The sequence below is a fragment of the Actinoplanes italicus genome, from assembly GCF_003001815.1.
Classification (GTDB): domain Bacteria; phylum Actinomycetota; class Actinomycetes; order Mycobacteriales; family Micromonosporaceae; genus Actinoplanes; species Actinoplanes italicus.
The window spans coordinates 115,344-173,014 of the sequence record NZ_PVMZ01000014.1 but is presented as its reverse complement, the minus strand read 5'-3'; the positions used below and the strand labels follow the sequence as shown (position 1 = coordinate 173,014).

The 57,671-nt window shown below is 70.6% G+C and carries 49 protein-coding genes (2 of these 49 cut by a window edge); 38 read left to right on the top strand and 11 right to left on the bottom strand.

All coding sequences use genetic code 11. The features are described from left to right. Both CLV67_RS30550 and CLV67_RS30545 read right to left on the bottom strand, forming a co-directional pair. A protein-coding gene (locus CLV67_RS30550; protein ID WP_239166620.1) for an acyltransferase family protein crosses the window boundary here: on the bottom strand, nucleotides 1–664 show its beginning. Its footprint begins 1,367 nt before the window's first position; the window shows 664 of its 2,031 coding nt (coding positions 1–664); its start codon is at nucleotides 662–664; the stop codon falls past the left edge of the window. Nucleotides 665–868: 204 nt separating this feature from the next. Beyond that, nucleotides 869–1,438 (bottom strand): TetR/AcrR family transcriptional regulator, encoded by a 570-nt coding sequence (locus CLV67_RS30545; RefSeq protein WP_106324532.1) that lies wholly within the window; start codon nucleotides 1,436–1,438, stop codon nucleotides 869–871. Between the two features lie 48 nt (nucleotides 1,439–1,486). On the opposite strand from CLV67_RS30545, the gene CLV67_RS30540 reads away from it, so the two are divergent. Then, nucleotides 1,487–4,627, top strand: coding sequence for a bifunctional cytochrome P450/NADPH--P450 reductase (locus CLV67_RS30540; protein WP_203737414.1), 3,141 nt, complete (start codon nucleotides 1,487–1,489; stop codon nucleotides 4,625–4,627). Nucleotides 4,628–4,753: 126 nt separating this feature from the next. Here CLV67_RS30540 and CLV67_RS30535 read toward each other — a convergent pair whose 3' ends face one another. From CLV67_RS30535 to CLV67_RS30515, 5 genes are all read right to left on the bottom strand, one after another. Continuing rightward, complete coding sequence (locus CLV67_RS30535) at nucleotides 4,754–6,901, bottom strand: acyltransferase family protein (RefSeq protein ID WP_170154066.1); 2,148 nt, start codon at nucleotides 6,899–6,901, stop codon at nucleotides 4,754–4,756. Between the two features lie 172 nt (nucleotides 6,902–7,073). Then, nucleotides 7,074–9,278, bottom strand: a complete 2,205-nt coding sequence (locus CLV67_RS54590; RefSeq protein WP_106324525.1) for a serine/threonine-protein kinase — start codon at nucleotides 9,276–9,278, stop codon at nucleotides 7,074–7,076. A 176-nt stretch (nucleotides 9,279–9,454) separates the two neighbouring features. Continuing rightward, the gene (locus CLV67_RS30525) at nucleotides 9,455–9,835 is read right to left on the bottom strand and encodes a RidA family protein (RefSeq protein ID WP_106324523.1); all 381 of its coding nucleotides are present in this window, start codon (nucleotides 9,833–9,835) and stop codon (nucleotides 9,455–9,457) included. Continuing rightward, on the bottom strand, nucleotides 9,835–11,097 hold the full coding sequence (locus tag CLV67_RS30520; RefSeq protein ID WP_239166621.1) for an amidohydrolase family protein: 1,263 nt from the start codon (nucleotides 11,095–11,097) through the stop codon (nucleotides 9,835–9,837). The genes CLV67_RS30525 and CLV67_RS30520 overlap by 1 nt, the downstream gene beginning before the upstream one ends. A gap of 60 nt (nucleotides 11,098–11,157) precedes the next feature. Next, nucleotides 11,158–12,552 carry a helix-turn-helix domain-containing protein gene (locus CLV67_RS30515; protein WP_239166622.1) on the bottom strand — a complete coding sequence of 465 codons (1,395 nt, stop codon included), beginning with the start codon at nucleotides 12,550–12,552 and terminating at the stop codon, nucleotides 11,158–11,160. 63 nt (nucleotides 12,553–12,615) lie between these two features. On the opposite strand from CLV67_RS30515, the gene CLV67_RS30510 reads away from it, so the two are divergent. Beyond that, entirely contained in the window at nucleotides 12,616–14,292 is a 1,677-nt protein-coding gene (locus CLV67_RS30510) for a beta-N-acetylhexosaminidase (protein ID WP_106324521.1), read from the top strand. Nucleotides 14,293–14,365: 73 nt separating this feature from the next. Here the strand turns inward: CLV67_RS30510 and CLV67_RS30505 are convergent, their stop codons facing one another. Continuing rightward, nucleotides 14,366–15,286 (bottom strand): aminoglycoside phosphotransferase family protein, encoded by a 921-nt coding sequence (locus tag CLV67_RS30505; protein ID WP_146169354.1) that lies wholly within the window; start codon nucleotides 15,284–15,286, stop codon nucleotides 14,366–14,368. Nucleotides 15,287–15,342: 56 nt separating this feature from the next. Between CLV67_RS30505 and CLV67_RS30500 the strand changes: the two genes are divergently transcribed. The 9 genes from CLV67_RS30500 to CLV67_RS30460 all read left to right on the top strand — a co-directional run bounded on the left by CLV67_RS30500 (nucleotide 15,343) and on the right by CLV67_RS30460 (nucleotide 25,285). Then, nucleotides 15,343–16,557, top strand: coding sequence for an alanine racemase (locus CLV67_RS30500; protein ID WP_106324518.1), 1,215 nt, complete (start codon nucleotides 15,343–15,345; stop codon nucleotides 16,555–16,557). A gap of 9 nt (nucleotides 16,558–16,566) precedes the next feature. Continuing rightward, on the top strand, nucleotides 16,567–17,079 hold the full coding sequence (locus CLV67_RS30495; protein WP_106324516.1) for a GNAT family N-acetyltransferase: 513 nt from the start codon (nucleotides 16,567–16,569) through the stop codon (nucleotides 17,077–17,079). Nucleotides 17,080–17,127: 48 nt separating this feature from the next. Then, the gene (locus CLV67_RS30490) at nucleotides 17,128–17,475 is read left to right on the top strand and encodes a hypothetical protein (RefSeq protein WP_106324514.1); all 348 of its coding nucleotides are present in this window, start codon (nucleotides 17,128–17,130) and stop codon (nucleotides 17,473–17,475) included. A 129-nt stretch (nucleotides 17,476–17,604) separates the two neighbouring features. After that, nucleotides 17,605–19,146 (top strand): hypothetical protein, encoded by a 1,542-nt coding sequence (locus CLV67_RS30485; protein WP_106324512.1) that lies wholly within the window; start codon nucleotides 17,605–17,607, stop codon nucleotides 19,144–19,146. 90 nt (nucleotides 19,147–19,236) lie between these two features. Continuing rightward, entirely contained in the window at nucleotides 19,237–21,039 is a 1,803-nt protein-coding gene (aspS, locus tag CLV67_RS30480) for an aspartate--tRNA ligase (protein WP_106324510.1), read from the top strand. A 111-nt stretch (nucleotides 21,040–21,150) separates the two neighbouring features. Next, complete coding sequence (locus tag CLV67_RS30475; RefSeq protein ID WP_106324509.1) at nucleotides 21,151–21,750, top strand: ArsR/SmtB family transcription factor; 600 nt, start codon at nucleotides 21,151–21,153, stop codon at nucleotides 21,748–21,750. Next, nucleotides 21,747–23,018 (top strand): MFS transporter, encoded by a 1,272-nt coding sequence (locus CLV67_RS30470; RefSeq protein ID WP_106324507.1) that lies wholly within the window; start codon nucleotides 21,747–21,749, stop codon nucleotides 23,016–23,018. Before CLV67_RS30475 ends, CLV67_RS30470 begins: the two co-directional genes overlap by 4 nt. Nucleotides 23,019–23,039: 21 nt before the next feature. Continuing rightward, nucleotides 23,040–23,261, top strand: coding sequence for a hypothetical protein (locus CLV67_RS30465; protein WP_106324505.1), 222 nt, complete (start codon nucleotides 23,040–23,042; stop codon nucleotides 23,259–23,261). A gap of 179 nt (nucleotides 23,262–23,440) precedes the next feature. Continuing rightward, nucleotides 23,441–25,285, top strand: coding sequence for a replication-associated recombination protein A (locus CLV67_RS30460; protein WP_239166623.1), 1,845 nt, complete (start codon nucleotides 23,441–23,443; stop codon nucleotides 25,283–25,285). 782 nt (nucleotides 25,286–26,067) lie between these two features. On the opposite strand, the gene CLV67_RS54350 is transcribed toward CLV67_RS30460, so the two are convergent. Next, a complete protein-coding gene (locus CLV67_RS54350) occupies nucleotides 26,068–28,476 on the bottom strand; it encodes a hypothetical protein (protein WP_146169353.1) in 2,409 nt (802 codons plus the stop codon). A 381-nt stretch (nucleotides 28,477–28,857) separates the two neighbouring features. Here CLV67_RS54350 and CLV67_RS30450 point away from each other — a divergent pair, with 381 nt between their 5' ends. The 10 genes from CLV67_RS30450 (at nucleotide 28,858) to CLV67_RS30405 (ending at nucleotide 39,458) form a co-directional block, all read left to right on the top strand. Next, on the top strand, nucleotides 28,858–29,970 hold the full coding sequence (locus CLV67_RS30450; protein ID WP_146169352.1) for a hypothetical protein: 1,113 nt from the start codon (nucleotides 28,858–28,860) through the stop codon (nucleotides 29,968–29,970). Nucleotides 29,971–30,049: 79 nt separating this feature from the next. After that, a complete protein-coding gene (locus CLV67_RS30445) occupies nucleotides 30,050–30,499 on the top strand; it encodes a DUF948 domain-containing protein (RefSeq protein WP_106324499.1) in 450 nt (149 codons plus the stop codon). A gap of 23 nt (nucleotides 30,500–30,522) precedes the next feature. Continuing rightward, on the top strand, nucleotides 30,523–30,816 hold the full coding sequence (locus CLV67_RS30440) for a hypothetical protein (protein ID WP_106324497.1): 294 nt from the start codon (nucleotides 30,523–30,525) through the stop codon (nucleotides 30,814–30,816). Next, the gene (gene alaS, locus CLV67_RS30435; protein WP_106324495.1) at nucleotides 30,813–33,494 is read left to right on the top strand and encodes an alanine--tRNA ligase; all 2,682 of its coding nucleotides are present in this window, start codon (nucleotides 30,813–30,815) and stop codon (nucleotides 33,492–33,494) included. The genes CLV67_RS30440 and alaS overlap by 4 nt, the downstream gene beginning before the upstream one ends. Before the next feature lie 256 nt (nucleotides 33,495–33,750). Beyond that, entirely contained in the window at nucleotides 33,751–34,212 is a 462-nt protein-coding gene (gene ruvX, locus CLV67_RS30430; protein ID WP_249037973.1) for a Holliday junction resolvase RuvX, read from the top strand. Between the two features lie 12 nt (nucleotides 34,213–34,224). Beyond that, the gene (gene mltG / locus CLV67_RS30425) at nucleotides 34,225–35,397 is read left to right on the top strand and encodes an endolytic transglycosylase MltG (RefSeq protein WP_170154065.1); all 1,173 of its coding nucleotides are present in this window, start codon (nucleotides 34,225–34,227) and stop codon (nucleotides 35,395–35,397) included. A gap of 206 nt (nucleotides 35,398–35,603) precedes the next feature. Continuing rightward, on the top strand, nucleotides 35,604–36,785 hold the full coding sequence (mltG, locus tag CLV67_RS30420) for an endolytic transglycosylase MltG (protein WP_106324489.1): 1,182 nt from the start codon (nucleotides 35,604–35,606) through the stop codon (nucleotides 36,783–36,785). A gap of 31 nt (nucleotides 36,786–36,816) precedes the next feature. Continuing rightward, nucleotides 36,817–37,701: a shikimate dehydrogenase gene (locus tag CLV67_RS30415; protein WP_106324733.1), complete on the top strand. Its 885-nt coding sequence runs from the start codon at nucleotides 36,817–36,819 to the stop codon at nucleotides 37,699–37,701. A gap of 78 nt (nucleotides 37,702–37,779) precedes the next feature. Beyond that, nucleotides 37,780–38,958 carry a chorismate synthase gene (gene aroC, locus CLV67_RS30410; RefSeq protein WP_106324488.1) on the top strand — a complete coding sequence of 393 codons (1,179 nt, stop codon included), beginning with the start codon at nucleotides 37,780–37,782 and terminating at the stop codon, nucleotides 38,956–38,958. Next, nucleotides 38,958–39,458, top strand: coding sequence for a shikimate kinase (locus CLV67_RS30405; protein WP_106324486.1), 501 nt, complete (start codon nucleotides 38,958–38,960; stop codon nucleotides 39,456–39,458). The genes aroC and CLV67_RS30405 overlap by 1 nt, the downstream gene beginning before the upstream one ends. On the opposite strand, the gene CLV67_RS30400 is transcribed toward CLV67_RS30405, so the two are convergent. Continuing rightward, nucleotides 39,442–40,161: a Clp protease N-terminal domain-containing protein gene (locus tag CLV67_RS30400; protein ID WP_106324484.1), complete on the bottom strand. Its 720-nt coding sequence runs from the start codon at nucleotides 40,159–40,161 to the stop codon at nucleotides 39,442–39,444. The two genes, CLV67_RS30405 and CLV67_RS30400, sit on opposite strands and share 17 nt — an antisense overlap. A gap of 102 nt (nucleotides 40,162–40,263) precedes the next feature. On the opposite strand from CLV67_RS30400, the gene aroB reads away from it, so the two are divergent. From aroB to nusB, 4 genes are all read left to right on the top strand, one after another. Further along, on the top strand, nucleotides 40,264–41,337 hold the full coding sequence (gene aroB, locus CLV67_RS30395; RefSeq protein WP_106324482.1) for a 3-dehydroquinate synthase: 1,074 nt from the start codon (nucleotides 40,264–40,266) through the stop codon (nucleotides 41,335–41,337). Further along, complete coding sequence (gene aroQ / locus CLV67_RS30390; RefSeq protein ID WP_106324480.1) at nucleotides 41,334–41,753, top strand: type II 3-dehydroquinate dehydratase; 420 nt, start codon at nucleotides 41,334–41,336, stop codon at nucleotides 41,751–41,753. The genes aroB and aroQ overlap by 4 nt, the downstream gene beginning before the upstream one ends. 90 nt (nucleotides 41,754–41,843) lie before the next feature. Next, the gene (gene efp / locus CLV67_RS30385; RefSeq protein WP_106324478.1) at nucleotides 41,844–42,401 is read left to right on the top strand and encodes an elongation factor P; all 558 of its coding nucleotides are present in this window, start codon (nucleotides 41,844–41,846) and stop codon (nucleotides 42,399–42,401) included. Next, nucleotides 42,401–42,835, top strand: a complete 435-nt coding sequence (gene nusB / locus CLV67_RS30380) for a transcription antitermination factor NusB (protein ID WP_106324477.1) — start codon at nucleotides 42,401–42,403, stop codon at nucleotides 42,833–42,835. Before efp ends, nusB begins: the two co-directional genes overlap by 1 nt. A 157-nt stretch (nucleotides 42,836–42,992) precedes the next feature. Here the strand turns inward: nusB and bldD are convergent, their stop codons facing one another. Next, complete coding sequence (bldD, locus tag CLV67_RS30375) at nucleotides 42,993–43,481, bottom strand: transcriptional regulator BldD (protein WP_014446326.1); 489 nt, start codon at nucleotides 43,479–43,481, stop codon at nucleotides 42,993–42,995. Between the two features lie 255 nt (nucleotides 43,482–43,736). Here bldD and pyrR point away from each other — a divergent pair, with 255 nt between their 5' ends. From pyrR to metK, 13 genes are all read left to right on the top strand, one after another. Further along, nucleotides 43,737–44,321 (top strand): bifunctional pyr operon transcriptional regulator/uracil phosphoribosyltransferase PyrR, encoded by a 585-nt coding sequence (gene pyrR / locus CLV67_RS30370; protein WP_373873178.1) that lies wholly within the window; start codon nucleotides 43,737–43,739, stop codon nucleotides 44,319–44,321. Further along, nucleotides 44,318–45,238: an aspartate carbamoyltransferase catalytic subunit gene (locus CLV67_RS30365; protein ID WP_106324473.1), complete on the top strand. Its 921-nt coding sequence runs from the start codon at nucleotides 44,318–44,320 to the stop codon at nucleotides 45,236–45,238. The genes pyrR and CLV67_RS30365 overlap by 4 nt, the downstream gene beginning before the upstream one ends. Further along, nucleotides 45,235–46,497 carry a dihydroorotase gene (locus tag CLV67_RS30360; RefSeq protein WP_106324471.1) on the top strand — a complete coding sequence of 421 codons (1,263 nt, stop codon included), beginning with the start codon at nucleotides 45,235–45,237 and terminating at the stop codon, nucleotides 46,495–46,497. Before CLV67_RS30365 ends, CLV67_RS30360 begins: the two co-directional genes overlap by 4 nt. Beyond that, entirely contained in the window at nucleotides 46,494–47,600 is a 1,107-nt protein-coding gene (gene carA / locus CLV67_RS30355; protein WP_106324468.1) for a glutamine-hydrolyzing carbamoyl-phosphate synthase small subunit, read from the top strand. The genes CLV67_RS30360 and carA overlap by 4 nt, the downstream gene beginning before the upstream one ends. Before the next feature lie 5 nt (nucleotides 47,601–47,605). Further along, entirely contained in the window at nucleotides 47,606–50,971 is a 3,366-nt protein-coding gene (gene carB, locus CLV67_RS30350) for a carbamoyl-phosphate synthase large subunit (RefSeq protein WP_106324466.1), read from the top strand. Next, complete coding sequence (locus tag CLV67_RS30345) at nucleotides 50,968–51,996, top strand: quinone-dependent dihydroorotate dehydrogenase (RefSeq protein ID WP_106324464.1); 1,029 nt, start codon at nucleotides 50,968–50,970, stop codon at nucleotides 51,994–51,996. Before carB ends, CLV67_RS30345 begins: the two co-directional genes overlap by 4 nt. Further along, entirely contained in the window at nucleotides 51,993–53,384 is a 1,392-nt protein-coding gene (locus CLV67_RS30340) for an adenosylmethionine--8-amino-7-oxononanoate transaminase (RefSeq protein ID WP_106324462.1), read from the top strand. Before CLV67_RS30345 ends, CLV67_RS30340 begins: the two co-directional genes overlap by 4 nt. Before the next feature lie 19 nt (nucleotides 53,385–53,403). Next, nucleotides 53,404–54,234 carry an orotidine-5'-phosphate decarboxylase gene (pyrF, locus tag CLV67_RS30335; RefSeq protein ID WP_106324460.1) on the top strand — a complete coding sequence of 277 codons (831 nt, stop codon included), beginning with the start codon at nucleotides 53,404–53,406 and terminating at the stop codon, nucleotides 54,232–54,234. Nucleotides 54,235–54,417: 183 nt separating this feature from the next. Beyond that, nucleotides 54,418–54,735 (top strand): integration host factor, actinobacterial type, encoded by a 318-nt coding sequence (mihF, locus tag CLV67_RS30330; RefSeq protein WP_093613818.1) that lies wholly within the window; start codon nucleotides 54,418–54,420, stop codon nucleotides 54,733–54,735. Nucleotides 54,736–54,767: 32 nt separating this feature from the next. Then, the gene (gmk, locus tag CLV67_RS30325) at nucleotides 54,768–55,355 is read left to right on the top strand and encodes a guanylate kinase (RefSeq protein ID WP_106324458.1); all 588 of its coding nucleotides are present in this window, start codon (nucleotides 54,768–54,770) and stop codon (nucleotides 55,353–55,355) included. Between the two features lie 13 nt (nucleotides 55,356–55,368). Continuing rightward, nucleotides 55,369–55,632 (top strand): DNA-directed RNA polymerase subunit omega, encoded by a 264-nt coding sequence (gene rpoZ, locus CLV67_RS30320; RefSeq protein ID WP_015623990.1) that lies wholly within the window; start codon nucleotides 55,369–55,371, stop codon nucleotides 55,630–55,632. An 88-nt stretch (nucleotides 55,633–55,720) separates the two neighbouring features. Continuing rightward, nucleotides 55,721–56,938, top strand: coding sequence for a bifunctional phosphopantothenoylcysteine decarboxylase/phosphopantothenate--cysteine ligase CoaBC (gene coaBC, locus CLV67_RS30315; protein WP_106324456.1), 1,218 nt, complete (start codon nucleotides 55,721–55,723; stop codon nucleotides 56,936–56,938). Nucleotides 56,939–56,983: 45 nt separating this feature from the next. Further along, nucleotides 56,984–57,671 carry the 5' portion of a methionine adenosyltransferase gene (metK, locus tag CLV67_RS30310; protein ID WP_106324454.1) on the top strand. Its footprint extends 503 nt past the window's final position, so the window shows 688 of its 1,191 coding nt (coding positions 1–688); its start codon is at nucleotides 56,984–56,986; its stop codon lies beyond the right edge, outside the window.

Sequence of the window (57,671 nt, the reverse complement as noted above, 5' to 3'; positions counted from 1 at the left end):
TCCAGGTCAAGATCGCGGCTACGGTACGGGGAAGCGCGGCCAGCCGGACGGCGGCGACCGCGATCAGGGCGCCGATCGCGAGCTCCCAGGCCCGGGTGTGTGCCCCGAAGTACGCCCACGGCGCCGACGACGCGGTCTGCAGGACGCTGACGGTCAGTGACGCGACGACGACCAGCACCAGGGTGATCACGATGGGCGCGCGGCGCTTGCCCCAGAGCAGCGCGAAGACGAGCAGCAGGAGCGGCCAGACCAGGTAGAACTGCTCCTCGACCGCGAGCGACCAGAAGTGCTGCAGCGGGGACGGCTCGGCATCGGCGTTCATGTACTGGACGCCCTCGTTCGCGAGCCTCCAGTTGATGCCGTAGAAGGTCGCGTAGATCGCGTCGGCGGCGATCGACTTGAACCGGGTCGCCGGGATCCACAGCCAGGCCGCGATCACCGTGACCAGCAGGACGACCGTGGAGGCGGGCAGCAGCCGGGTGGCGCGGCGGGCGTAGAAGGTGGCCAGCGAGACCCGGCCGGTGCGGGTCAGCTCCTTGAGCAGCAGCGTCGTGATGAGGAAGCCGGAGATGACGAAGAACACGTCGACGCCGACATAACCACCCTCGAGCGCCCCGATCCCCGCGTGCGAGAGCACGACGAGCGTCACGGCGACCGCTCGCATACCTTCGATATCCGGTCGGAAACCTAGGTGTGCGGGTGCACTCTGCGGGCCGGGAGCCGGCCGCGCACTGTGGAGTTGGGTGTCGTATGTGACCGACATGTCCTACCTAGTGATGAGTGACCGGCCGGGATCGGGGGCCGAGCTTACCTGCGCGGACACCCGTCTTCCACAGCCGGTTCATCACGACTTCATAGTGAGTTCGGCTCACACTCGCGCGGCCACGCCGGCTATCAATAGGTCGACCGCCAGCGCGAAGCCCGCGTCGTCGGCTTGACCGGAACCGATCAGTCTTCGCATCGTGCCGTTGACCTCGGTGTGCAGCAGTCCTCCGACCAGGACGGCCAGGACCGCGCCGGTGCGCTCGACCTCGGCCTCGGGCAGTCCCGCGGTACGCAGGACGGTGCAGAGGGTGCGCCACATCGGCCCATCGCGCTGGATGAAGTCGTCACCCGCGAAGGCGTACCGGATCAGATTGCTGTGGGCGAGGCTGAGCGCGCGGAACTCGTACGCCAGATGACGAAGTTGTTCCTGCCATGTCCCCTCGCCCACCACGACGTGACGTGCGCCATCCGTGACCAGCCGGGTGATCCCGTCCAGCAGGGCCGCCTTGTTCTCCACGTGGTGGTAGATCGACATCGGGTTGACCCCGAGCTCACCTGCGAGTTTGCGCATGGAGAGCGCCGCGACGCCGTCCGCGTCGACGATTCTGAGTGCGGCCTGGAGGATCGCGTCCTTTGTCAACCGTTGATCACTCGCCTTTGCGGTGTCTGCCATACGCCGTATGGTAGTGCCATACACCGTATGGCTGAGGAGGATTCCCCCGTGACCGCCGCGATTCCCACCCCCCGCGGACTGCCGCTCGTCGGCAATGGACTGCAGGTGCCGGTGGAAGGCACGCACCGGTTCTTCGCCGACCTGGCCGCGCAGCACCCCGGCGGCATCTTCAAGCTCAACCTCGCCGGGCGGCACGTCGTCTTCGTCCACGACCCCGACCTGGTCGCCGAGGTCTGCGACGAGTCCCGCTTCTACAAGCCGATCGACCCGCCGCTCGCCCACGTGCGCGACTTCGCCGGCGACGGCCTCTTCACCGCCCGCGACGGCGAACAGGTGTGGGGTCAGGCCCACCGGATCCTGCTGCCCGCGTTCAGTCAGCGGTCGATGAAGGCGTACTTCCCGCAGATGCTGGAGATCGCCGGCAACCTGACCGGCGCGTGGTCGGGCCGCTCCGAGGTCGACGTGTCCGACGACATGACCCGGCTCGCGCTGGACACCATCACGCTCGCCGGGTTCGGGCAGCAGTTCCGGTCCTTCGAACAGGCCGGGCTGCACCCGTTCCTGCAGGCGATGGGCAACGCGCTGACCGAGGCCATGAACCGGACCCGGCAGCTGCCGATGATCACCGGACTGAAGAAGCGCGCGGATGCGGCGTACAAATCCGATATTGCCGTTATGCAGAACACGGTCGACGAGGTGATCCGGGTCCGCCGGGCCTCGGGCTCCTCGGACACGCGCGACCTTCTCGGTCTCATGCTGGAGGCGTCCGACCCGCTGACCGGCGAGCGGTTGTCCGACGAGAACATCCGCAACCAGGTCCTCACCTTCCTGATCGCCGGGCACGAGACCACGAGCGGCACGCTCGCCTTCGCCCTGCACCACCTGATGCGCAACCCGCACGTGCTGGCCCAGGCCTACGCCGAGGTCGACCGCGTCCTGCCCGGCGACACCGTGCCCACGTACGAGCTGATCATGAAGCTCGACGTGATCCCGCGGATCCTCGACGAGACGCTGCGACTGCACTCGCCGATCACCGCCATCGGCCTGGCTGCCCGGGACGCGACCACCCTGGGCGGCATCTATGAGATTCCGGCGCATCAGAAGATTGCGGTCCTGCTCAAGCCGCTGCACACGTCGCGCGCCTGGTCCGACCCGGAGACCTTCGACATCGACCGGTGGCTGCCCGAGGCCAAGGCCCAGCACCACCCGCACGCCTACAAGCCGTTCGGCAACGGTGAACGCGCGTGCATCGGCCGCCAGTTCGCCCTCACCGAGGCCCGGCTCGCGCTCGCCATGGTCCTGCAGCGCTTCGCGATCTCCGACCCGCACGGCCATGAGCTGCACATCAAGCAGACCCTGACGATCAAGCCGGACGGCTTCCGGCTGCGGGTCCGCGAGCGGCAATCGCACGAACGTCTCGCCTTCGGCAAACCGGTCGCCGCGGCGTCTCCGGTGGCCGAGGTTCAGGCTTCCGGTGTACGGATGCGCGTCGCCTACGGCTCCAACCTGGGCACCTCCGAGGACCTCGCCCAGCAGGTCGCCGACCGGGCCCGGCGCTCCGGCTTCGACGTGAGGGTGCAGACCCTCGACGAACTCGCCGGTGATCTGCCCGCAGACGGACTGCTGACCGTCGTGACGTCCAGCTACAACGGCAAGGCGCCCGACAACGCGCAGGCCTTCGACGACCTCACGATCCCGGCCGGTGCACTGGACGGCGTCCGGTTCGCGGTCCTCGGCAACGGCAACACGCAGTGGGCCACGTACCAGGCGTACCCGCGCCGGGTCTTCGACAAGCTAGAGGCCGCCGGTGCCCGTCCGATCGTCGAGCGCGGCGAGACCGACGCGGCCGGCGACTTCGACGGAATGGCCACGGCCTGGCTCGACGGGCTGTGGACGGCGCTGGCCGGCGAGTTCGGCGCGACCGCTGTCGTCGATGGGCCGCGCTACCGCGTGGAGGTGCTCGGCGAGGATCAGATCCGCCCGGCCGTGGTGTCCGCGCAGGCGTACCCCGTCATGATCATGTCGGTGGAGGAGCTGGTCGGTGACCCGGCCGGGCTGTGGGACTTCAGCCGTGAGGCGCCCCGGCCGGGCGTCAAGGCGATCACCGTCAAGCTGCCCGACGGCGTCTCCTATGAGGCCGGCGACCACCTGGCCGTCTACGCCAAGAACGATCCCGAACTCGTCGAGTGGGCGCTGCACACGCTGCGGGTCTCGCGTGACCTGGTGATCCGTCTCGGACAGGACGGCGAGCGACCCAGCGGCCTGCCGATCGGTGTGCCGGTGACCGCGGGCCTGCTGCTGACCGACTTCGTGGAACTGCAGGAACCCGCCACCCGCTCACAGATCGGTGTGCTCGCCGAGCACACCGAGTGCCCGTGGACCACCCGGCAGCTGATCGCCTGGACCGCCTCGCCCGAGCTGTACACCGACGAGATCCTGGCCAAGCGGGTCTCGGTGCTGTCGCTGCTCGAACGGTTCCCGGCGATCGAGCTGCCGTTCGGGGTGTTCCTCGAACTGGTGGGCACGATCAGGCCGCGCTTCTACTCGATCTCCTCGTCACCGCGCGTCGACCCGTCACTGGTGACCATCACGGTGGGCCTGGTCGACGGGCCGTCCCGGACCGGCAACGGGCGCTACCGCGGCATGTGCTCGCAGTACCTGGCCCGGCTGCAGCCCGGCGACATCTTCTACGGGCACGTGCGGGTACCGGCGCCGCCGTTCCGCCTGCCCGAGGACCCGGCCACCCCGATGATCCTGATCGGACCCGGCACCGGCTTCGCCCCGCTGCGTGGCTTCCTCCAGGACCGCGCTCGGCTCGAGGATCGCGGCCCGGCCAAGCTGTTCTACGGATGCCGTCACCCCGAGCACGACTGGCTCTACCGCGCCGAGATGGAGCAGTGGGCCGACGACGGGGTGACCGACCTGCACCTGGCGTTCTCCGCCGTTCCGGACCACCCGCACCGGTTCGTCCAGGAGGCCCTCGCCGAGCAGGGCGACACCGTGTGGGAACTGCTCGAACAGGGTGGGCACATCTACCTGTGCGGCGACGGGGCGCGGATGGCCCCGGCCGTACGCGACGAGCTGTACGCGATCTTCCGGCGGAACACCGGAGGGAGCGCGGTCGAGGCCGAGGCCTGGCTGCGGTCCCTCGAAGCGGCCGGTCGCTACCAGCAGGACGTCTTCGCCTGACTTGGCTGGGCGCTGTCCTGCTTCAGCAGGGCGGCGCCCCTATTCCGGTAGGGCGGCGCCCTTACTCCGGCAGGGCCGCGCCCCTATTTTCGGCAGGGCCGCCCCTATTTCGGCAGGGCCGCGCCCCTATTTCGGCAGGGCCGCGCCCAGCACCGGTGCCAGCATCGTCGCGTACTTCGGGGAGATGTGGCTATTGTCCCGCCAGGTCATGATGTTGCCGACCATGGCCGGGCACACGGCGTCGGTGCAGAACCACGGCCGGGTCTCGATCACCGTGACGTTCATCGACCGGGCCGTCGCCGACACCAGTGCCTGCCGAGCCGGGACCGCGAACGACTCCGCTGTGGGCCGCGCACACCGGGAGATCCGGTCCGAATTGGCGGCCAGACAGTCCGGGATGTCCTTGCCCGGCCACGGGGTGTCCTCGATCATCACCAGCCGGGTGCCGCTGACCTTCATCGCGTTGAAGGCGCGGGCCCAGCCCTCCACCCACAGCGCGTCGTGCTCCTCGGCGGACCCCTGGCCGATCCGTTTGCCGGACGCGTCCAGCAGGCCGCCGTTGTTGTTGCCGTTCGACGACATCACGACCAGCTTCGGCCGGGTCTGCTTGATCTCGGCCAGCACGTTGTTGCGCCACTCGTAGCACTCGTCGTACGGCCGCTTGAAGACCTGCGCGAAGGTGTGGACCACGGGCACCTGGCAGGCGCTCTTGGTGCGGACCACCAGTTTCCAGCCGCGTTCCTTGGCGATCGCGTCCATCGCCGGGTACCAGTGCGCCGCGTGGGAGTCGCCGAACAGGTAGACCGACTGCTTGCCGGCCGGGTCACCGAAGACACAAGGGCCGGGCGCGGTGACATCCGCGAAGTCCAGATGGCACTTGCTGGAGTAGTAGGCCGGAAGCTCGTAATGCGCTCGCTGCACCTTCGGCGTGTGGTTCGCCGGCAGTGCACCGGCGCCGGCCGACGCCGCGATGATCCGCTTGAGTTCCGCCTCCGGGGCGGCCGCGGTCTTCACCGCCTGCGTGGTGTTCACCGCCTTTCCGCCCCTGGCCAGCTGCGGCGGGTTCATGGTGCCGACCTGGGCGACCAGCGCCGCAAGCGATGACAGCGCGAGACCGACGGCCAGGCCGCGACGGGCCTTCGCCTTGACCCAGCTCTGGTTCCGGGCCGGGTTCTCGATCAGGTGGTAGGAACCGATCGCCACGACCAGCGAACCGGCCGCCAGACCGAGATTGATCGGGATGTTCGGCTCCACGCCCAGCACGAACGGACCGATCATCAACATCGGCCAATGCCACAGATACCAGCTGTACGAGTACTTGCCGATCTGCTGGAACGGCCAGGTCCCGAGGACAGTCACCGCGCCACGGGACGGCGCCGAGCAGCCACCGGCGATCATCGCGGCCGAGCCGAGTACCGGCAGGGCGGCCGCATAGCCCGGGAACGGTGTCTCCTCCGTGTAGAGGAAGGCGGAGACGACGACGGCCGCGAGTCCGATCCAGGTCAAGACCGCGGCTCCGGTACGGGGAAGCGCGGCCAGCCGGGAGGCGCCGATCGCCACGAGGGCGCCGATGCCCAGCTCCCAGGCCCGGGTGTGTGCCCCGAAGTACGCCCACGGCGCCGACGACGCGGTCTGCAGGACGCTGACGGTCAGTGACGCGACGACGACCAGCACCAGGGTGATCACGATGGGCGCGCGCCGTTTGCCCCAGAGCAGCGCGAAGATCAGCAGCAGGAGCGGCCAGACCAGGTAGAACTGCTCCTCGACCGCGAGCGACCAGAAGTGCTGCAGCGGTGAGGGTGCCGCGTCGGCGTTCATGTACTGGACGCCCTCGTGCGCCAGCCGCCAGTTGATGCCGTAGAACGTGGCGTAGATCGCGTCTGACGCGATCGAGGCGAACCGTGTCGCCGGGATCCACAGCCAGCTGGCCACCACGGTGACCAGCAGAACCACGGTGGACGCCGGAAGCAGCCGGGTGGCGCGGCGGGCGTAGAAGGTGGCCAGCGACACGCGACCCGTGCGGGTCAGCTCCTTGAGCAGCAGCGTCGTGATGAGGAAGCCGGAGATGACGAAGAACACGTCGACGCCGACGTAGCCGCCTTCGAGCGCACCGATCCCCGCGTGCGAGAGCACGACGAGAGTGACCGCGATGGCCCGCATGCCCTCGATGTCGGGCCGGAACCGCAGATGCGCTCCCGCTGCAGGCGCGGTGCCGGTGCTGGCCGGACTCTCAGATCGGGACGCCGCGATATTGGCGTCGTGTGTAACCGACATGTCCTGCCTAAATGGAAAATTCGGCGCCGCGGGCCGCCCCCGGACGGTTGGCTGGGAGATCCTACAGTCCGAATCCATAGCTCGCACATAGTCGATTCATCGACCGTTCAAAGCCGCCTGGCAGCCTCCGGCCGACCGACCGGACCGGTGTTCCGCCCCGTGCTGCGGGTTCTCAGGCGGCCTCTGCCTCGCCCGTCTCGCCGTCATCCTCGCCGGGCCCGTCCGTTTCGGCGGGGCTCGTGGCGGTCTGCTCCGGAGTGGAGGTTGTACCGGTCGTCGCCTCACCGGTCGGCTCGGTGGTGGCGGGCGTCTCCGCCGGCCGGGTCGACGCCGGGCTGGGCGTGCGACTTGCGGGGGCCTGGGTGCGCTCGGTCTTCTTCGGTTTGTCCGGGGTGTCGCCGGCGTTTCCGCCACCGGAGTCCGCGGTCGAGGACCGGCCGGCGGAGGTCGCCGGTGCCGCCGGTGCGTTCGTCGTCGGTTTCGGATCGCCGCCGAAGAACCCGAAGGGGTCGGTGATCGCGATCACTCCGGCGACCCCGAACAGGACCGCGGCAAGAATCAGAACCGGCAGAAGGCGCCGTTTCCGATCACCGCTCCCAACTGTCGGCAGTAGCCCGGTCCGCCCCGGCGTCGCCGGCCGCGTTCCTCCCTCCCCAGCGGTTCCCGCGCCTACGGTTCCCGCGCCGGTGGCTCCTGCTCCTACGGCTTCTGCACCGCCGCGAGGCGTCGCCTCGGCGCCACCCAGGCCCGCGCCGCTCGGGCTCGGGCCTATCTGATTTGTGGCGGCCTGGTTCGCGTTGGCCCGGTTTGTGTCGCCCGGGTTGGTGGCAGGCCGGTTCGTGTCAGCCTGGTTCGTGTGGGCGGCGATTCCTGCCAGGCCCGCACCGGCGATGCCCGCAGCAGCCGTGCTTTCGGGCCTCTCGCCGGCCGTGCCGGTCCTCGACACGTTGTCTTCGGCAGAGTCGGTTGGATTCGTGGCGGCGTCAGCCGCTTGTGCGGCGTCAGTCGGCTTGCCGTCGTCGGCACGGTGACCGCCCGGAATGTCGGCCTCGGTGTTGTCCACATAGGCGCTGTCGTCGGACGTGTCATCGAACGCGTGCATGCCAACCACACCGATCCAGGGAGCACCCGCCCTGGTAGCGGCAAGGCCGCCCCGGTCAGCATCCCGATCGTCGTCCGGTGAGGCAGCCATTCCAACGGTTCGCTCTGGGTCGGCACCCCGCCCGCCGATGCCGTCGATCCGTTCCGGGTCGGTGTTCGGCCCGCCGATGCCGTTGATCCGTTCTGGGTCGGTGTTCGGCCCGCCGATGCCGTTGATCCGTTCCGGCTCGGTGTTCGGCCCGATGCTGTCCGCCGGGGAGCCTTTGTCCCCGAGGTCGTGTGCCGAGGTGCCGTGATCGCCGGTACTGTCTCCATCCGCCTGCTTGCTGACACCGTCCGCCGACGGGTTCGGCGCGGCGATGCCGTTCGGTGCAGCGATCGTTCCAGCGATGCCGTTCGGCGTACTGATGCCGTCCGCCTTGGCTGACGGTCCAGTGATGCCCTTGAGGTGCGTGTTCGGTCCGGCCGTGGCCGACGCGGCGGCCCGCGCCATGGCTCCCGCGGAGGGGAAACGGTCCGTGGGGTTCTTGGCCAGGGCAGTCCGGACGATCGCGCGTACCTCGGCCGGGATCTCATCCGGCAGCGGCGGCGGATCGTCGTCCAGGTGCTGCAGGGCGATGGCGATCGGGTTTTGGCCCTCGAACGGCGGGTGCCCGGCCAGGCAGTGATAGGCCAGGGCACCCAGGGCGTACACGTCCGCCGCCGGGCCGGTCTCCTGCCGTGCCACCTGCTCCGGTGCGATGTAGAGGGCGGTACCCACCACTTCACCCGCGCCCGTCATGGTGCCGGAGTGCGCGGACCGTGCCACCCCGAAGTCGACCAGCACCACGGTGCCGTCCGGCTCGATCAAGAGGTTGCCGGGCTTGACGTCGCGATGCACGATCCCGGCCTTGTGCGCTGCCTCCAACGCCTGGGCAGCCTGAGCGACGACGGACATCGTCTCGGCCGGGGTCAGGCGGCCGCGACGGGCGAGCATCCGGTTCAGGGGCTCACCGTCGACTCGGGCCATGACGAGATAGGCGTCCTCGGCGTCGGTGCTGCCGAAGTCGTACACCGTCACGACACCGGGATGCCGCAGTGCCGCCAGAGCGCGCGCCTCGTGCCGGAAGCGCCGCTGGAACCCCCGGTCGGTGGCCCGGTCGGCGAGGAGGGTCTTGACGGCGACTGCCCGCTTGAGGACGGTGTCGGTCGCCTGCCAGACCTCACCCATGCCGCCGGCGGCGATGCGATCGTCAAGCCGGTAACGTCCGCCGAGCAACTCTCCGGGGTGAGGCATGGAAGTTCCTCTACCCAGGAGAGCCTTCGGTTACCCGTTACCGCTCAGGCTCCGGTGCGGAGACATGGTCGCTCATGCGCCCCGATACAAGACGTGGTCACTCATGCGCCCCGATACGAGACGTGCTCACTCGTGCGCTCCTGTCCAGACGTGGCTGTTCATGGCTCCTCTGTCGCTCAGGCGCCTGTGTAAAGAACGGCGTCGATCTCGATGTCGAACCCGACCAGCGGCACCGGCAGCGTCGTGCGTACCGGCCGGTGTTCACCCTTGATGTACTCCTGGTAGATCTCGTTCATCTCCGGGAAGTCGGCGAAGTCACGCAGGTAGACGCCCACCCGCACGGCGTCGTCGAGGCTCGCACCGGCCGCCTCGGCGACGGCGGCCAGGTTGCGGAAGGCCGCGTGCGCCTGCTCAGCGAAGCTGCCGGTCACCCGCGTACCGTCGGGCAGCGCCGGGATGGCACCGGCCAGATAGATCGTGTCACCGGCGACGACGGCGTGCGAGTACGGGCCACCGGCCGGCGCAGCCTTGTCGGTCATCACAGCACGCTTGGGCATCAGGAACTCCTCGGTTTCGTTCTCGGGAACTGTTCGGCCAGCCCATCCACATCCACCAGGGGTGTGGCGAGCAGGGCACGGATATCGCGTTGGCGGCGGTCCAGCGCCGCTCGCTGCGTTTCGGTGAGCGGGATCCAGGGCGCCGGGGGAGCGGGCAGTCGTGGCGTGAGCGGACGGCCGCCCACGTAGGTCGCCTCGTTCACCAGTCGTACCGGTGACACACGGACCTGCCGGTGCGCGTCGACGACCGGGAACGGCTCCTCGCGTACGTCCCAGATCGCTATGTCGGCGGGCGCGCCGACCGTGAGTGTCCCGCCGGGCAGGCCCAGAGCCTGTGCGGGATGCACGGTGACCGCGTCGATCACCTCGGGTAACGGCACACCGGCGGCGAGGAGTTTCGCCATGGTGGTCGGCAGATCGAAGACCGGACCGTGCAGCGAGCGAGCGTGCAGGTCGGTGGAGACGGTGAAGGGGCGCAATCCGGCCTCGAGCTGTGCCTCGAGCACGTCGAAGGCGAACCCGCCGGAACCGTGCCCGAGATCCAGCAGGACTCCCCGGTCGGAGGCCGCGTGAACGGCCGGACCGAGCGGGGCGGCGATACCACTCGCGCAGTGCGTCACGATGTCGCCGGGGCGCAGCAGGTCGAGGACCTCGTCCAGAGCGGGCGGCGACGTGCCGATGTGGACCATGACCGGCACACCACACGCCTCGGCCGCAGCCAGGCCCCGGCGCAACGGTTCCACCCCGTTGGCTCCCACGGTGTCGGTGTCGATGCGCACCTTGATGCCGTGGATCAGGTCGCGGTTGGCCCGGATGGTGTCGATGGCGAGCGCGGTGTCACAGTTCGCCAGGTCACGGCTCTCACCGGTGCGCCCGGCCAGACCGATCGCGGAGATGTTGAGCAGCGCCGGCACCCGAACCGTGGCCGTGGTGGCGACGTGTCGTAGCCCGGCCAGCGTGAACGCGCCCGCCGATCCGGCGTCCACCCAGGTGGTGACGCCGGAATACCAGGCGATCGGATCCGGGTCGATGCCCCAGTAGCCGGGACCGACATGGGTATGCAGGTCGATCAACCCGGGCGTGACGAGCCGTCCGGAGACGTCGACCACCGAGCCGGCCTCCGGCCGCAGCTCCGGCCCGATCGCGGCGATCCGCCCGTCGCGCACCGCGATGTCACCCTGCGCGGCACCGGCGAGAACCAGGTCGTAATCGCGATCCCGTACGCGGGGGTGATCGCCCGCGGCCATCTGCTCCTGACTCATCGGGCCGTGCTCCCATCCGGCGCGGAGGGAAGATGAGTGGCGGTCGCAAGCCTCGGCATCTCACTCATCGGTGGCACCGCCATTCGGCGCGGACGACCGGCCGGTGGCGAGGGTGGCCGTGATGGCCAGGCGGTAGAGGCGGGCCGGCCGGCCTTTCTGATGGGGCTGGGTGCTGCCGTCCGCGACTGCCAGTCCGGCCTCGGCGAGCTTACGGATGAGGCGTCTGCCGCTCGGGTCGGTGATGCCCAGCGCATCAGCCAGTTCGCCGGGGGAGACCGGGCGGCCGCCCAGCGACCGCTCCAGCGCGGCCAGCCGGGAGAGTGTCGCCGGACTCAGACCGGCTCGGCCGGCGAGCTGTTCCAGCCCGCCGTGCTGCCGGTAGGTGTAGGTGAGCGGCGGGCCCCCGGCACCCATCGGGCCGATCATCACGCCGTCGTCGGTGATGAGGTAGGCGGTGGCGGAGCCGTCCTGCTCGGCGCGGTCGGCAGCCTGCTCGGCCAGCGCGACACTGCGGCGCGCGGACGGTCCGATGCCGAATCCGGCGAACGCTCCGGCGGCACGGTCGGCGTCGGCCGGGACGAGGCCGGTCCGCTCGGTCTCCTCGGCGCGGTCGTCCGTGGCTCTCGAGTGCCAGGGGCCCGGTGCGCGTACCCAATGGTGGGTGATCTTCTCGAAGACCGCAGCCGGCGCGAACGCCACCAGACCACGGGAGCCGTGCTCCTCGACCCATGCGTCGGCCAGCTCCGGAATCTCCTGCAGCATCCCGCGCAACACGGCCCGTGTGGTGCCCGTGCCGGGGGGCCGGAAGACCGCCGCCGCGAACCGCTGCTCGTCGGCCCGCTGCCGGCGGATCCGGAGGACCAGCTCGTGCAGATCGGCCCGGATCGTCCCCGGTGTGGCCAGGGCGTGCAGGACGGCGGTCCGGCCGTCGAGCGCTGCGGCGACGCCGGTGCGCACGGTGATCACATAGGGCGCGGAGGTGCGGGCCAGACGGTCACGGTGGAAGGCCACCACCTCGTCGAGGGACTGCTCCGGGTCGAAGGGCATGGTGGCGATGGCCCCACGGTCGAGATCCAGTGCCGCGGCGACCTCGTCGACCGTCTCGGCGGCGAAGGTGTCGATGCTGACCGGTGCGGCCGGCCATCCGTTACCGCGGGCACGCGCCCAGGCCAGGGCCAGGTCGAGAGCGGCGGAACGGGTGACCGAGACGGGTAGGCCGGCGGGGATCAGGTCGCGGGCACGGGACCACGGCACCAGCCCGAGCAGCAGACCGTCGACGTCGCCGGTGGACAGCAGCTCGCCGACCCGGTCGCGGATCTGGTCCTCCCGGTCGTAGATCGCCCAGGCGAAGGAGGCCCCGGTGAGCGTCCGCGCCGCCTCGGCGAAGCGCTCCCGATGGCCGGAGTGGACCACCAATCCGACGACCATCCCGTCCTCCTCGTCGGCCGATTGCACTTGTGGTTCGTATGTGGCTCGTATTAGCGTCCTCCATATCGCTCACCGGGTCAAGGAGGCGTCATGAACGAGCCACTTACGAGCATCGTCCCGCTTCCGCGGGCGATCACCGGCTCGACGGGCGTCTTCCGGTTCGACGACACGACCGGCCTGACACCGGGCCCCGGCACCGAGCGGGTGGCGGCCTGGCTGCGCGGTGTGCTCGTGCCCGCCACCGGGGCGTCGCTAGCGCCCGGTGCGGGCGGGATCCGGCTGCGGATCGACCGGGGCAGGCCGGCCGAGGGTTACGCCCTTGAGATCACCACGAACGGGGTCGACATCGCGGGAGGTTCCGCGGCCGGCGTCTTCTACGGCGCTCAGACCCTTCGCCAGCTGCTACCTCCGGCGACGCTGCGTCGCGCCCGCGTGGACCCCGGCCCCTGGGAGGTGCCCGCCCAGCTGATCGTGGACGAGCCGCGGTTCACCTGGCGGGGCCTGCTCCTCGACGTGGCGCGCCACTTCATGCCGCTCGCGGACGTGCTGCGCCTCATCGACCTGGCCGCGTTCCACAAACTCAACGTCCTTCACCTGCACCTCACCGACGACCAGGGCTGGCGCTTCGAGGTGCCCGGCTGGCCACGGCTCACCGAGGTGGGCGCGTGGCGGCGGATGACCATGCTGGGGGCACGCGGTCACGAGCGCTACGACGGGCGTCCGCACGGCGGCTTCTACACCACCGACGACCTGCGCGAGATCGTCGCCTACGCGGCCGAGCGGCACATCACGGTCGTGCCCGAGGCCGACATGCCCGGCCACATGCAGGCCGCCATCTCGGCGTATCCGGAGCTCGGCAACGGCTTCGACGGTCCGGTCCGGGCCGCCTGGGGCATCTCCGAGCACGTCCTCCAGGTCGGCCCCGAGTCGATCGACTTCTGCCGGGCGGTCCTCGACCACCTCTGTGACGTCTTCCCCGGTGAGCTCATCGGCATCGGCGGTGACGAGTGCCCGGCCGTCGAGTGGGAGACCAGCCCGTCCGCCCGCGAGCTGATCCGGTCGGAGGGGCTGGCGGGCGCTCATGAGGTTCAGCGCTGGTTCACCGCCCGGATGGCCGAGCATCTCGCCGGTCGCGGCCGTCGTCTCTACGGCTGGGACGAGATCCTCGCCGGTGGGGCTCCGCCGGGTGCGGTCGTGGCGGCCTGGCGCGGTCATGAGCCGACCGGGCACGCGATCCGTGCCGGTCATCAGGTGGTCGCCTGCCCCGACATCGCGGCCTATCTCGACTACCGGCAGTCCGACGATCCCGGCGAGCCGACTCCGGTCGGCACCCGGCTCACCCTCGCCGACGTGTATGCCTTCGAGCCTGTGCCGCCCGGCCTCGGCCCGGATGAGACCGCGCTGGTCCTCGGCGGGCAGGCCAATATCTGGACCGAGCACCTCGAGTCCGCCCGTCGCGTCGACTATCAGGCGTTCCCGCGGCTGTGTGCCTTCGCCGAGGCCGTCTGGGGCCCGGCCGGGCGTGACTTCGCCGACTTCTCCGCGCGGCTGCCCGGCCACCTGGCCCGGCTCGACGCGCTGGGCGTCGACTACCGCCCGCTCACCGGCCCGCGGCCCTGGCACGCCCGGCCCGATGCGCCCGGCAACCCGCGGTCCCTCCCCGACCGTCTCGCCGAGCTGCACGAGATGACCGCCGACCTGCGTCGCAAACCGGAGCAGCAGGCAGCCTCCCCGGCCCCCGCCGGGAGCCCGAGTGACACGCGATAGTCCTGGAGCGGCGGTGGGAGCCCGAGTGACACGCAGTGGCCCCGGATCCGTGCGGGGACCCCGAGCCGTGGTTTCAGGGCAGCGCAGGCAGGAGCCGTCGGGCCAGTCGCAGCGGCCGGGTCGTCCGGCCCTCATGGCCCTCGAAGGACCACACCTCCGACAGCACCGCCTGGACGAAACCCCACGCCACCACCCGCTCGCACGGCATGCCGAGTCCGTCGGCGAGCTGTTCGATGCGGGCGTCCACCAGGTCGAGGACGGTGTCGTCGGCACCGGCCGGATCCGGGTTGTAAAGCAGTGCCCCGATCTCGTAACCCGGATCGCCCACCACGCCGTGCGGGTCGATCGCCAGCCACGGCTCGCGCTCGGCGGCGAGGACGTTGTCGTGATGCAGGTCGCCGTGCAGTACCACCCGCTCGGTCGCGGTGGCGCACAGCTCGCCGAAGAGGCGTCCCGCCCGTTCGACCAGATCCCGTGGCAGCGGGTCGTCACCGGGGAAGCGCCGCAGGTGCCGGGCGAAGGATTCGGTGCGCCGACTCAGCTCGGGCAGTGCCACCCCCGCCGGAGCCGGCCGGTGCAACCGCTTGACCACCTCGATCAGCCTGGCCGTGGCCTCCTCGTCCCGGTGGGGCACCAGGTCCCGGAGCTGGTCGCCGGGGCGGGCCTCCTCCAGCAGGAGCGCGCCGCGGGCATCGTCGCGGGCCAGCACGGCGATCGCCCCCCGCCCGGCGAAACACTCCAGGGCGGTCGCCTCGTCCGCCAGATGACCCGCCTCCGGCAGGGCGAGCTTGAGCACCGCCGTGCTGCCGTCCGCCCGGCGCACCCGGCCGACCCAGTTGATACTCAGCGGGAGCGGCCCGGTGATCCGCAGGTCCCACTCCCGCAGCAGTCCGTCGGCGATACCGGGCAGCGCTGCCAGCCACGCCTGTCCGGACTCGCCCCAGATCCGCTCGACATTGCGGATGAAAGCACCGGACATCGTGAAATCGACCATGACGAGCAGTCTGACAGCGACCGGCAACGGACCGACGCGGCAGGAGGCGGGGCGACATGACGATCGACTGGCGGAGCAAGGGATTCTGGCAGCCGGATGACGCGCTCGATCCACAACGGATCGCGGCTGACCGGCAGGGAATCTTCGACGGCGGGTTCACGTGGCCGCTGCTCGTGGTGCATCGCGTCGCGATCGAGGCCAACATCGCGACGATGGCGGCGTACTGCCGTCGGCACGGTTTCGACTTCGCACCCCATGCCAAGACCACGATGGCGCCGGGCCTGCTGGAAGCTCAGATGGCGGCCGGCGCGTGGGCGCTGACCGTGGCCACACCGAACCAGGCCCTGGTGCTGCGGCGGCTCGGCGTCGGCCGGGTTCTGATCGCCAACGAGGTCCTCGATCCGGTCGTGCTGCGCTGGCTGGCCGCTGAGGGCGCGGCCGGCTGGGAGGTGTACATCCAGGTCGACTCCCTCGCCGGAGTGGCTGCCGCGGCATCGGCCGTCGCGTCCTCCGGCGCGGCCGCCGACGGCGTGATCCGGGTTCTCGTCGAGCTGGGGCACGCGGGCGGGCGTACCGGGGTCCGGAGTCTCGAGGAGCTGGCGACGGTTGCCCGGGCGGCCGCCGAGGCGCCGGGTGTGGAGCTGGCCGGGGTCGCCGGCTATGAGGGTCAGCTGGCGGATCAGGCCGGCGTCGACGCGTTTCTCGAGCGACTGGTCGTCGGCGTGGCCCGGCTGCGCTCGGCAGCGCTGCTGCCCGACCCACCGGTCGTCGCGGCCGGCGGGAGCGCCTGGTTCGACCGGGTCGCCGAGAAGCTCGCCGCTCTGCGCGGGGAGGCGCGGCTGGTTCTGCGCAGCGGCGCGACGGTTACCCACGACGACGGGTTCTATCGGGAACGGACACCGTTCGTGCGTGTGCCGGAGGAGGGTCCGCTTGCCGCGGCGCTGGAGATCTGGGCGCAGGTGATCTCGGCTCCGGAGCCGGGGCTGGTGATCGTCGGCATGGGCAAGCGGGACGCGCCGTTCGACGAGGGCCTGCCTGTGCCCAGGGAGATCCGGCGAGCGGACGGGACCGCAGGGCCGGCCACGGGCCTGCGGGTGACCAAACTGAACGATCACCACACGTACCTCACCGGGGACGACGATGACCTCGTGCCCGGAGACCTGATCGGGTTCGGGTTGTCTCACCCGTGCACCGCGTTCGACAAGTGGCGTGACATCCCGGTCGTCGACGAGGAGCGGCGCGTCGTGGACGTGCTGCACACCTACTTCTGAGGAGGCGCCATGACCGACTTCCGGCTGGAGAGATGGGACGAGCGTGCACCTGAGCTGCAGCGACGTGCCAACACCCCGGAGATGCAGGCGTTCCTCGCCGGGGTGGAGCCGGAGGAGGCGCTGACCTCACGGCACCGGCGGATCCTCGACGGGATGCGGGAGGGCGACACCGAGATGTTCCTGATCGTGGTGGACGAGGCCGGTGCGGTGGGGTCGGTCGGCTACTGGGAGAAGGAGTGGCGGGGCGAGACCGTCTACGAACTCGGGTGGAAGGTCCTTCCCGAGTTCCAGGGCCGTGGCCTGGCCGGTCGGGCGCTCACCCGGACCCTCGCGCACGCCGCCGCCCGCGGCCGGATCCGCTGGGGTCACGCCTTCCCGCGGACCGACAACGTGGCGTCGAACGGCCTGTGCCGCCGGACCGGATTCGAACTGCTCGGTGAGGTGGACTTCGAGTTCCCGAAGGGCAACCCGCTCCGGTGCAACGACTGGCGGTTCGACCTAGCGGGTGCCGGCGAGAAATGAGGCGAGGGCTGATGCCTCCGCGTGCCAGACTCCTCGACCGTGACGACGATGACGCTCTGGCGGCCCACCGGCCCGATCGAGCTGGGCCTGGTACGGGACTCCGGCTGGCGGCGCTGGCCGCCACGCCTGCCTGACCAGCCGATCTTCTACCCGGTGCTCAACGAGGACTACGCGATCAAGATCGCCCGCGACTGGAACGTTCCGGCCTCGGGCGCGGGGTACGTCACCCGGTTCGAGGTCGACGCCGTGTTCGCCGCTCGCTATCCGGTCCGGCAGGTCGGGGGTGACACCATCCTCGAGCTGTGGGTGCCGGCCGAGGAGTTGGAGGAGTTCAACGATCACATCGTCGGCACGATCGATGTCGTCCACGAATTCAAGAGTGCGACTGCCGGGTGAATCGGGAGCGGGACCGCCGTACTCATGAACGTCGGTCCCCTAGTGGGGGATGGCCTGTCTGATCGATGGTGTTTACGGTGGTCGAGCGTCGAACGAGCGCTTTAACCGCCTGCGCATCAGGAGTCCGCCATGTCCGTATTCCGCGCAGCCGCGAGCGATCCCGCCTACCGGCCGTCGATCGAGGCGCCGCATCCCGCGAGCGCCGCGCAGCAGCGCCATCCCCTGCCGCCGGGCCAGTGGGTGCCGCCCCAGCGTGCTCAGGACGCCGCGTACACGGACGGGCCCACCGAACCGCTGGGCACGACCCGGGAGGCCGCAGCACGGGAGATCGCCATCCGCGAGGCGGAGGCCAGGGAGGCGGCGGCGCGGGAGGTCGCGTTCCGTGAGGCGGAAGCGAGGGAGGCCGCGGCGCGTGAGGTTGCGGCGCGGGAGGTCGCGTTCCGCGAGGCGGAAGCGAGGGAAGCCGCGGCGCGTGAGGTTGCGGCGCGGGAGGTCGCGTTCCGCGAGGCGGAGGCGAGGGAAGCCAAGTCCAGGGAAGCGGCCGTCAGGGAGGCCGCGGTCCGTGAGTCGGAGGAGCGGGAGGCGGCGGTCCGCGAGGCCGCGAACCGGAGGGCGGCTGTCACGGAGGCCAACCCCCAGGATGCTGTCCTGCGGGATGCCGTGCCGCGGGACGCGGCCGCGAGGGATGCCGAGACGCGAGGCGCCACGACACGGACCAACGATGCGCGGGCCCACGATGCACGTGGCAGCGATGCGCGGGCCCACGATGCACGTGACAGCGATGCGCGGACCAGCGGAACACGAGGGGCCGACGGGCGCGACGACGACGCGCGTGGCGCTGACGTCTGGGGCACCGGCACGCGGGGTGGTGAGGCGCGGGGTGGTGAGGCGCGGGGCGGTGAGGCGCGGGCGAGTGACGGGCCGGGCTACGACATTCGGGACGCGGAGTCGCGGAAGGCGGGCTCGAAGAAGATCGGCTCGAAGAGGGGCGACCCCGCGACGGACAGGGAGGACGCCGCCGGGGACCCGCGGGCGGCGGTGTCCCAGGGGAGCGCCCGGCCGCGCCGCCGGCCCGGTGTGGTCCTGGCCGTACTGCTGAGTCTGCTCGCCCTGTTGATCTCCGGCGCCACCGGCTTCCTGTCGTGGCAGACGTTCCGGGCGACGACGTCGGCGGCGATGACGAGGACGGCCACGACCGCGCCGCAGCCCTCGGCCGCGACAGCCCAGGCCCAGGCTCCGGCGCAAGCGGAGGCACGGCCCCCGCGACCGGAGTCGTATCCGGTGGCGTATGCGAAGGAGCCGTTGCGCCTGCAGCTCGACTGTGCCGCCGTGATGTTCCTGGATCTCGACGAGCCGCGGGCCGACGCCGCCGAGGCGCTGGGCGATCTGCGCTACGAGAGCCGCTGTGGCACCCGGCCGGCGCGGCTCAGCCTGGGCGCCGGGGCGGCCGGGGGCAGCCGTCAGGCCAGCGCCGACACCGACGCCGCCGGATGTGATCGGGCGATCCGTACCAGCCCGCTCGGCCGTGGTCTGCCGGTGGAGGTCAGGAGGGGCACGGCGCTCTGCGTGCTCACCGCGGCGACACCCGCCGAACTCGTGCTCGTGGAGATCATCGACGTCGGCGGCTCCGGCACCGCCGGCCTGCGTGCCACCTCGTGGCAGGTTCCCTAGAAGGCGGGTGACCGGCCCGTGGCACGCGGCGCGGGGTGCTCCTGACAGAATGTCGGGTGCGCCCCGCGAACTCTGTTAGGAGACGTTTCCGTGATCCGTACCCATGACGCCGGCACTCTGCGCGCGAGCGACGCCGGCACGACGGTGACCCTCGCCGGATGGGTGGCCCGTCGGCGTGACCACGGCGGTGTCATCTTCGTCGACCTCCGAGACGCCTCCGGCGTGGTGCAGGTCGTGTTCCGCGAGGAGGACGCGCACGCGCTGCGCAACGAGTTCTGCGTGAAGGTCGTCGGCGAGGTCAGCGCCCGCCCGGCCGGCAACGAGAACCCGGACCTGGCCACCGGCGAGATCGAGGTGGTCGCGAGCGAGCTGGTCGTGCTCTCCGAGGCGGCCCCGCTGCCGCTGCCGGTCGACGACACGATCACCGCGTCCGACGACCTCCGCCTCAAGTACCGCTACCTGGACCTGCGCCGCTCCGGCCCGGCCAAGGCGCTGCGCCTGCGCAGCCGCGCCAACCAGATCGCCCGCGAGGTCCTGCACGCCCGCGACTTCAACGAGATCGAGACGCCGACGCTGACGCGTTCGACGCCCGAGGGCGCCCGTGACTTCCTGGTCCCGGTCCGGCTGCAGCCCGGCACCTGGTATGCGCTGCCGCAGTCGCCGCAGCTGTTCAAGCAGCTGCTGATGGTCGCCGGCATGGAGCGGTACTACCAGATCGCCCGCTGCTACCGCGACGAGGACTTCCGCGCTGACCGCCAGCCGGAGTTCACCCAGCTGGACATCGAGATGTCGTTCGTCACGCAGGAGGACATCATCGAGCTCGGCGAGGAGATCGTCTCCCGCCTGTGGAGCGAGCTCGCCGACTACCAGGTCCAGCTGCCGATCCCGCGCATCACCTGGACCGACGCGATGAACCGTTACGGTTCCGACAAGCCCGACCTGCGGTACGGCGTCGAGCTGGTCGAACTCACCGACTACCTCCGGGGCACCGCGTTCCGCGTGTTCGCGGGCGCGATCGACGCCGGTGGTTACGTCGGTGCGGTCGTCATGCCGGGCGGCGCCTCGCAGACGCGCAAGGAGCTGGACGGCTGGCAGGACTGGGCGAAGGCCCGCGGCGCCCGTGGCCTGGCCTACGTGGTGCTCGACGCCGAGACCGGCGAGCCGAAGGGCCCGGTCGCGAAGAACCTGTCGCCCGAGCACCTGTCCGGCCTGGCCGACCAGGTCGGCGCGAAGCCCGGTGACGCCGTCTTCTTCGCCGCGGCGACCGAGCGTCGTGAGGCGCAGGAGCTGCTCGGCGCGGCCCGGATCGAGATCGCCAAGCGCGCGAACCTGATCGACGAGTCCGCCTGGGCGTTCTGCTGGGTGGTCGACGCGCCGATGTTCGAGAAGACCGACGACGGTGGCTGGACCGCGGTCCACCACCCGTTCACCTCGCCGAACGAGGAGTGGATCGACAATTTCGAGTCCGCTCCGGACAAGGCGCTCGCGTACGCGTACGACATCGTGGTGAACGGCAACGAGATCGGCGGTGGCTCCGTCCGTATCCACCGCGGCGACGTGCAGAGCCGGGTCTTCGATCTTCTCGGCATCACGCCGGAGGAGGCCGCGGACAAGTTCGGCTTCCTGCTGGAGGCGTTCAAGTACGGCCCGCCGCCGCACGCCGGCATCGCGCTCGGCTGGGACCGGACGTGCATGCTGCTCAGCGGCAACGAGTCGATCCGCGAGGTGATCGCCTTCCCGAAGACGCGGGGCGGCTTCGACCCGCTGACCACCGCGCCGACGCCGATCACCGCGCAGCAGCGGCTGGAGGCGGGCATCGACGCGAAGCCCAAGGCCGCGGCCGGTGCGGCGGGCACCGATGGCCAGGCGGCTCCGGTCCAGCACTCCAACTGAGGACCATTCACAACCCTGCCCGGGTACGCGACTCGCGTACCCGGGCATTTTTTGTGTCCAAGTCATGCACAGAAGTTGTGCATAAGTTTTGTGCATAGTTATTGTGCATCCATGACGAGTAACGAGACGACCCCGGAGCGGATGACCGAGGTGCACCTGAGCGCCCGGCAGATCCAGGTCCTCGCCCACCCGCTGCGGATCCGCCTGCTCGGGCACCTCCGGCTCAACGGCCCGGCGACCGCCACCCGCCTCGCCGGGGCACTCGCCACCAACACCGGCGCCACCAGTTACCACCTGCGCCAGCTCGCCGACGCCGGCCTGGTCGTCGAGGAGGACAGGCCCGGCACCGGCCGTCAGCGCTGGTGGCGAGCGCTGCACGAGCTGTCCAGCTGGCAGCGCAGCGACTATCCGGGCGACCCGGCCGCAGCCGCCGCGGTCGACTGGCTGGAGGCGTACCAGCTGAATCTGCTCGTCCAGCGGATCGAGGCCTGGCGCCTCGTCGCTCCCGGCGAGCCGGCCGAGTGGCGTGACGTCGCGGGCCTGGGCGACTACGCGGTCACCATGGACCCGGAGCAGCTGCGCGACATGCAGACCGACCTCGAGGAACTTGTGGAACGGCATCGCGCCCGTGCCCTGGCCGACCCGCGGCCGGGCGCGCGCCAGGTGCTGTTCTTCTACGCCGGTGTGCCCGATGTGGGAGGTGAGCGATGACCGCCGCGCAGGTCCGATCCCGCTACGTTTTCCTGATCGCGATGCGCTGGCTCCCGGTCGGGCTGCTCGTCCCGATCGTGGTCCTGCTCCCGCTCGAGCGCGGGTTCGACATCGCCCAGATCGGGTCGGTGGTGGCCGTCCAGGGCATCGTCGTGCTGCTGCTGGAACTGCCCACGGGAGGACTCGCCGACGCCATCGGCCGGCGACCGGTGCTGCTCATCGCCGGTGTGATCAACCTGGCCTCGCTGGCATTGCTCGTGGTCGCCGACACGATGGCCCTGCTCGGCCTCGCCTATCTGCTGCAGGGTGTCTACCGGGCGCTCGACAGCGGGCCGCTCGAGTCGTGGTTCGTCGACCGGTCGCTGGCCGCCGATCCCGAGGCCGACATCGAGACCGGCCTCGCCCATGGCGGCACCGCGTCCAGCCTGGCGATCGCCGGGACGGCTCTGCTTAGCGGCGGGCTGGTCTGGCTCGGACCGGTCGGATCGGTGAGCGCGCTGACCGTACCCGTCCTCGTCGCCCTTGTTCTCAGCGTGCTCAGCACACTGGCCGCGGCGCTGCTGATGGCCGAGGAGAGACCGCCTCGCGGAAAGGTCGAGCTCCTCGCGCCCGTGCGTGGCATGGTGACCGCCGTCGGCGGGGCGCTGACGCTCGCGCGCCGGTCCCGTGTGGTGCTCGCGCTGGTCGGCGTGGAGTTCCTGTGGAGCTTCGGCATGGTCACCTTCGAGCAGCTCATGCCGGTCCGGCTCAGTGAGGTGACCACGGCCGCCGGTCCGCTGATGGGTCCGGTCAGCTCGGTCGCGTGGGGAGCCTCGGCGGCAGGTGCGGCACTGGTGCCGCTGCTCAGCCGCAGGCTCGGCGCCCGGTGGACCGGATTCACTCTGCGGGTCGTCCAGGGCCTCACGATCGTCGGGATGGGCCTGCTGGCCGGGCCGGCCGGGGTGATCGGCGCCTTCCTGCTCTGTTACGCCGTGCACGGTGCCGCCAACCCGGTGCACTCCGGTCTGCTGCACCGCCGGGCCGAGGGGGAGTATCGGACGAGTCTGCTGTCGCTCAACTCGATGGTCGCCTCGACGGGTTTCGCGATCGGATCGATCGCCCTCACCGTGGTGGCTGCCCGGACCGGCACGCAGGCGGCGATCGTGGCCGGCGCCGTGCTTCTCGCCGCCGCCGCTCCGCTCTATCTGGTGAAAGATCGAAGACGATCGTCCCGGATCGAGTTTCGGGAGCACTCCCATTCGGGTACCAGCGAGTCACAGGCTCTCTAACACCCCCCCCGGAGGAATCCGATGCTCGCCATCGCCGCCGCCGTAGTCTTCGGCATCTATCTGCTCGCCGATCTGCTCAACACCAATTTCGGCGCCCCCGACCTCTTCAACTTCTCGACCATGGCCTCGCTCGGCCTGCTGCTGCTCGCCCTCTACCTGGCCGGCATCGGCAGCGGCCCGCGCGCCAGCTCGGGCACCGGCTCCGGCCGCCGCTTCTACGGCCGCCGTCCCGGCCGCGGCTGACCGGCGCGGCCGTCCGGCCGCCCGCCCTCCGGCCTCTGAAGGCCCGCCCTGCCCCGGGTGGGCCTTCAGGTCTGTCTCAGACACTCTCCGTAAAGGTGTCGTGGCTGCTTGGGATGGTTGTCCACAGGCGGCAGGTGGCGTTTCGGATCGGGTCGTAAAGGCCGGTACTGTCGGTTGTGATGGACACAGATGGGCTCTTCTCCCTCGCGTCACCGGACCCGCGGCCCGCGGCTCCGGCCGGTGCCGCGACCAGCGGATTCGGGCGCCCCACGGGTGACGCTCCGCTGCCGGTGCGGATGCGGCCCGCGTCCCTCGACGAGCTGATCGGCCAGGAGCACCTGCTCGCGCCCGGCGCGCCACTGCGTCAGCTGGTCACCGGCGCCAGTCCGATGTCGGTGATCCTCTGGGGCCCACCCGGCACCGGCAAGACCACCATCGCGCATCTGGTGGCCAACGCCACCGACCGCAAGTTCGTCGCCATGTCCGCGCTGACCGCCGGGGTCAAGGACGTGCGCGCGGTGATCGACACGGCACGGCGCGAGCGGCGCTACGGCGGACCGCCGACCGTCCTGTTCATCGACGAGGTGCACCGCTTCAGCAAGACCCAGCAGGACTCGCTGCTCGCCGCCGTCGAGGACCGCACGGTCACCCTGCTCGCGGCGACCACCGAGAACCCGTACTTCTCCGTCATCTCGCCCCTGCTCTCCCGCTGTGTGCTGCTCACCCTCCAATCCCTCGGCGAGGACGACGTCCGTCGCCTCCTGCGGCGCGCGATCACCGACGAGCGCGGCCTGGGCGGGGCGGTCACCCTGGCTGCCGATGCCGAGGACCATTTGGTACGGCTGGCGAGCGGCGACGTCCGCAAGGCACTGACCGCGCTGGAGGCCGCGGCGGGGTCGGCGCTCGCGCAGGACGCCTCGGAGATCGACCTCGCCACCGCCGAGAAGGCGGTCGACGTGGCGGCCGTCCGATACGACCGCGACGGTGACGCCCACTACGACGTGATCAGCGCGTTCATCAAGAGCATGCGCGGCAGCGACCCCGACGCGGCTCTGCACTATCTGGCCCGCATGCTGGTCGCCGGCGAGGACCCGCGGTTCATCGCCCGGCGCATCGTCATCTTCGCCAGCGAGGACGTCGGCATGGCCGACCCGCAGGCGCTGCTGGTCGCGACCGCCGCCGCCCAGGCCGTGCAGAACGTCGGGCTGCCCGAGGCCGGTCTCAACCTCGCCCACGCCGTCGTGCACCTGGCCACCGCGCCGAAATCGAACAGTGTCACGGTGGCCCTCGGCGAGGCGATGGCCGACGTCCGCGCGGGCCGGGGCGGACCGGTTCCGCCGCACCTGCGCGACGCGCACTATCCGGGTTCGCGTGGCCTCGGTCACGGACGGGGATACCGCTACCCGCACGACGATCCACGGGGCGTCGTCCGCCAGCAATACGTCCCCGATGATCTGGTCGGGACCGACTACTATCGGCCGACCGATCATGGCGCCGAACGCGCGGTCGGTGAGCGGGTGCCACGACTTCGCCGGATCGTGCGAGGTCAGGGGCCCGCGACGCGACCACCCGGGGGTGACTCCGCCACCGGGCCGGTGAGCAGCACGGTCACCACTTCGGTGAGGACCGCGGACCGCGCGGCGGGTGGTGCTCGCGTCGCCGATGAGTCACAGTCTTCGGCGGACTCGAAACCGGCAGACTCCGAACCGGCAGCCTCGGCGGTCGACGGCAGCACGGCCGACGGCAGCACGGTTGACAGCGGCCCCGGCGGCGAGGCCCCGGCGGCCGCCGCACGTGACGTCGGCGGTGCCGGGGGCGTTGGTGCTGACGGTGGCGTTGGTGCTGACGGTGGCGCCACGCGTAAGGCCGGCGGCGACGATGCCGTCGACACCGCGGCGGCCGGTGACGGTGCCGGGGGTGGTGACGACAGCGGCGACGGTGCCGCTGTCGGCGATGGCGGTGCCGTGAGCGGTGCCGGACGCAGTGACGACAGCGGCGACAGTGCCGGGAGGGAACAGCGGTGACAGGGCGGGGTGCCGAACGGCCCGACGACGACGCCGGCCAGGGTGGTAAGAACCGCCGGCGCTTCGGGCGGGGTGGTCGTGCCGAGCAGCCGGCCGTTCCCCAGGAGGTTCCGCGCGAGGAGACCGGCTGGCTCGACGACCTGCGCACGGCCAAGGAGGAGGGCGGGGCCATCGGTCCCGGCGTCACTCCCGGCGAGGCACGGACCAGCAAGTCCGGACGCAGGGCGCCCGGCCCCGATGACGCCCCCGATGACGACTTCGCGTTCCCCGGTGGCACGGACGACGAGTTCGCCGCCCCGGCGGGCCGCGGTGACGGTGAGAGCACCGGTGGGTGGCAGGGGCCGCCTCCCGGTCAGCGTTCCGGTCCCGTACCGCGGGCCGACCAGGTCGCGCCCGGAGCCGGTCCGCCCGGCCGGGGTGGGCAGCGTCCTGCCCCGGTGAACCCGGCCGGTGCGGGCCCGGCCGGTCAGCGTTCCGGCCCGATGACGCCGCCCGGTCCGGGTGGGCCGGGGCAGCCGGCGGGCGTGGGTCCGTCCGGTCCGGTCTCGCCCGGGCAGCCGGGAGCAGGCCCGCGCGGTGGTGCCGGTGTGCCCGGTCAGATGCCGCCCGGCCAGCGGACCGGCGCCGTTCCGCCCGGTCAGATGCCACCAGGCCAGCGGACCGGTGCCGTTCCGCCCGGTCAGATGCCACCCGGCCAGGTTCCTCCGGGTCAGATGCCTGCCGGTCAGATGCCGCCCGGCCGGCGTCCCGGCGCTGTGCCGCCCGGTCCGGCGGGAGGCGTCTCACCAGGTCAGATGCCGCCGGGCGCGGGCGTGCCCGGTCAGCCCAGGCCCGGCCAGATGCCGCCGGGTGCTGTTCCCGGTCAGATGCCGCCGGGTGGTGCTCCGGGCCAGATGCCGCCGGGTGTTGCCCCCGGTCAGATGCCGCATGGGCAGGCGAGGCCCGGTCAGATGCCGCCGGGTGCGGTGCCCGGTCAGACACCGCCCGGTGGACGCCGTGGTGGCCCCGAGGTGGGTGGCGGCCGCCGTCAGGTGGACCCGGATCCCTCCGGACAGATGTACCCGGGTCAGGCGCCGGCTGGCGGTGCGGTCGTCCCGCCGTCCGGCAACGCGCCCGAGATCCCCGGCACCCGCCCCGCGCCGCCCGGTGCCCGCGGTGCCGTGCCCGGCGTCCGGCCCGTGTCTCCGGGTGCGCATTCCGCCGGTCCCGGTGTTCGTCCGGTGTCGCCCGGCGCGCCGGCACGGGCCCGTTTCCGTCCGTCGGACCCGGTCTCGCCGGGCCGGCCGGGCGGTATGCACCAGTCGGGTCCGATCCCGGCCGGTTACGACGCCGTGCATCAGTCGGGTCCGATTCCCACGGGGTATGACGCAGCGCATCAGTCGGGTCCGATCCCTACCGGCTACGACGCCGTCCACCAGTCGGGTCCGATCCCTACCGGCTACGACGCCGTCCACCAGTCGGGTCCGATTCCGACTGGGCGCGAGGCCGTGCACCAGTCCGGCCCGATCCCGGCCGGGTATGACGCCGTGCATCAGTCCGGCGCCATCCCGAACGGCTACGAGCAGGGCGGGCGTGGCGCCGGCGCCTATGGTGCTCCCGGTGGCCCGGGACAGCCGGGTGGCGGCGACGACCGGCCCGGCCGTGGCCGCGGCCGGCGAGGGCGGGCCGAGGACGGTCCCCCCGCCGAGGAACCGACCGGCCGGCACGCCGGCCGCGGTGGGCAGCCCGGTCACGGCGCCCCCGACGGCGAACCCGGGCGTCGTCCCGGCCACGCGGCTCCGCCCGGGCCGGGCCGGCACGGGGCACCCGACGGCGCGATGCGGACGGGTTCGGGCGCGCATGCCTTCGTCGAGACCGGCACGCACACCGGCGCACACGGATTCGTTCAGACCGGTACCGACACCGGCTCGCACGGACTGGTGCAGCCGGGCGGTGACCGCGGCACACACGGCGCGGGCCGACACGGTGACCCGGCGCGTCCCGGCGAGGACGACCGGCCCGACGGCGACCGCCGACCCGGCGCTGACGGGCGGCCCGGAGAGGGCCGGAGCCGGAGTGAGGCCCGCCGCCAGCGGAACGTGCACCAGGGTTCCGACCCGGACGAGCCGGAGGCCGGTGGGTTCACCGGGACTCCGGACGTACCCGGTCCACGCCGTATCGGTCCTGGTGACGGCCGGCCGGTACGAGCCGCCGCCGTGGTACCGCCGGTGGTCCCGGGGCGGCAGGGCGCACGTACACCCGTGGTCCCCGGCCGTGCCGGTGCGATGGCGGAGAGCACTTCCGGGGTGATCCAGCGTCCGGCCCGTGGCCAGCGTGGACCGCAGCCCGGTGAGGACCGTGGCATGCCGGGCGGAGTCGTGCCCGAGCAGCCGGGTCCGGGCAGGCGTGGCGGCCGGCCCGACGGACCGGGCGGTGCCCCGGGAACCTTCGGTCCGGACGGCGAGGAACACACCGGCCGGCACAGCGGAATCCGGCCGGACGGCCCCGGCCCCGCGCGGGCGGGCGCCGCAGTGCCCGGTCCGGGTCAGTCGACCGGCGCTGTACGGCCGGGGCCCGGCGGCGGTCCGGGCCATGCGACGGGCGCTCTGCCGCCAGGGCGTAGTGGTGAGCCGGGTCAGCCGACGGGCGCCGTGCGCCCTGGCCCCGGGCAGCCGATGGGCGCTCTGCCGCCTGGACGCGGTGGTGAGCCGGGTCAGTCCACGGGTGCTGTGCGACCCGGCCCCGGCGGTGGTCCCGGGCAGTCGACGGGTGCTGTGCGACCCGGTCCCGGCGGTGCACCGGGACCGGCCATGGGGCCCGGTGCCGGTCCGGACGGCGGTGCCCGTGGTGGCGCGCGTGTGCCGGGCCAGGGGCCGGGCCGTGGCGGCCAGGGACCCGCACGCGGCGGCGCCGAGGTGCCGGGCCATGCCCAGGGCGGCCCGGACGGCATTTCGGCGGCGGCCATGGGCGCTGCCGGTGCGACGGGCGCCGTGGCTGCCGGTCGGGGACGCTCCGGCCCGGGAGGTGGCCCGTCGGGCCTGCCCGGCCGCGGCCCCAACGGTCCGAAATCCGAGGGCCGGGGTCCCGACGGCGGGCCCTCGCGGGCGATGGGCGCGGCGGGTCGCGGAGGCCAGGGCGCTGTAGCGCCGGGACGTCCGGGCATCGGCCCGGACGGCGAGCCGTCGGGCCTGCCCGGTCGCGGCCCCGCTCACCCCGACGGACCGCCGGCACGAGGCGGGCCCGGCGGTCCCGGTCGCGGTGGCCCGGACGGCCCGTCACGTGCCGTGGGCGGTGCCGGAGTGCCAGGGCGTGGGCCGGCGGGCCCGGACGGACCTCAGCGAGGCCCGGGGGCTTCCGTTCCCGGCCAGCCCGGCGCGCCGATGGACGGCCCGTCGCGGGCGATGGGTGGAGCTTCGGTTCCCGGGCGCGGATTGGACGGGCCGGATGGTCCGTCGCGGGCGCTGGGCGGTGCCGCGGTTCCCGGTCGCGGGCCGGATGGGCTCGACGGCCCGTCGCGTGCCGTGGGCGGTGCTGCCGTTCCCGGGCGTGGTCCTGCGGGTGACGGCCAGTCGCGGGCTGTGGGTGGCGCCTCGGTGCCCGGCCGTGGCCCGGCCGGAGAGGGACTCGACGGTGGTAACGGGCCGGGTGGTCGTCCAGGCGAGGGCGTGGCCCGCGGTGGCGCGTCGGTGCCGGGTCGCGGCGGTTCCGGTCCGGACGGTGGCGCGGCGATGGGTGCCGTGGCCGTCGGCGCGGCGTCGGTCGGTGCGGCCTCTGTGGGTGCGGCGTCGGTCGGCGCGGCCTCTGTGGGCGCGGCAGCTCCCGGGCGGGCGTCCGCCGGGCGTGACGGCGACCGGGACAACGCGCCGGGCGGACCCGGCGCCGGGCGTGGCGGGTCCGCGACCGGTTCCATCTCGCCGGCCGGTGCCGGAGGCGGGAGCGGCCGGGTGGCCGCCGGTACGAGGTCGGCTGCTCCGGGCGTACCCGATGATGGTTTTGAAGGCAGTGGTGACGCCGAGCCGGAGGGTGGTCTGCGTGGAGCGGGCGCCGAGCTGCGCCAGAAACTTCGCACCGAACGCCGCCTGCGTCTGATCACCCTGGTTTCTCTGGCCGCTCTGGTGCTGCTGGTGCTGCCGGCCTTCTTCGGTGTGCGGGCCATGAGCAGCGACCCCGTCCTGGCCTCGTTGGACTCGCTGCAGGTGCCGGCCTGGGCCGCCAAGAACGAGAAGGAGTTCGAGAGCGGCAACAGCCTGTGCATCATGGAGTGCGAGTTCCGGGAGCGGGTGACCGACTCGGAGCAGCCGTTCACGGAGACGTCCAAGGTCTACACGACGGCGCTGAAGTCAGCCGGGTGGACCGAGCGCAAGGTCGCGGGCTGTCCGGAGTCGCCGATCCGGGAGGACGAGGGCGTCTACACCTGCTGGGAGCGGGACGAGCTCACATTGGACCTCGCGGTGAGCCTGCCGGGCTGCGCGGTGGACCAGTTCGCGGCGGAGCAGAACCCGTCGGCGGGCGCCGAGCCCGTGGAGCCGGCCGCTCCGGGCGAGTGTGTGGGGTCCACGGTCCGTATCAAGGTGTGGAACGCGATCGTCGATGAGCGGGGCAAGACCGACACCGCTCCCGGGCCCGTGGGGCAGACGCCGGACCCGATTCTGCGCACTGACGATTCCATCTTCCAGCAGTCGTCTCCGACACCCGAGGCGTCGTGACGCGCGTGGTGGTCACGGACGGTAGGGTCTGTGGGTCGACCCGCCGAACCGTGACCACCCGAATAGGAGAACGCGCCACATGGATGCCGGAGATATCGCAGGTCTGATCGCGGCGGGCGCCTTCCTGATGCTCGTCCTGGTACTGGCTGTGCCGATCCTCAAGCTGGGGCGCACGATCGACGCCACCACGCACGCGATCAACGACGTGGTGGACCGGACGGGACCGCTGCTCACCAACGTGAACACCACGGTGGAGAACGTGAACACGGCTCTCACCCAGACGCAGGTCACTTTGGACGGGGTGAACCTGCAGCTCGCGAAGGTCGACACGATGACCGAGCACGCGCAGAACATCACCGCCAACGTGGCCAACCTGGTCACCGTCGTCTCGGCGGCCGCCGCCAATCCGCTGGTCAAGGTGGCCTCGTTCGGGTACGGCCTGCGCAAGGCCGCCGCCGCCCGCCGCAGCGCCGAGGACGAGCGTGAGGTTCGTGCCGCGATCAAGCAGCGCCGCAAGGCCGCCCGCTGACCTGTCGAGGAAGGTAACGCCCCATGAAGCGCCTGCTGTGGCTCGGCGTCGGCTTGGCCGTCGGCGCCCTCGTCGTCCGCAAGCTGAACCAGAAGGCCAACGAGTTCACCCCCACGGGGATCGCCACCTCCCTGTCGGAATCCGCTGGCGGCCTCGTCGAGTCGCTGCGTAGCTTCGTGGAGGACGTCCGCGAGGGGATGGCCGAGCGGGAGAACCAGATCCACGAGGCGTTCGCCGCGGGAGAGCTGTACGAGGACAAGTTCGCCGAGCTGCGTGACGACGCGTGGCCCGGCTCGCAGGAAGAGGGAAGTCGATGAGAACGGCGGAAGTGAAGCGGCGCTTTCTGGCGCATTTCGAGGCGAACGGGCACACGGTGGTCCCGAGTGCCCCGCTGCCGGCTATCGACGACCCGAACCTGCTCTTCATCAACGCCGGCATGGTGCAGTTCGTCCCGTTCTTCCTGGGCCAGCGGACCCCGCCGTACCAGCGGGCCGCGAGCGTGCAGAAGTGCATCCGGACCCCGGACATCGACGAGGTCGGCAAGACCAGCCGGCACGGCACGTTCTTCCAGATGAACGGCAACTTCTCGTTCGGTGACTACTTCAAGTCGGGCGCGATCCCGCTGGCGTGGGAGCTGTCGACGAAGCCGGTCTCCGAGGGCGGTTTCGGCCTCGACCCGGAGAAGATCTGGGCGACCGTCTACCTCGACGACGACGAGGCCATCGAGATCTGGAAGCAGACCGGCCTGCCGGCGGAGCGGATCGTGCGCCGTGGCAAGAAGGACAACTTCTGGTCGATGGGCATCCCCGGCCCGGCGGGCCCCTGCTCGGAGCTCTACTACGACCGCGGCCCGGCCTATGGCTCCGAGGGCGGCCCGGAGGTCGACGAGGACCGGTACCTGGAGTTCTGGAACCTGGTCTTCATGCAGCACGAGATCACCGACGTGAAGTCGAAGGAAGAGTTCACGATCGTCGGTGACCTGCCGAAGCAGAACATCGACACCGGCATGGGCCTGGAGCGCATCGCGTCGATCCTGCAGGGCGTCGACAACCTCTACGAGATCGACGAGGTCCGCCCGATCCTGGCCAAGGCCGCGGAGATGACGGGCAGGGAGTACGGCAAGCGCTCCGGCCACGCGGCGTCGGAGAGCCACCCGGACGACGTACGCCTGCGGGTGATCGCGGACCACGTGCGTACCGCTCTGATGCTGATCGGCGACGGCATCACGCCGACGAACGAGGGCCGCGGCTACGTGCTGCGCCGGATCATGCGCCGGGCGATCCGGTCGATCCGCCTGCTCGGCTGGCAGGAGCGGGCGCTGCCGATCCTGCTGCCGATCGCGCGCGACTGCATGTCACCGTCGTACCCGGAGCTGGCGTCGGACTTCGAGCGGATCTCGACGTACGCGTACGCGGAGGAGGACCAGTTCCTCTCCACGCTGAAGTCGGGCACCACGATCCTGGACCTGGCGATCACCGACACCAAGTCGTCGGGCGGCCGGCAGCTCTCGGGCGACAAGGCGTTCCAGCTGCACGACACGTACGGCTTCCCGATCGACCTGACCCTGGAGATCGCGCAGGAGCAGGGCCTCGACGTCGACCACGAGGGCTTCCGGCGGCTGATGGCCGACCAGCGGGCCCGGGCGAAGGCGGACGCGGCGGCGCGCAAGACCGGTCACGCGGACCTCTCGTCGTACCGGTCGGCGCTGGACGCGGGCGGCCCGGTCGAGTTCACCGGCTACCAGGAGATCACCCGTGAGTCGCGGGTCCGGGCGCTGATCGGTGACTCCGGCCGGATCGAGGTGGCGGGCGAGGGCGACTTCGTCGAGCTGGTCCTCGACACCACCCCGTTCTACGCCGAGGGTGGTGGCCAGCAGGCCGACACCGGCGTGATCAACGTGGGCGGCGGCCGCCTGGAGATCGTCGACGTGCAGCAGCCGCTGCCCGGCCTCATCGTGCACAAGGCGCGGGTGGTCCGTGGCGAGGTGCGGGCGGGCGAGACGGCGCTGGCCGAGATCGACGTGACCCGCCGTAAGGCGATCTCCCGCTCGCACACGGCCACGCACCTGGTGCACCAGACGATGCGCAACTTCCTCGGTGAGTCGGCGACCCAGGCGGGTTCGCTGAACGCTCCGGGCCGGCTGCGGTTCGACTTCCACACCCCGGGCGCGGTCAACCCGTCGGTCCTGTTCGACGTGGAGCAGCAGATCAACGAGGTGCTGCTGCGCGACCTCGAGGTCAACGCGTTCGTCACCTCGCAGGAGGAGGCGCGGCGTCTCGGGGCGATGGCGCTCTTCGGCGAGAAGTACGGCGACGAGGTCCGCGTGGTCGAGGTCGGTGACTACGCGCGTGAGCTGTGCGGTGGCACCCACGTGGCGCGGTCCGGTCAGCTCGGTCTCGTGAAGATCCTCAACGAGCAGTCGATCGGTTCCGGCGTACGCCGTGTGGAGGCGCTGGTCGGCCTGGACGCGTTCAGCTTCCTGGCCAAGGAGCACCTGCTGGTGTCCCGCCTGGCCGACCTGTTCCGGGTGCCCGGTGACCAGGTCGCCGACCGGGTCGAGCAGACCGTCACGGCGCTGCGCGACGCGGAGAAGGAGCTGGAGAAGCTGCGGGCGCAGATGGTCCTGGGCGGGGCGGCGGCGCTCGCCGGCCAGGCCAAGGACGTGCGCGGGGTGGCCTACGTCGGCACCGAGGCGCCGGAGGGCGCGGCCGTGAACGACGTGCGGACGCTGGCGCAGGAGATCCGCGGCAAGATCGACGCTGCCCGTCCGGCGGTGGTGGCGGTGACCGCCCGTGCCAACGGCAAGGCGTCGCTGATCGTGGCGATCAACGGCGTGGCGAAGAGCCGCGGCGTCTCGGCGCAGGACCTGGTCCGGACGGCGCTGTCCGGCCGCGGCGGCGGTAACGAAGACCTGGCGCAGGGCGGCGGTGTCCCGGCGGACGAGGCGCCGCGTCTGCTGGCCGCGATCGAGCAGGCGGTCGCCGACAAGGCCTGATTCCCACGTCTTGAGAACGCCCCGGAACCCTCCGGGGCGTTTTCTTATCACGGTAGGTGATCGGGCGTTGCTGTTTGGGTACTCCGTTTCTTAGTAGATCTTTAGGGCTTGCCCCGGGCGGCGGCGCTGCTGCCAGCGTTGGGGCTAAGCTCTTGGGCGCGATCGGGTGACGATCTTCGAAGTACGATCGCTACTCTTCGCATCATTGCGTAATCGGGGACGGGAGATGCGGGTTGCTGCTGTGCAGGGTGGGAGCGTGACTCAGCGCTTCGCTCGGGGCGTCCGCCTGGGTGTGGACGTCGGTCAGGTGCGCGTCGGTGTCGCCAAGTGCGACCCGGACGGGATCCTGGCCAGTCCGGTGGTGACCGTGCCGCGCGATCAGGCGGCCGGTGACGACGGCACTCCGAAGGACATGACGGAGCTGGCTCGGCTGGTGGCCGAGCACGAGGCGACCGAGGTCGTCGTCGGGCTCCCGGTGGCGCTCAACGGGCGCGAGGGTGTGGCGGCCGGCCACGTCCGCGCCTATGCGGAACGGCTCGCGGCGGTGCTCGCACCGGTGCCGGTGCAGCTGACCGACGAGCGCATGTCCACGGTTGTCGCCAGCCGCCGGCTGTCCGAGCGGGGTGTGAAGGGCAAACGCCAGCGTGCGGTCGTGGACCAGGCGGCCGCCGTGGAGATCCTGCAGGGCTGGCTCGACGCGCGGCGGAGGCAGGCTTAATTGATCGGCGAGATGGAAGACCTCAAATACGAGGGGAACCCCGATCCCGGGCGGTGGAGGCACCGTAAGAAGGAGGGCAAGGGGCGTTCCGTCGTCGCGCTCGTCCTCGTCCTGCTGCTCCTCGGGGGCCTGGGTGCCGGCGGCTGGTACGGATACGACCGTTTCGCCGGCCGCTTCCTGGCCGCGGACTACGGCGGTCCGGGCAGTGGCGAGGTCATCGTCGAGGTCAAGAAGGGCGACAGCGCCGCCGCGATCGCTCAGACGCTGCTCGACAAGGGTGTGGTGAAGAGCACGAAGGCCTTCGTCAACGCGGCCAACGAGAATTCCGACAGTACGGGCATTCAAGTCGGATCGTACAAGCTGCGTAAGGAGATGAAGGCCAGCGACGCGCTGCTGATGCTGCTGGACCTGAAGAACAAGTACGTCGAAGGTGCGGTCACCATCCGCGAGGGATGGACCAAGATGCAGGCGTTCGAGGCGTTCTCGAAGGAGACCGGCATCAAGTACGCGGAGTTCGAGAAGGCCGCGGCCGACATCTCGAAGCTCGGCGTCTCACCGATCTGGCTGAAGCGCACCGACGGCAAGAAGGTCGACAAGTCCAACATCGAGGGCTTCCTCTACCCGGCGACCTACGAGATGCCGGAGAACCCCACCGCGACCGCGATCCTCAAGCTGGCGATCGGGAAGTTCAACGCGGAGATGGACAAGCTGAACTTCGCGGAGACGGCGCAGACGAAGCTCAAGATCTCGCCGTACGAGGCTCTCGTTGCCGCGTCGATCACCCAGGTCGAAGCGCTGCTCCCGGAGGACATGGGTCCGGTGTCGCGCGTCCTCTACAACCGCGTGTACACCGACGACTTCCCCTGCGGGTGCCTGCAGCTGGACAGCACGGTCAACTACTGGCTGCGGCTGCAGGGCAAGGAGGGCAAGTCGTCCGAGAAGCTGACGGTCGACGAGTTGCACGGCGAGGAGAACCCGTACCGGTACAACGTGCCGGGGATGTCGATCGGTCCGATCAGCAACCCGGGCGAGATCGCTCTGAAGGGTGCGATCGAGGCGGAGAAGAGCCCCTACTTCTTCTTCGTGACGATCGACGCGAAGGGCAAGATGGCGTACGGCAAGACGTTCGACGAGCACAACGCCAACATTCAGGTCGCCTGCAAGAACGGCATCCCGATCTGCTGACCTCTTAAGGGTTGAGTGACCGGTCGGAGTTGCTCCGGCCGGTCACTGCGCGTTAGGCAGGATCGCAGGGTGGGCGGAGAGGCATCGATGTGGGTATGGTGCGCGTCAGTGTGCTGGTCACGAACTGACCGTGGAGCGATCGTCGAGGAGGCGGTCGTGATGGGGACCCCGCGGAGTCGGCCGGACGGGCAGCGGAGGCAGACGAGATGATCGACGAACTGGACGTGGCGTTCGAAGAGGACGCCGAGCCGAGTGGGTCCCGGGGTAGCCACCGGAATCGGAAGGGGCGGGGCCGGTCGGCCATAGCGCTGGTCATGACCCTGCTTCTGTTCGCCGTCCTGGGCGGTGGCGTCTACTTCGGCTACACGAAGGTGCAGGACTTCTTCGTGGCCGCCGACTACGACGGCACCGGCAGCGACCCGGTCGAGGTCACCATCGCCAAGAACTCGTCGCTCACCGAGATCGGCAACGCGCTGGTCAAGGTCGACGTGGTGAAGAGCACGAAGGCGTTCGTCGAGGCCGCCGAGGCCGAGCCGCGCAGCAAGAACATCCAGTCCGGCACCTATGTGCTGCGCCGGCAGATGGCCGCCGAACACGCTGTCATCCAGCTCCTCGACCCGAACACACGGCTCAGCCGCGGCGTGACGATCCCCGAGGGCAAGACCGCCAAGCAGACCTACGAGCTGCTCGCGAAGGGCACCGGCCTCCCGGTGAAGGACTTCGAGGAGGCCGCGAAGGACCCCGTCGCGCTCGGCGTGCCCGACTGGTGGTTCAAGCGCAACGACGGCAAGCAGGTGTCCAAGACGGCCGAGGGCTTCCTCTTCCCGGACACCTACGAGTTCGACCCGAAGGCGAACGCCACGCAGGTGCTGCGGACGATGGTCGGACGTTTCCTCACGGTCACCGGCGAGATGGCGTACGCCGACGAGGTGCAGCGCAACCGCAAGGTGTCGCCCTACGAGGCGCTGATCGTCGCGTCGCTGGCCCAGGCCGAGGCCGGGGTGCCCGCCGACCTGCCCAAGATCGCCCGGGTCGCCTACAACCGGGCGTACGTCAAGGACATGGTCCTGCAGTTCGACGTGACCACGAACTACTGGCTCGAGCTGAACGGCAAGGACCCCAAGCACTCGGGCAATCTCCTGCAGAAGGAGATGGACGACCCGAAGAACCCGTACAACACCGAGGTCGTGAAGGGTCTGCCGGTCGGACCGATCAACAGCCCGGGCAAGGCGGCACTGCTCGGCTCGATGCGGCCCACGAACGGGCCGTGGCTGTTCTTCGTGGCGATCGACAAGAAGGGCAACTCCGCGTTCGCCGTCACCGACGCCGACCACCAGAAGAACGTCCAGAAAGCCTGCGCCAACGGCATCGACCTCTGCGGAAAGTAGGAGGATCGCCCGGCCCCGTAAAGTGGGCCGGGTGCAGAGCCAAGACGAGAACCCGTCCAGCGGCCGGAAGGCCGCCGTGTGCGGTAAGCCGATCGCACACTCGCTCTCCCCGGTGATCCACAATGCCGGGTTCGCCGCCGCCGGCCTGGCCGGATGGACGTACGAGGCGATCGAATGCGCCGAGTCCGAGCTGCCGGATCTGGTGGCCGGGATGGGCCCGGAATGGGCCGGCCTGTCGCTCACGATGCCGCTCAAGGAGGCCGGGCTGCGGCTGGCCACCTCGGCCTCGCCGGTCGCCATCGCGGCCGGCGTGGCGAACACCCTCGTCCGTCAGGCCGACGGATCCTGGCACGCCGACAACACCGACATCCCCGGCATGGTCCACGTGCTGCGCGAGGCCGGGCTCGGCCTGAGCCGGGGCCGGCACGCGGTCAAGGAGGCGCCTCCCCGGATAACCGTGCTCGGTGGTGGCGGCACCGCCCGGGCCGCCCTCGCGGCCGCGGCCGAACTGGGCGGCGAGACGGTCACCGTGGTGACCCGTCGTCCGGAGGCCCGCGAGGAACTGGAGCCGGTCGCCGTGGCGCTCGGACTCACCCTGACCGGTGTGGCGTGGCCGGACGCGGAGGGCGCCTTCGACGCCGACGCGGTCCTCTCCACGGTGCCCAAGGGCGCCGCCGACGAGCTTGCCGAGCGGGTGACCTGGCGTCCCGGAAGTGTGTACTTCGACGCCCTCTACGACCCGTGGCCGACACCGCTGGCCGCGTCGGCGACGAAGTACGACATCCCGGTCGTCTCCGGGCTCGACCTGCTGCTGGCACAGGCGCTCAGCCAGTTCGAGCAGTTCACGGGAGTCGACCAGGCGCCGCAGGACGCCATGTGGGTGGCTCTGGAGGAGGCCGTCCGGGCCCGGGGCTGAACGCCCCGCCGGTGTCCGCAGGACGGGATGGGGACGGCCTCGTGCCGTCCCGCCCCGGTGGCGTGCCAGACTGTTGCCGTGTTGCGCTGGCTGACTGCAGGTGAATCGCACGGACCGGCGCTCGTCGCGCTGCTCGAGGGTGTCCCCGCCGGGATCGAGGTGACGAGCGAGGACATCACCCGTGACCTCGTGCGCCGCCGCCTCGGCTACGGCCGTGGCGCCCGGATGAAGTTCGAGCAGGACGAGCTCGAGCTCATCGGCGGTATCCGGCACGGGGTGACCCAGGGCTCGCCGGTCGCGATCCGGGTCGGCAACACCGAGTGGCCCAAATGGCAGACCGTGATGGCGGCCGATCCGGTCGACGCCGAGCTGCTCGCGGCGCAGTCGCGCAACGCCCCGCTGACCCGCCCGCGGCCCGGTCACGCCGATCTGGCCGGCATGCAGAAATACGGCCACGCCGACGCCCGCCCGATCCTGGAGCGCGCCAGCGCCCGGGAGACCGCGGCCCGTGTCGCCGTCGGCGTGGTCGCCAAGAAGCTGATCAAGCAGGCGCTCGGCATCGACATCGTCTCGCACGTGATCGAGCTCGGCTCGGTCGCTGCGAAACCCGGTGTGATCCCGACGCCGGACGACTTCGACCGCATCGACGAGGACCCGCTGCGCTGCCTCGACCCCGAGGCCAGCGCCCGGATGGTGGCCGAGGTCGACGCCGCCAAGCAGGACGCTGACACGCTCGGCGGCATCGTCGAGGTGCTCGCCTACAACGTGCCGCCGGGTCTCGGCTCGCACGTGCAGTGGGACCGCAAGCTCGACGCGCGGCTCGCCACGGCGCTGATGTCGATCCAGTCGGTCAAGGGCGTCGAGATCGGCGACGGCTTCACCCAGGCCCGTTCGCGCGGCTCGGTGGCCCACGACGAGATCGTCCCGACGCCGGACGGCGTCAAGCGGGTCACCGACCGGGCCGGCGGCCTGGAGGGTGGCATCACCAACGGTGAGCCGCTGCGGGTCCGCGCCGCGCTCAAGCCGATCTCCTCGCTGAACCGGGCGCTGCAGACCGTCGACATCACCACCGGCGAGGCGACCACCGCGATCAACCAGCGGTCCGACGTCTGTGCGGTCCCGGCCGGCGCGGTCGTCGCCGAGGCGATGGTGGCGCTTGTCCTGGCCGAGGCCGCGACCGAGAAGTTCGGCGGGGACTCGGTCGCCGAGATCCGGCGTAACCTCCAGTCGTACCTCGACAACCTGATCATCCACTGATGGCACCGGTCGCGGTCTTCGTCGGCGTGATGGGCGCCGGCAAGAGCACCGTCGGCACGGCGGTCGCCGCCGAACTGGGTGTGCCGTTCGGCGACACCGACGCGATGATCGAGGAACGGGCCGGCAAACCGATCCCGGAGATCTTCGTCGACGACGGGGAACCGGCCTTCCGCGCGCTGGAACGCGAGGTCGTGGCGTCGGCGCTGGGCACGTTCGGCGGGGTGCTCGCCCTCGGCGGCGGGGCGATTCTCGACGAGGGCACCCGCAAACTGCTGGCCGGCCACACGGTCGTCTACCTGTCGGTCGAGCTGTCCGACGCGATCAAGCGGGTCGGGCTGGGCGCGGGCCGTCCCCTGCTGGCGATGAACCCGCGCGCCACCCTGAAGTACCTGCTCGACCAGCGTCGCCCGCTCTACCTGGAGGTGGCGACCCATACGGTCGCCACCGACGGCCGCGACGAGCACGACGTGACCGCCGAGGTCCTCACGCTCCTCCGCTGAGGCGGGTCTCCAGGGCCTCGATGCGTTTGACCAGCGGGGCCAGCTCGGCACGGACCGCGTTGAGCAGGGCGGGCGGCGCGGCCGGGTCACCGCTGCCGGCCCGGAGGTGGGCGTAACCGGCGAGTGCGGCGGCGACCGTGCGCCGGACGGCCTTGCCGTCGACGGCGCGCGAGCGGAGCAGTTCGCCGGCCGCGCCGTCGGGTTCCCCCGCCAGCCCGATCAGCAGGTGTTCACAACCGACGTAGTTGTGCCCGAACCCGATCGCCTCGCCGACGGCAAGCTCCAGGGCGACGGCGGCCGGCGCGCTGAACCGGAGTCCGCCGGGAGCGGCGGGCGGCTCGGGTGCGACCGGGGCGGTGAGCGACGCCGGGGTCACGTCCATCGCGTTGAGGATCTGCAGGCCCAGGTTCTGTCCCTCGGCCAGCAGGCCGTGCAGCAGGTCACCGGTGGTGACCGAGCCGGAGCCGCTCTCCCGGGCCCGGCCGGCCGCCAGGTTCAGCACGGTGACCAGGCGTGCGGTGAAACTGGGCAGGAGCTCGGCCAGGCCGGTGGGATCCACGTCGCTGAGGACCGCCTGGCGGATCGTGGTGATCCGGCGGACCGCCAGCTCCAAGGCCCGCTGGCAGATCGGGGAGACGGGCAGGCCGGTCTCGCGGACGGCGTCGGCGAGATCGTCGGGCAGGTACACGTTGATTTTCGGCATGCGTCATGTGTAACCCTGTTGGGGTCATCTGTATATAACCCCATATCCGAGGGGTGGAACGCGGGTGTGGGGGCATGAGTGCCGCCGGGCGTACGCCCTAGGGTGTGTGGCGTGGTGACGCGGATTCCGGTGACGGGTGACCGTCCATATGACGTGGTCGTCGGCCGAGGGCTGTCGGGCGAGCTACCGGCGATGATCGAGGGCGCGGCCCGGGTGGCCGTCCTGCACCCGCCCACGCTGCGGGCACGCGCCGAGGCGGTCGCCGCGGCGGCCGGTGACGCGACGGTGGTGCCGATCGAGGTGCCCGACGCCGAGCGGGGCAAGTCGATCGAGGTCGCTGCCCGGTGCTGGGACGAGCTCGGGGCCGCGGGCTTCACCCGTACCGACGTGGTCGTGGGGGTCGGGGGTGGAGCGACCACCGACCTGGCCGGATATGTGGCGGCCGCCTGGTTGCGCGGAGTTCGCTGGGTGCCGGTGTCCACCTCGGTGGCCGGCATGGTCGACGCCGCCGTGGGTGGCAAGACCGCGGTGAACATCGCCGCGGGCAAGAACCTGGTCGGCGCCTTCCATCCGCCCGCCGGTGTGATCTGCGACCTGGACGCGCTGGACACCCTGCCCGGCGAGGACATCGCGGCCGGCCTGGCCGAGGTGGTCAAGGGCGGCTTCATCGCCGACCCGCGGATCCTGGAGCTGATCGAGGCCGATCCGGCCGCGGCCCTCGACCCGCGCAGCGACGTGCTCCGCGAGCTGGTCGAGCGCAAGATCCGGGTCAAGGCACACGTGGTCGGGGTCGACCTCAAGGAGTCCGGGCTGCGGGAGATCCTCAACTACGGGCACACGCTGGGTCACGCGATCGAGCGACGTGAGAAGTACACCTGGAAGCACGGGCACGCCATCTCGGTGGGCCTGATCTTCGCGGCCGAGCTGGGCCGGCTCACCGGGCGGCTGGACGACGCGACCGCCGCGCGGCACCGGGCGATCCTGGAGTCGCTGGGGCTGCCCACGGCGTACGACTCCGAGGCCTGGACCGACCTGCTGCCCGCGATGCGCGTCGACAAGAAGGCCAGGGCGGCCACCCTGCGTTTCGTCGTCCTGGACGGCCTGGCGAAGCCGGGCATCCTGGCCGGCCCGGACGAGGACCTGCTGGAGCGCGCCTACGCGGAGGTGGCCCGATGATCTACGTGCTGAACGGCCCGAACCTGGGACGGCTGGGTCTGCGGGAGCCGGGGATCTACGGCTCGTCGACCTACAAGGACCTGGTCGAGATGTGCCAGACCGTCGCCGAGGACCTGGGCCTGACGGTCGAGGTACGGCAGACCAACGCCGAGCACCAGATGCTGGAGTGGCTCTACCAGGCGGCCGACGAGGGCGCCGACGTGGTGCTCAATCCGGGCGCGTGGACGCACTACAACTACGCCGTGCGCGACGCCTGCGCGATGCTGCGCGGCAAGCTGGTCGAGGTCCACATCTCCAACGTGCACACCCGGGAGGAGTTCCGTCACCGCTCGGTGATCTCACCGGTCGCCACCGGGGTGATCGCGGGCCTGGGCTTTGACGGATATCGCCTGGCACTGGAGCACATCGCCCGGTAGGCCCGATTCGCTCCGGACGGCTTCACGTCGGTAGACTCGTTCGGTCACCGATACGTATCAAGATCACGGTCTGAAAAACAAAGGCAGGACATGGCTTCCACCAACGACCTGAAGAACGGCTTGGTTCTCAACCTCGACAAGGAGCTGTGGTCCGTCGTTGAGTTCCAGCACGTCAAGCCCGGCAAGGGCCCCGCTTTCGTGCGCACCACGCTGAAGCACGTGCTGTCCGGCAAGGTCGTGGACAAGACCTTCAACGCCGGCACCAAGGTCGAGACCGCGACCGTTGACAAGCGCACCATGCAGTACCTGTACCAGGACGGCGACGACTACGTCTTCATGGACCTGGACACCTACGACCAGATCCCCGTCGGGGGTGCCACGGTTGGTGACAACGCCAACTACCTGCTCGCCGAGGCCGAGGTCACCGTCGCGCTGCACGAGGGCGTGCCGCTCTACATCGAGCTGCCGACCAGCGTCTTCCTCGAGGTCACCTACACCGAGCCGGGTCTGCAGGGCGACCGTTCCACCGGCGGCACCAAGCCGGCCACGGTCGAGACCGGCGCCACCGTCAACGTCCCGCTCTTCATCACCACCGGTGAGAAGATCAAGGTCGACACCCGCGACGGCCGCTACCTCGGCCGCAGCTGATGGCGGAAGGTCCCAAGAAGGAACGGCTCGCGCGCCGCAAGGCTCGTAAGCGAGCGCTGGACGTCCTTTTCGAGGCCGACCTGCGTGATCTGCCGCCGGGCCAGGTGCTGCTCACGTACCTGGACCGGATCGCCAAGCCGCACCCCGAGCACCTGGAGTACTCGAAGACCCTGATCGACGGTGTCGCCAAGCACCTCGACCGGATCGACGAGCTGATCGCCAGTTACGCCGAGGGCTGGACGATCGACCGGATGCCCGCGATCGACCGCAATCTCGCCCGGATCGCGGTCTACGAGCTGCTCTTCGAGCCGGACGTGGACGATCCGGTGGCGATCACCGAGGCGGTCGAGCTGGCGAAGGAGATGTCGACCGACGACAGCCCGCGTTTCCTCAACGGGCTTCTCGACCGGATCGCGGCTTTCGCCACCCGCTGAACGCTTTTTCGAGAAACGGCCCGGATCCTTGGGATCCGGGCCGTTTCTTCTTGGCAGGCGTATTGCAATGGCGAAAGCCCGCGTCGGGGCGACGCGGGCTTTACGGGGGGCGCTACATTCTGTTGCTGATTTTGTTCAGTGCTGCCGGCTCAAAAATTCAGCTGGCGAAAAACGCGCGCGGGTCGGCGACCAGAACACCCTGCTCGGTCAGGCGCTCGATGAGGCCGGACGGCGAGATGTCGTAAACGATGGCGAGCGCGCGCAGGTCGTCGGCCCGGATCGAGAGGACGCGACCGTTGTAGTCGCCACGCTGCTGCTGGATCGCACGTGCGTACCGCGCCACGTAGGCGAGGTCCTCACCCGTGGTGTCGTACAGCTTCTCGAGGTCAAGCACGATCTTGTTGGTGGCCTCGAGCCGGATGCCACTGCCGTCGGGCAGCAGCTCGGAGACGGGCACACGGTAGAAGTCGGCCAGTTCGGCCAGACGCGACACGGTGACGGCACGGTCGCCCCGCTCGTAGGAGCCCACCACGACCGCTTTCCAGCGGCCGTTGGACTTCTCTTCGACGCCCTGCAGGGACAGGCCCTGCTGCTGGCGGATGGAGCGCAGGCGAGCGCCAAGCGACTTCGCGTACTCAGACGGCATACGGACACTCCCGGTACTGTGCTGGCCCGGAGGGTTCTTTCCTCGCGGATCGCTACGCTGCGTGACGGTACGGAGTTTGCGACCGCCGGTCAAGTGTTGGTTACCGATGAGTCGCGCGGGCCCGCACCAAAGTTACCGACTGTATCCCTAGACGGTGGGATTTGTCCGGTCTGCTCCAGTCAGGCACGTCACCATGGTCATCGCTGCGTCCGCTGGTAACGTAGCGTCGACCGACATCCTTTAACGACCCGTCCCGTGAGGCGGGGAAGGAGGTCCGCCGTGGCACAACCACGCGCTGACACACCCAGCAAGATCATTTTGGCGGAGTCCGACCTGCATCGGGTCGTCGACCGAATCGCCCACCAGATCCTCGAGAAGACCTCCGGCGCCACCGGGACCGTGCTGCTCGGCATCCCGACCCGCGGCGTCCCGCTGGCCCACCGCCTCGCCGCGCGGATTCACGCCTTCGAGGGCGTCGAGGTGCCGGTCGGCTCGCTGGACATCACGCTCTACCGCGACGACCTGCGGCTCAAGGCCACCCGCGCGCTCGGCCGTACCGAGCTGCCGCCCGGCGGCATCGACGGCCTGCGGGTCATCCTCGTCGACGACGTGCTCTTCTCCGGCCGCTCGGTGCGTGCCGCCCTCGACGCCCTCAACGACGTCGGCCGGCCCAGCTCGGTGCAGCTCGCGGTGCTGGTCGACCGCGGTCACCGCCAGTTGCCGATCCGCGCCGACTACGTGGGCAAGAACATCCCGACCGCGCTCAGCGAGAGCGTCAAGGTGACCCTCACCGAGACCGACGGCGCCGACGAGGTCAAGCTGCTCGGAGGTCTCTCGTGATCAAGCACTTGCGCTCCGCCGCCGACCTGGACGCCGCGACCGCCACGCTGATCCTGGACACCGCGGGCGAGATGGCCGCCCTCTCCGGCCGCGAGGTCAAGAAACTGCCCGCGCTGCGCGGCCGGACCGTGGTCAACCTGTTCTACGAGGACTCGACCCGGACCCGGATCTCGTTCGAGGCGGCCGCCAAGCGGCTCTCCGCCGACGTCATCAACTTCTCCGCCAAGGGCTCCAGCGTGTCGAAGGGCGAGAGCCTCAAGGACACCGCGCTGACCCTGCAGGCGATGGGCGCGGACGCCGTGGTCATCCGGCACTCGGCCAGCGGCGCGCCGCACCGGCTGGCGAACTGGGTGGACGGTTCGGTCGTCAACGCCGGCGACGGGACGCACGAGCATCCGACCCAGGCGCTGCTGGACGCGTACACCATGAGGTCTCGCCTGGGTCGTCTCGACGGCCTGAAGGTCGCGATCGTGGGTGATGTGCTTCACAGCCGGGTGGCCCGTTCGAACGTCCTGCTGCTCACCACCCTCGGCGCGCAGGTCACCCTCGTCGGCCCGCCCACGCTGATCCCGCTCGACGTGGCCGCGGCGCTCGCCGAGAAGACCCAGGTCTCCTACGACCTTGACGCGGTACTGCCGGACAGTGACGTGGTGATGATGCTGCGCGTGCAGACCGAGCGGATGCAGGACTCCTATTTCCCCTCGGCGCGCGAGTACAGCCGCCGCTACGGGCTCGACGTGGCCCGGATGAAGAAGTTGCCGGAGCACGCGATCGTCATGCACCCCGGCCCGATGAACCGCGGGATGGAGATCGCGCCCGAGGTGGCCGACTCGCCCCGCTCCACGATCGTCGAACAGGTCGCCAACGGCGTCAGCGTCCGGATGGCCGTCCTCTACCTGCTGCTGGGAGGCAAGTGATGGCGTACCTGCTCAAGGGCGTCTCGATCCTCGGTGCCGAACCGACCGACCTGTACATCGCCGACGGCGTGATCTCGGCTCCGGTCGAGAACGCCGAGGTCGTCGACGCGGCCGGTCTGGTCGCGCTGCCCGGCCTGGTGGACGTGCACACCCACCTGCGCGAGCCCGGCCGGGAGGACGCCGAGACCGTCGAGACCGGCTCCCGCGCCGCGGCCCTGGGCGGCTACACGGCGGTCTGCGCCATGGCGAACACCTCGCCGGTCGCCGACACCGCCGGCGTGGTCGAGCAGGTCTGGCGGCTGGGCCGGGAGGCCGGCCTGGTCGACGTGCAGCCGATCGGCGCCGTCACGGTGGGCCTGGCCGGCAAGCAGATGGCCGAGCTCGGCGCGATGGCCAGCTCGGCGGCGAACGTGCGGATCTTCTCCGACGACGGCTTCTGCGTGGCCGACCCCAAGCTGATGCGCCGCGCCCTCGAGTACGTGAAGGCGTTCGACGGCGTCATCGCCCAGCACGCCGAGGAGCACCGGCTCACCGAGGGCGCCCAGATGCACGAGGGCGAGGTGAGCACCCGGCTCGGCCTGACCGGCTGGCCGGCGGTCGCCGAGGAGGCGATCATCGCCCGCGACGTGCTGCTGGCCGAGCACGTCGGCAGCCGCCTGCACGTCTGCCACGTCTCCACCGCCGGTTCGGTCGAGGTGCTGCGCCAGGCCAAGGCGCGCGGTGTCCGGGTGACGGCCGAGGTCACTCCGCACCACCTGCTGCTGACCGACGAGCTCGCGGCCGGTTACGACCCGGTCTTCAAGGTCAACCCCCCATTGCGTACGCGCAGCGACGTCGAAGCCCTGCGCAAGGCCCTGCTGGACGGCGTGATCGACGTGGTCGCCACCGACCACGCCCCGCACGCCGTGCAGGACAAGGAATGCGAGTGGGCGCACGCCCGGCCCGGCATGCTCGGCCTCGAGACGGCGCTGCCGATCGTGCTGAGCATCTACGGCCCGCAGTGGGAGCTGATCGCCGACCGGATGTCGCGGGCCCCGGCCCGGATCGCCGGTCTGACCGGGCACGGCGGTGACCTGACCGTCGGCAGCCCGGCGAACCTCACGCTGGTGGACCCGTCCGCCCGCCGGGTCGTCGACCCGTCGGAGCTGGCGAGCCGCAGCCGCAACACGCCGTACGCGGGTATGACCCTGCCCGGTCGCATCGTCGCGACCTTCCTGCGGGGCGAGGCCACCGTACTGGACGGGAAGGCAGTCAAATGAGCAAGGCGATCCTCGTGCTCGAGGACGGTCGCACGTTTCACGGCAGCGCGTACGGCGCGGTGGGGGAGACGTTCGGCGAGGCGGTGTTCACCACCGGCATGACCGGTTACCAGGAGACGCTGACCGACCCGTCGTTCCACAAGCAGGTCGTGGTGCAGACCGCCCCGCAGATCGGCAACACGGGCGTCAACGACGAGGACGACGAGTCGGACCGCATCTGGGTCTCCGGCTACGTGGTCCGCGACCCGGCCCGCCGCCCGTCCAACTGGCGCTCCACCGGTGACCTCGGCGACCGGCTCAAGGCCGAGGGCGTCGTCGGCATCAGCGGCGTCGACACCCGGGCCCTCACCCGCCACCTGCGCGAACGCGGCGCCATGCGGGTCGGTGTGTCCAGCGTCGACCTCGATCCGCGCTCGCTGCTGGAGCGGGTCAAGGGAGCGCCGCAGATGCTCGGTGCCGACCTTTCAGCCCAGGTCACGACGCCTGAGCGCTACACGGTCCAGGCCGACGGCGAGCACCGTTACACGGTCGCCGCGCTCGACCTCGGCATCAAGCGCAACGTCTCGCGCCGCCTGGCCGCGCGCGGCGTCACCACCCACATCTTCCCGGCGAGCTCCTCGATCGAGGACCTGCTCGCGGTCGGCCCGGACGCGGTGTTCTTCTCGCCCGGCCCCGGCGACCCGGCGACGGCCGACGGCCCGGTCGCGCTCGCGCAGGAGGTCATGCGCCGCCAGGTGCCGCTCTTCGGCATCTGCTTCGGCAGCCAGATCCTCGGCCGCGCGCTCGGCTTCGGCACCTACAAGCTGGGGTACGGCCACCGCGGCATCAACCAGCCGGTGCTCGACAAGACCACCGGCAAGGTCGAGGTGACCAGCCACAACCACGGTTTCGCCGTGGACGCACCCGTAGGCGAGCGGATCGACACCGAGTTCGGCGGTGTCGAGGTCTCGCACGTCTGCCTCAACGACAACGTGGTCGAGGGCCTGCGGGGCCTGGAGGTCCCGGCTTTCACCGTCCAGTACCACCCCGAGGCCGCCGCCGGCCCGCACGACGCCGACTACCTCTTCGACCGGTTCGTCGAGCTCGTGGAAAAGAAGGGCTGAGTTCAGTGCCGAAGCGTGAGGACATCAAACACGTCATGGTGATCGGGTCCGGCCCGATCGTCATCGGCCAGGCCTGCGAGTTCGACTACTCCGGCACCCAGGCCTGCCAGGTGCTGCGGGCCGAGGGCATCCGGGTCTCGCTGGTCAACTCGAACCCGGCCACGATCATGACCGACCCGGAGTTCGCCGACGCCACCTACGTCGAGCCGATCACTCCCGAGTTCGTCGAGCTGGTCATCGCCAAGGAGCGCCCCGACGCGATCCTGCCGACCCTGGGCGGCCAGACCGCGCTGAACACCGCGATCGCCCTGCACGAGGCCGGCGTCCTGGAGAAGTACGGCGTCGAGCTGATCGGCGCCAACGTCGAAGCCATCCGCAAGGGCGAGGACCGGCAGCTCTTCAAGGACATCGTGGCGCTCGCGGGTGGCGAGACGCCGCGCTCGCGGGTCTGCCACTCGATGGACGAGGTCCGCGCCACGGTCGCCGAGATCGGCCTGCCGGTCGTCATCCGGCCGTCTTTCACCATGGGCGGCCTCGGCTCGGGCATGGCCCACACACCGGAGGACCTGGAGCAGATCGCCGGCGCCGGCCTGGCCGCCTCCCCGGTGCACGAGGTGCTCATCGAGGAGAGCGTGCTCGGCTGGAAGGAGTACGAGCTCGAGCTGATGCGCGACAAGCACGACAACGTCGTGGTGGTCTGCTCGATCGAGAACATCGACCCGATGGGCGTGCACACCGGCGACAGCGTGACCGTGGCCCCGGCCATGACGCTGACCGACCGTGAGTACCAGAAGCTGCGTGACCTGGGCATCGCCGTGCTCCGCGAGGTCGGCGTCGACACCGGTGGCTGCAACATCCAGTTCGCGATCAACCCCGACGACGGCCGGATGATCGTGATCGAGATGAACCCGCGGGTGTCCCGCTCGTCGGCGCTGGCGTCGAAGGCCACCGGCTTCCCGATCGCCAAGATCGCGGCGAAGCTGGCCATCGGCTACACCCTCGACGAGATCCCCAACGACATCACGCTCAAGACCCCGGCCGCCTTCGAGCCGGCCCTCGACTACGTGGTCGTGAAGATCCCGCGGTTCGCGTTCGAGAAGTTCCCGGGCGCGGACAAGGAGCTCACCACCACGATGAAGTCGGTCGGCGAGGCGATGAGCCTGGGCCGCAACTTCGCCGAGGCGCTCAACAAGGCCATGCGCTCGATGGAGACCAAGGCCGCCGGGTTCTGGACCGCGCCGACCTTCACCGACGTCGACGAGGCCCTCGAGGCGCTGAAGATCCCGCACGACGGCCGGCTCTACACGGTCGAGGCCGCCCTGCGGCTCGGCGCGACCGTCGAGCAGGTGCACACGGCTTCCGGGCGGATCGACCCGTGGTTCCTCGACGAGATCCAGGCGCTGGTCGACCTGCGGGCCGAGATCCTGGCCGCCCCGGTCCTCGACGAGGAGCTGCTGCGCCGGGCGAAGCGGTCCGGTCTGTCCGACCGGCAGCTCGCGGCGCTGCGGCCGGAGCTGGCCGGTGAGGACGGGGTGCGCGCCCTGCGCCACCGGCTCGGCCTGCGGCCGGTCTACAAGACCGTCGACACCTGCGCCGCCGAGTTCCAGGCGAACACGCCGTACCACTACTCGTCCTACGACGACGAGACCGAGGTCGCGCCGAGCGACCGGCCCAAGGTGATCATCCTGGGCTCGGGACCGAACCGGATCGGGCAGGGCATCGAGTTCGACTACTCGTGCGTGCACGCCGTACAGGCGTTGCGAAGCGGCGCCGCATTGAGCTCTGCCGCTGCGTCCGATTCCGCCGCCGAAGGCGTCGGCTACGAGACGGTCATGATCAACTGCAACCCGGAGACGGTGTCGACCGACTACGACACCGCCGACCGGCTCTACTTCGAGCCGCTGACCTTCGAGGACGTCCTCGAGGTGTTCCACGCCGAGGACAGCTCCGGCAAGGCGGCCGGCGGCCCCGGTGTGATCGGCGTGATCGTCCAGCTCGGCGGGCAGACCCCGCTCGGCCTGGCGAACCGGCTCAAGGCGGCCGGCGTCCCGATCGTCGGCACCAGTCCCGAGTCGATCGACCTGGCCGAGGACCGCGGCCTGTTCGGCGCGCTGCTCGCCGAGAACGGCCTGCGCTCGCCGGACCACGGCACCGCCACCAGCTTCAGCGAGGCCAAGGCGATCGCCGACACGATCGATTACCCGGTCCTGGTCCGCCCGTCGTACGTGCTGGGTGGCCGGGGCATGGAGATCGTCTACGACGAGCCGACCCTGAAGGGCTACATCGAGCGGGCCACCGAGATCTCGCCGGACCACCCGGTGCTGGTCGACCGGTTCCTCGACGACGCCATCGAGATCGACGTGGACGCGCTCTGCGACGCGACCGGCGAGGTGTACCTCGGTGGCGTCATGGAGCACATCGAGGAGGCCGGCATCCACTCCGGCGATTCGGCCTGCTCGCTGCCGCCGATCAACCTGGCCGCGCCGCACATCGCCGAGGTGCGCCGCTACACCGAGGCTCTCGCCCGGGGCATCGGCGTGCGCGGCCTGATGAACGTGCAGTACGCGCTGAAGGACGAGGCGCTCTACGTCCTGGAGGCGAACCCGCGGGCCTCGCGGACCGTCCCGTTCGTCTCCAAGGCGACCGCCGTCCCGCTGGCCAAGGCGGCGGCCCGGATCATGCTCGGCGCCACCATCGCCGACCTGCGCGCCGAGGGCATGCTGCTGCCCACCGGTGACGGCGGGACCGTGCCGCCGAACGCGCCGATCGCGATCAAGGAGGCGGTGCTGCCCTTCAAGCGGTTCCGCACCCTGTCCGGCAAGAACGTGGACAGCCTGCTCAGCCCGGAGATGAAGTCGACCGGCGAGGTGATGGGCATCGACGCCGGCTTCGGTCAGGCGTTCGCCAAGTCGCAGGCCGCCGCGTACGGCTCGCTGCCCACCAGCGGCAAGGTGTTCGTGTCGGTCGCCAACCGGGACAAGCGCTCGATGATCTTCCCGGTGAAGCGGCTCGCCGACCTGGGCTTCACGATCGTCACCACGGCCGGGACCGGCGAGGTGCTGCGGCGGTACGGCATCGACTGCGAGGTCGTGCCGAAGCACTACGAGGACCCGGGCAAGCGCAACGCGGTCGAGCTGATCCTGGCCGGCGAGATCTCGCTGATCATCAACACCCCGCAGGGCTCGGGCGCCAGCGCCCGCCTCGACGGGTACGAGATCCGCAGCGCCGCCGTGACCGCCGACGTGCCGAGCATCACCACTGTCCCGGGCGCTGCCGCCGCCGTGATGGGCATCGAGGCGCTCCGGGCCGGGGACATGACCGTCCGGCCGCTCCAGGAGTTGCACAAGCTGCTGCGCGGCGGTGAATCGTGAGTCTGTTCACGAAGGTCGCCCGGCCGGCGCTGTTCCGGCTGGGCGACGGTGACGCCGAGCACGCCCACGAGTGGACGCTGGACCGGCTCGCGAAGCTGCCCGCGCCCGCCCTGGCCGCCATGCGCCGCTGGTACGGCTTCTCCAACCCGGTCGAGGTCTTCGGCGTCCGCTTCCCGAACCGGGTCGGCCTGGCCGCGGGCGTCGACAAGAACGGACTCGCCCTGCGCGCGTGGCCGGCGCTCGGCTTCGGCTTCGTCGAGGTCGGCACGGTCACCGCCAAGCCGCAGCCCGGCAACGACAGGCCGCGCCTGTTCCGGGCGAAGGCCAGCGAGGGCATCGTCAACCGGATGGGCTTCAACAACGCCGGTGCGACCGCCCTGGCCGACCGCCTGGCCGAGCTCGGCCCGCTGGACGTGCCGCTGGGCATCTCGCTCGGCAAGTCCAAGGTCACGCCGCTGGAGGACGCCGTCGAGGATTACCTGACGTCCTACCGGCTGCTGCACCCGTACGCGGACTACATCGCGGTCAACGTCTCCTCGCCGAACACCCCGGGCCTGCGCAGCCTGCAGGACAAGGACTCGATCTCAGGCCTGCTCAAGGCGCTGGCCGGTCCGGTCCCGGTGCTCGTCAAGATCGCTCCCGACCTGACCGAGCCGGCCATCGCCGAGCTGCTGGAGGTCTGCCTGGACCACGGGGCGGCCGGGATCATCGCCACCAACACGACGCTGTCGCGCGACGGGCTGGATCCGGCCGATCAGCACCTGGAGGGCGAGGCCGGTGGGCTCTCCGGAGCGCCGCTGACCGCGCGGGCCCGTGAGGTGGTCCGGTTCGTGCACACCGAGTCCGGCGGGAAGCTGCCGATCATCGGGGTGGGCGGGATCATGTCGGCCGACGACGCGTCCCGGATGCTCGACGCCGGGGCAGCCCTGGTGCAGCTCTACTCCGGCTTCATCTACCGGGGTCCGGACCTGGTCCTGGAGGTCGCCCGGGGCGCCCGCCCGTCGCGGGCGGCAGCGGCGCGATGAGCCCGGCCGGGCGCGACCCCGTTGCGCTCGGCCCGTCGTCCGGCCTCGCGAGGCCGGACGACAGTGGCGCGGCGGATCTGCTCGGGCCGCCGTCCGGCCCTGCCGGGCCGGGCGGCGGCGGCGGCGCGGAGCATCTGCTGGCGCTCGACCGGGCGCACGTCTGGCATCCCTACGGGCCGATGCCCGGGCGCGGCGAGCCCTACCTGGTGGAGAGCGCCGAGGGCGTGCGGCTGCGACTGGCCGACGGCCGGGAGCTGGTGGACGGGATGTCGTCCTGGTGGGCGGCCATCCACGGCTACCGGCACCCGGTCCTGGACGCGGCGCTGGCCGATCAGGCCGGGCGGATGAGCCACGTCATGTTCGGCGGGCTCACCCACGAGCCCGCGATCCGGCTGGCCGCCGAGCTCGTCGAGATCACCCCGGCCGGTCTGGAGCACGTGTTCCTCTGCGACTCCGGTTCGGTCGGCGTCGAGGTGGCGATCAAGATGGCGCTCCAGGCCCAGCGAGCCCTCGGGCGGCCGGAACGGCGGCGTCTGGCGACCTGGCGTGGCGGCTATCACGGTGACACGTTTCACCCGATGAGCGTCTGCGACCCGGTCGGTGGCATGCACTCGCTCTGGACCGGGGTGCTGCCGGCGCAGGTTTTCGCCGGGCCGCCTCCCGCGGAGTGGGATGAGGGTTACGCCACCGCGCTCACCGGCATGATCGAGCGGCACTCCGGTGAGATCGCCGCGGTGATCGTCGAGCCGGTGGTCCAGGGCGCGGGCGGGATGCGGTTCCACCATCCGGAGTACCTGCGGGTGCTGCGCGAGGCGACCGCGGCGCACGGCATCTTCCTGATCTTCGACGAGATCGCGACCGGCTTCGGCCGGACCGGGCGGTTCTTCGGAGCCGATCACGCCGGTGTCAGCCCGGACATCATGTGCCTGGGCAAGGCGCTGACCGGGGGATACCTGACCCTGGCGGCGACTCTGTGCACGGCTGAGGTGGCCGCGGCGATCTCGGCCGGGGAGGGTGGCGGGCTGGCGCACGGCCCGACCTTCATGGGCAACCCGCTCGCCTGTGCCGTCGCCGGGGCCTCTCTGCGGCTCCTGAAGGCAGGGGACTGGGCTCTGCGCGTACCGGAGATCGAAAAGTCGTTGAAAGCCGGTCTGGAGCCGCTTCGGGGGGCGCCAGGGGTCGTTGACGTGCGCGTCCTGGGCGCGATCGGCGTCGTGCAGCTGGACCGGCCCGTGGACATGACGAAGGCCACCGCCGCAGCGGTCGCCGAGGGGGTCTGGCTGCGGCCGTTCCGGGACCTGATCTACACCATGCCGCCGTTCGTCACGGACGACGCCGACGTGGCCCGCATTACCGCGGGAATCGCCGCCGCGGTGGCGGCTAGCTGACACGGAAGAGGTAAAGCTGATGGAAACGTTTGGCGAACGGCTTCACGCGGCGGTAGCGGAGCGTGGTCCCCTGTGCGTCGGGATCGACCCGCACGCCGCGCTGCTGGCCCGCTGGGGGCTCTCGGACGACATCGCCGGCCTGGAACGCTTCGCCCGTACGGTCGTCGACGCCTTGGCCGATCGGGTGGCCGTACTGAAGCCACAGTCCGCTTTTTTTGAGAGATTTGGGTCACGTGGCGTCGCGGTTCTTGAGTCAACTATCCGACAGTCGCGGGAAGCCGGCGCGATCGTCCTGCTCGACGTGAAACGTGGCGACATCGGCTCGACGATGGCGGCGTACGCCGACGCGTATCTGAATCCGGCGAGTACTCTCCGTGCTGACGCGATTACTGTGAGTCCTTACCTGGGAGTGGGATCTTTGCAGCCGGCGTTCGACCTGGCGGCCACTCACGGAGGTGGAGTCTTCGTCCTGGCACTGACCTCGAACCCCGAGGGCGCGTCCGTGCAGCACGCCGTCGGAGCCGGTGGAAAAACCGTCGCGCAAACCGTGATCGATGAGATTTCCCAGGTCAACGCGGGTGTGAAGCCGCTTGGAAGTCTCGGGCTCGTCGTCGGCGCGACGATCGGCGACACCGGTCACGACCTCTCCGCGGTCAACGGACCGCTGCTCGCTCCGGGCCTCGGAGCACAGGGTGGAACGCCCGATGACCTGCGCGCGGTCTTCGGCGAGAGCCTGCACAACGTGTTGCCCTCGTACTCACGCGAAGTTCTCGCGGCCGGCCCGGAGATCGGCGAATTGAGGGCCGCAACGGACCGCGTTCTGGCCGGCGTGCGGACCGCGCTCGGGTGAAACGGCCTGCTTAGCAGGCCCGCGATGAGCCGGGACCGGGGTACCCCCACGTTGCCGAAACCCGGATTGACCGCTAGTTTTCCCGGCGCCGGGAACCATATGCCCCTTCGGTTCCATGGCACACCACGTTTCACAGAAGCGCCGGTATTGAACTACCGCCGCTCAGGGACCTGAGGAGAACTGGTGCCGCTCCCGTCATTGAGCCCCGAACAGCGTGCTGCTGCGCTGGAGAAGGCCGCGGAAGTTCGCAAGGCTCGGGCTGAGCTGAAGGAACAGCTCAAGTCCGGCAAGACCACCCTCGCCGCCGTGCTCGAGCGCGCGGAGGCTGACGAGGTCGTCGGCAAGCTGAAGGTTTCGGCCGTGCTTCAGGCGCTGCCGGGCATCGGCAAGATCCGTGCGACCCAGATCATGGAGAAGCTGAAGATCGCTGAGAGCCGCCGGCTCCGGGGTCTCGGCGACCAGCAGCGCAAGGCCCTCCTGGGGGAGTTCGCTGCGAACTGACTCATGGGCTCGTGTAGGAATGAGCCGTGAGCATGGATGACGACGCGCAGCCGGCGGCCCGCCTCACTGTTCTTTCCGGCCCTTCCGGGGTCGGAAAGGACAGTGTGATCGAGCTGATCCGGCTGCGCTCGCCGTGGATCAAACTCTCGGTGTCGGTGACAACACGCAAGAAACGCGACTACGAGACCGACGGCGAGCACTATCACTTCGCAACCAGGGCCGAGTTCCAGCGGCTGATCGACGGCGGTCAGCTCCTGGAGTGGGCCGAATTCGCGGGCAACCTCTACGGCACGCCCCGCGCGCAGGTCGAGGGCTGGCTCCGGGAGGGCCGGCCCGTTTTGCTGAAGATCGATCTGCAGGGCGCACGGCAGGTCCGTGCGGCCATGCCGGACGCCCAGCTGGTCTTCCTGGCCCCACCGAGCGTCGAGGAGCTCCAGCGCCGCCTGATCGGCCGGGGGACCGACGACGAGGAGACGATCAAGCGTCGTCTCGCGCACGCCGACGAGGAACTGGCCGCCGAGGCCGAGTTCGACGTCACCGTCGTGAACGACTTCGTCGAACGTGCCGCGGATGAGCTGGTAGGATTGCTCGGTTCGTTATACCTGGCACACGAGCATTAAGGACTTCACCAAAGTGGGAACCATCGCGAACCCCGAAGGAATCACCAACCCGCCGATCGACGAGCTGCTCGACAAGACCTCGTCGAAGTACTCGCTGGTGATCTTCGCGGCCAAGCGCGCCCGCCAGGTCAACGCCTACTACAGCCAGCTCGGTGAGGGCCTCCTGGAGTATGTGGGACCGCTCGTCGAGACCACGCCGCAGGAGAAGCCGCTCTCCATCGCCATGCGCGAGATCAACGCGGGCCTGCTGACCGCCGAGGCGACCGACAACCCTTGATCTGAAACCGATCCGATGATCCCGCGTCCCGTCATTCGGGCGCGGGATCAATTGTTATCCGAGGTGGTTCCGTGCCGATGAGTAACCCGTGACGGAGATCGTGCTGGGTGTGGGCGGTGGGATCGCCGCCTACAAGGCGTGCGAACTGCTGCGCCTGTTCACCGAGTCCGGCCACGGCGTCCGGGTGGTTCCGACCGATTCGGCGCTGAAGTTCGTCGGCGAGCCCACCTGGGCGGCCCTCTCCGGGCGGCCGGTCGCCACGGGTGTCTGGGACGACGTGCACGAGGTGCCGCACGTGCGGATCGGCCGGGCCGCGGAGCTCGTCGTGGTGGCTCCGGCGACCGCCGACCTGCTGGCCAAGGCGGCACACGGCATCGCCGACGACCTGCTCACCAACACGCTGCTCACGGCCACCTGCCCGATCGTGTACGCGCCGGCCATGCACACCGAGATGTGGGAGAACCCGGCGACGCGGGCGAACGTGGCCACCCTCCGCGAGCGCGGTGCGATCGTGATCGAGCCGGCTGTCGGCCGTCTGACCGGCAAGGACACCGGCAAGGGGCGGCTGCCCGATCCCTCGTCGATCTTCGAGACCGCTCTGCGCGTACTCAAGCGGGGTCTTGACCTTGATCTTGCCGGTCGGCATGTCGTGGTGACCGCCGGTGGCACGCGCGAGCCGCTCGACCCGGTCCGCTTCCTGGGCAACCGCTCCTCCGGCAAACAGGGGTACGCGCTGGCCAAGGCCGCCGTGGCACGTGGCGCGAGGGTGACACTCGTCTCGGCGAACGTCTCGCTTCCCGACCCCGCGGGGGTGGATCTCGTGCGGGTCGGCACCACCGAGGAGCTGCGCAAGTCCACCGTCGAGGCCGCCGCATCGGCCGACGCGGTCGTCATGGCGGCCGCGCCCGCCGACTTCCGCCCGGCGTCGGTCGCCGAGCAGAAGATCAAAAAGACCGGTGACGGTACGCCCGGCGCGATCACCCTGGTCGAGAACCCGGACATCGCCGCTGAACTGGGCGCGGCCAAGCGCCCCGGCCAGATCCTGGTCGCCTTCGCGGCCGAGACGCACGACGCCCTGGAGAACGCCCGTGGCAAGCTGGTCCGCAAGCGCGCGGACCTGATCGTCGTCAATGAGGTCGGCGTCGGCCTGGTGTTCGGGCAGGACAGCAACACCGTCACCCTGCTGGGGGCGGACGGCTTCACCGCCACTCACGGGGAACTACCCAAAGACGATGTGGCCGATATGATTTTGGATCAAGTCGCCGCCCGCCTGGACGCCCAGGTCGGACACGCTCAGCACCCCTGACTACACTTCCGCGTTACCTTGTATTCGACAAATCTGAGGAGCACCGTGGCACGCCGCCTGTTCACCTCCGAGTCGGTCACGGAAGGCCACCCGGACAAGATCGCTGACCAGATCAGCGACGGGATTCTCGACGCCCTGCTCGCGCAGGACCCGCGGAGCCGCGTCGCGGTGGAGACCCTGATCACCACGGGCCAGGTGCACGTGGCGGGCGAGGTCACCACGCAGGCCTACGCCGACATTCCCAAGATCGTGCGGGACACGATCCTGGCGATCGGTTACGACTCGTCGAAGAAGGGCTTCGACGGCGCCTCCTGCGGCGTGAGCGTCTCCATCGGCTCGCAGTCGCCCGACATCGCGCAGGGCGTCGACAGCGCCATCGAGCTGCGCGAGGGTGACTCCGAGCACGTCCTCGACTCGCAGGGCGCCGGCGACCAGGGCATGATGTTCGGCTTCGCCTGCTCCGAGACGCCCGAGCTGATGCCGCTGCCGATCGCGCTCGCGCACCGCCTGGCCCGCCGCCTGTCGGCCGCGCGTAAGGACGGCACGATCCCCTACCTGCGTCCCGACGGCAAGACCCAGGTCACCATCGAGTACGACGGCCTGCGTCCCGTGCGTCTCGACACGGTCGTCGTGTCGTCGCAGCACGCCGCCGACATCTCGCTCGAGTCGCTGCTCACGCCGGACGTCCGCGAGCACGTCATCGCGCCCGAGCTGGAGGGCCTCGGCCTCGACG

Coding starts and splice junctions, on each gene's coding strand:
- CLV67_RS30545 (WP_106324532.1), bottom strand. CDS start 1,438: ATGGCAGACACCGCAAAGGCGAGTGATCAACGGTTGACAAAGGACGCG.
- CLV67_RS30535 (WP_170154066.1), bottom strand. CDS start 6,901: ATGTCGGTTACACACGACGCCAATATCGCGGCGTCCCGATCTGAGAGT.
- CLV67_RS54590 (WP_106324525.1), bottom strand. CDS start 9,278: ATGCCTCACCCCGGAGAGTTGCTCGGCGGACGTTACCGGCTTGACGAT.
- CLV67_RS30525 (WP_106324523.1), bottom strand. CDS start 9,835: ATGCCCAAGCGTGCTGTGATGACCGACAAGGCTGCGCCGGCCGGTGGC.
- CLV67_RS30520 (WP_239166621.1), bottom strand. CDS start 11,097: ATGAGTCAGGAGCAGATGGCCGCGGGCGATCACCCCCGCGTACGGGAT.
- CLV67_RS30510 (WP_106324521.1), top strand. CDS start 12,616: ATGAACGAGCCACTTACGAGCATCGTCCCGCTTCCGCGGGCGATCACC.
- CLV67_RS30505 (WP_146169354.1), bottom strand. CDS start 15,286: ATGGTCGATTTCACGATGTCCGGTGCTTTCATCCGCAATGTCGAGCGG.
- CLV67_RS30500 (WP_106324518.1), top strand. CDS start 15,343: ATGACGATCGACTGGCGGAGCAAGGGATTCTGGCAGCCGGATGACGCG.
- CLV67_RS30495 (WP_106324516.1), top strand. CDS start 16,567: ATGACCGACTTCCGGCTGGAGAGATGGGACGAGCGTGCACCTGAGCTG.
- CLV67_RS30490 (WP_106324514.1), top strand. CDS start 17,128: ATGACGCTCTGGCGGCCCACCGGCCCGATCGAGCTGGGCCTGGTACGG.
- CLV67_RS30485 (WP_106324512.1), top strand. CDS start 17,605: ATGTCCGTATTCCGCGCAGCCGCGAGCGATCCCGCCTACCGGCCGTCG.
- CLV67_RS30475 (WP_106324509.1), top strand. CDS start 21,151: ATGACGAGTAACGAGACGACCCCGGAGCGGATGACCGAGGTGCACCTG.
- CLV67_RS30470 (WP_106324507.1), top strand. CDS start 21,747: ATGACCGCCGCGCAGGTCCGATCCCGCTACGTTTTCCTGATCGCGATG.
- CLV67_RS30465 (WP_106324505.1), top strand. CDS start 23,040: ATGCTCGCCATCGCCGCCGCCGTAGTCTTCGGCATCTATCTGCTCGCC.
- CLV67_RS30460 (WP_239166623.1), top strand. CDS start 23,441: ATGGACACAGATGGGCTCTTCTCCCTCGCGTCACCGGACCCGCGGCCC.
- CLV67_RS30445 (WP_106324499.1), top strand. CDS start 30,050: ATGGATGCCGGAGATATCGCAGGTCTGATCGCGGCGGGCGCCTTCCTG.
- CLV67_RS30440 (WP_106324497.1), top strand. CDS start 30,523: ATGAAGCGCCTGCTGTGGCTCGGCGTCGGCTTGGCCGTCGGCGCCCTC.
- alaS (WP_106324495.1), top strand. CDS start 30,813: ATGAGAACGGCGGAAGTGAAGCGGCGCTTTCTGGCGCATTTCGAGGCG.
- mltG (WP_170154065.1), top strand. CDS start 34,225: ATGGAAGACCTCAAATACGAGGGGAACCCCGATCCCGGGCGGTGGAGG.
- mltG (WP_106324489.1), top strand. CDS start 35,604: ATGATCGACGAACTGGACGTGGCGTTCGAAGAGGACGCCGAGCCGAGT.
- CLV67_RS30405 (WP_106324486.1), top strand. CDS start 38,958: ATGGCACCGGTCGCGGTCTTCGTCGGCGTGATGGGCGCCGGCAAGAGC.
- CLV67_RS30400 (WP_106324484.1), bottom strand. CDS start 40,161: ATGCCGAAAATCAACGTGTACCTGCCCGACGATCTCGCCGACGCCGTC.
- aroQ (WP_106324480.1), top strand. CDS start 41,334: ATGATCTACGTGCTGAACGGCCCGAACCTGGGACGGCTGGGTCTGCGG.
- efp (WP_106324478.1), top strand. CDS start 41,844: ATGGCTTCCACCAACGACCTGAAGAACGGCTTGGTTCTCAACCTCGAC.
- nusB (WP_106324477.1), top strand. CDS start 42,401: ATGGCGGAAGGTCCCAAGAAGGAACGGCTCGCGCGCCGCAAGGCTCGT.
- bldD (WP_014446326.1), bottom strand. CDS start 43,481: ATGCCGTCTGAGTACGCGAAGTCGCTTGGCGCTCGCCTGCGCTCCATC.
- carA (WP_106324468.1), top strand. CDS start 46,494: ATGAGCAAGGCGATCCTCGTGCTCGAGGACGGTCGCACGTTTCACGGC.
- CLV67_RS30340 (WP_106324462.1), top strand. CDS start 51,993: ATGAGCCCGGCCGGGCGCGACCCCGTTGCGCTCGGCCCGTCGTCCGGC.
- pyrF (WP_106324460.1), top strand. CDS start 53,404: ATGGAAACGTTTGGCGAACGGCTTCACGCGGCGGTAGCGGAGCGTGGT.
- gmk (WP_106324458.1), top strand. CDS start 54,768: ATGGATGACGACGCGCAGCCGGCGGCCCGCCTCACTGTTCTTTCCGGC.